Annotated in this window: 50 protein-coding genes (2 of these 50 cut by a window edge); 24 read left to right on the forward strand and 26 right to left on the reverse strand. The window is 64.0% G+C overall.

Going from position 1 to position 57173, the window contains the following annotated elements:
- The 3 genes from AB3X89_RS05755 to AB3X89_RS05765 form a co-directional block, all read right to left on the reverse strand.
- On the reverse strand, positions 1-158 hold the beginning of the coding sequence (locus AB3X89_RS05755; RefSeq protein ID WP_368582277.1) for a hypothetical protein. 2203 nt of this gene lie to the left of the window's left edge; 158 of the gene's 2361 nt are visible here — the first part of the coding sequence; its start codon is at positions 156-158; the stop codon falls past the left edge of the window.
- Positions 159-380: 222 nt separating this feature from the next.
- Positions 381-1043 carry a ligase-associated DNA damage response endonuclease PdeM gene (gene pdeM, locus AB3X89_RS05760; protein WP_368582278.1) on the reverse strand — a complete coding sequence of 221 codons (663 nt, stop codon included), beginning with the start codon at positions 1041-1043 and terminating at the stop codon, positions 381-383.
- On the reverse strand, positions 1040-3682 hold the full coding sequence (locus AB3X89_RS05765; RefSeq protein WP_368582279.1) for a ligase-associated DNA damage response DEXH box helicase: 2643 nt from the start codon (positions 3680-3682) through the stop codon (positions 1040-1042). Before AB3X89_RS05765 ends, pdeM begins: the two co-directional genes overlap by 4 nt.
- A gap of 199 nt (positions 3683-3881) precedes the next feature.
- Between AB3X89_RS05765 and AB3X89_RS05770 the strand changes: the two genes are divergently transcribed.
- From AB3X89_RS05770 to AB3X89_RS05780, 3 genes are all read left to right on the forward strand, one after another.
- Positions 3882-4283, forward strand: a complete 402-nt coding sequence (locus AB3X89_RS05770; RefSeq protein ID WP_013092241.1) for an FKBP-type peptidyl-prolyl cis-trans isomerase — start codon at positions 3882-3884, stop codon at positions 4281-4283.
- A 103-nt stretch (positions 4284-4386) separates the two neighbouring features.
- Positions 4387-4848: a DUF488 family protein gene (locus AB3X89_RS05775; RefSeq protein WP_368582280.1), complete on the forward strand. Its 462-nt coding sequence runs from the start codon at positions 4387-4389 to the stop codon at positions 4846-4848.
- Between the two features lie 276 nt (positions 4849-5124).
- A complete protein-coding gene (locus AB3X89_RS05780; protein WP_368582281.1) occupies positions 5125-6198 on the forward strand; it encodes a DUF6765 family protein in 1074 nt (357 codons plus the stop codon).
- 21 nt (positions 6199-6219) lie between these two features.
- On the opposite strand, the gene AB3X89_RS05785 is transcribed toward AB3X89_RS05780, so the two are convergent.
- Positions 6220-6471, reverse strand: coding sequence for a hypothetical protein (locus AB3X89_RS05785; protein WP_368582282.1), 252 nt, complete (start codon positions 6469-6471; stop codon positions 6220-6222).
- Between the two features lie 407 nt (positions 6472-6878).
- On the opposite strand from AB3X89_RS05785, the gene AB3X89_RS05790 reads away from it, so the two are divergent.
- The 4 genes from AB3X89_RS05790 (at position 6879) to cls (ending at position 10238) form a co-directional block, all read left to right on the forward strand.
- Complete coding sequence (locus tag AB3X89_RS05790) at positions 6879-7217, forward strand: hypothetical protein (protein WP_368582283.1); 339 nt, start codon at positions 6879-6881, stop codon at positions 7215-7217.
- Positions 7218-7428: 211 nt separating this feature from the next.
- Positions 7429-8283 carry an H-NS family nucleoid-associated regulatory protein gene (locus AB3X89_RS05795; RefSeq protein ID WP_368582284.1) on the forward strand — a complete coding sequence of 285 codons (855 nt, stop codon included), beginning with the start codon at positions 7429-7431 and terminating at the stop codon, positions 8281-8283.
- 22 nt (positions 8284-8305) lie between these two features.
- Complete coding sequence (locus AB3X89_RS05800; protein ID WP_368582285.1) at positions 8306-8812, forward strand: hypothetical protein; 507 nt, start codon at positions 8306-8308, stop codon at positions 8810-8812.
- Between the two features lie 151 nt (positions 8813-8963).
- Positions 8964-10238, forward strand: a complete 1275-nt coding sequence (gene cls, locus AB3X89_RS05805; RefSeq protein WP_368582286.1) for a cardiolipin synthase — start codon at positions 8964-8966, stop codon at positions 10236-10238.
- Between the two features lie 34 nt (positions 10239-10272).
- Here the strand turns inward: cls and AB3X89_RS05810 are convergent, their stop codons facing one another.
- From AB3X89_RS05810 to AB3X89_RS05840, 7 genes are all read right to left on the reverse strand, one after another.
- Positions 10273-11163 carry a hypothetical protein gene (locus tag AB3X89_RS05810; RefSeq protein ID WP_368582287.1) on the reverse strand — a complete coding sequence of 297 codons (891 nt, stop codon included), beginning with the start codon at positions 11161-11163 and terminating at the stop codon, positions 10273-10275.
- A gap of 56 nt (positions 11164-11219) precedes the next feature.
- A complete protein-coding gene (locus tag AB3X89_RS05815; protein ID WP_368582288.1) occupies positions 11220-12014 on the reverse strand; it encodes a MetQ/NlpA family lipoprotein in 795 nt (264 codons plus the stop codon).
- Positions 12011-13102, reverse strand: a complete 1092-nt coding sequence (locus AB3X89_RS05820) for a formylglycine-generating enzyme family protein (protein ID WP_368582289.1) — start codon at positions 13100-13102, stop codon at positions 12011-12013. The genes AB3X89_RS05815 and AB3X89_RS05820 overlap by 4 nt, the downstream gene beginning before the upstream one ends.
- A gap of 7 nt (positions 13103-13109) precedes the next feature.
- Positions 13110-15080, reverse strand: coding sequence for an arylsulfatase (locus AB3X89_RS05825; protein WP_368582290.1), 1971 nt, complete (start codon positions 15078-15080; stop codon positions 13110-13112).
- A 144-nt stretch (positions 15081-15224) separates the two neighbouring features.
- The gene (locus AB3X89_RS05830; protein WP_368582291.1) at positions 15225-15767 is read right to left on the reverse strand and encodes a hypothetical protein; all 543 of its coding nucleotides are present in this window, start codon (positions 15765-15767) and stop codon (positions 15225-15227) included.
- A 50-nt stretch (positions 15768-15817) separates the two neighbouring features.
- Complete coding sequence (locus AB3X89_RS05835) at positions 15818-16471, reverse strand: response regulator (RefSeq protein ID WP_368582292.1); 654 nt, start codon at positions 16469-16471, stop codon at positions 15818-15820.
- Positions 16468-17883 carry a cache domain-containing protein gene (locus AB3X89_RS05840; protein WP_368582293.1) on the reverse strand — a complete coding sequence of 472 codons (1416 nt, stop codon included), beginning with the start codon at positions 17881-17883 and terminating at the stop codon, positions 16468-16470. The genes AB3X89_RS05835 and AB3X89_RS05840 overlap by 4 nt, the downstream gene beginning before the upstream one ends.
- Before the next feature lie 205 nt (positions 17884-18088).
- Here AB3X89_RS05840 and AB3X89_RS05845 point away from each other — a divergent pair, with 205 nt between their 5' ends.
- Both AB3X89_RS05845 and mctP read left to right on the forward strand, forming a co-directional pair.
- Positions 18089-18286, forward strand: a complete 198-nt coding sequence (locus tag AB3X89_RS05845) for a DUF3311 domain-containing protein (protein WP_018434172.1) — start codon at positions 18089-18091, stop codon at positions 18284-18286.
- Positions 18283-19764, forward strand: a complete 1482-nt coding sequence (mctP, locus tag AB3X89_RS05850) for a monocarboxylate uptake permease MctP (RefSeq protein WP_368582294.1) — start codon at positions 18283-18285, stop codon at positions 19762-19764. Before AB3X89_RS05845 ends, mctP begins: the two co-directional genes overlap by 4 nt.
- A 90-nt stretch (positions 19765-19854) precedes the next feature.
- Here the strand turns inward: mctP and AB3X89_RS05855 are convergent, their stop codons facing one another.
- The 4 genes from AB3X89_RS05855 to AB3X89_RS05870 all read right to left on the reverse strand — a co-directional run bounded on the left by AB3X89_RS05855 (position 19855) and on the right by AB3X89_RS05870 (position 25276).
- Positions 19855-20538: a Fe2+-dependent dioxygenase gene (locus tag AB3X89_RS05855; protein WP_368582295.1), complete on the reverse strand. Its 684-nt coding sequence runs from the start codon at positions 20536-20538 to the stop codon at positions 19855-19857.
- Entirely contained in the window at positions 20535-21353 is an 819-nt protein-coding gene (locus AB3X89_RS05860; RefSeq protein ID WP_368582481.1) for a tetratricopeptide repeat protein, read from the reverse strand. Before AB3X89_RS05860 ends, AB3X89_RS05855 begins: the two co-directional genes overlap by 4 nt.
- An 11-nt stretch (positions 21354-21364) precedes the next feature.
- A complete protein-coding gene (locus AB3X89_RS05865) occupies positions 21365-23611 on the reverse strand; it encodes a TonB-dependent receptor (RefSeq protein ID WP_368582296.1) in 2247 nt (748 codons plus the stop codon).
- Positions 23612-24043: 432 nt separating this feature from the next.
- Positions 24044-25276 carry an NAD(P)/FAD-dependent oxidoreductase gene (locus tag AB3X89_RS05870; RefSeq protein ID WP_368582297.1) on the reverse strand — a complete coding sequence of 411 codons (1233 nt, stop codon included), beginning with the start codon at positions 25274-25276 and terminating at the stop codon, positions 24044-24046.
- Between the two features lie 252 nt (positions 25277-25528).
- On the opposite strand from AB3X89_RS05870, the gene AB3X89_RS05875 reads away from it, so the two are divergent.
- The 4 genes from AB3X89_RS05875 to AB3X89_RS05890 are packed head-to-tail and all read left to right on the forward strand — an operon-like array spanning position 25529 to position 30197.
- Positions 25529-26293: a DUF3348 domain-containing protein gene (locus AB3X89_RS05875; protein WP_368582298.1), complete on the forward strand. Its 765-nt coding sequence runs from the start codon at positions 25529-25531 to the stop codon at positions 26291-26293.
- Positions 26294-26303: 10 nt separating this feature from the next.
- Positions 26304-28922 carry a DUF802 domain-containing protein gene (locus AB3X89_RS05880; protein WP_368582299.1) on the forward strand — a complete coding sequence of 873 codons (2619 nt, stop codon included), beginning with the start codon at positions 26304-26306 and terminating at the stop codon, positions 28920-28922.
- Positions 28919-29572, forward strand: a complete 654-nt coding sequence (locus AB3X89_RS05885; protein WP_368582300.1) for an OmpA family protein — start codon at positions 28919-28921, stop codon at positions 29570-29572. Before AB3X89_RS05880 ends, AB3X89_RS05885 begins: the two co-directional genes overlap by 4 nt.
- On the forward strand, positions 29565-30197 hold the full coding sequence (locus AB3X89_RS05890) for a DUF2894 domain-containing protein (RefSeq protein ID WP_368582301.1): 633 nt from the start codon (positions 29565-29567) through the stop codon (positions 30195-30197). Before AB3X89_RS05885 ends, AB3X89_RS05890 begins: the two co-directional genes overlap by 8 nt.
- Before the next feature lie 58 nt (positions 30198-30255).
- Here AB3X89_RS05890 and AB3X89_RS05895 read toward each other — a convergent pair whose 3' ends face one another.
- Positions 30256-31008: a TerC family protein gene (locus tag AB3X89_RS05895; RefSeq protein ID WP_368582302.1), complete on the reverse strand. Its 753-nt coding sequence runs from the start codon at positions 31006-31008 to the stop codon at positions 30256-30258.
- A 120-nt stretch (positions 31009-31128) separates the two neighbouring features.
- Between AB3X89_RS05895 and AB3X89_RS05900 the strand changes: the two genes are divergently transcribed.
- On the forward strand, positions 31129-32010 hold the full coding sequence (locus AB3X89_RS05900; protein ID WP_368582303.1) for a LysR family transcriptional regulator: 882 nt from the start codon (positions 31129-31131) through the stop codon (positions 32008-32010).
- A 58-nt stretch (positions 32011-32068) separates the two neighbouring features.
- Here the strand turns inward: AB3X89_RS05900 and AB3X89_RS05905 are convergent, their stop codons facing one another.
- Complete coding sequence (locus tag AB3X89_RS05905) at positions 32069-33229, reverse strand: porin (protein ID WP_368582304.1); 1161 nt, start codon at positions 33227-33229, stop codon at positions 32069-32071.
- Between the two features lie 393 nt (positions 33230-33622).
- Between AB3X89_RS05905 and AB3X89_RS05910 the strand changes: the two genes are divergently transcribed.
- Positions 33623-34297 carry an HAD family hydrolase gene (locus AB3X89_RS05910; protein ID WP_368582305.1) on the forward strand — a complete coding sequence of 225 codons (675 nt, stop codon included), beginning with the start codon at positions 33623-33625 and terminating at the stop codon, positions 34295-34297.
- A gap of 12 nt (positions 34298-34309) precedes the next feature.
- Here the strand turns inward: AB3X89_RS05910 and AB3X89_RS05915 are convergent, their stop codons facing one another.
- Entirely contained in the window at positions 34310-35134 is an 825-nt protein-coding gene (locus AB3X89_RS05915) for a hypothetical protein (protein ID WP_368582306.1), read from the reverse strand.
- A 626-nt stretch (positions 35135-35760) separates the two neighbouring features.
- Here AB3X89_RS05915 and AB3X89_RS05920 point away from each other — a divergent pair.
- Positions 35761-36723 (forward strand): response regulator, encoded by a 963-nt coding sequence (locus AB3X89_RS05920; RefSeq protein WP_368582307.1) that lies wholly within the window; start codon positions 35761-35763, stop codon positions 36721-36723.
- Between the two features lie 43 nt (positions 36724-36766).
- On the opposite strand, the gene AB3X89_RS05925 is transcribed toward AB3X89_RS05920, so the two are convergent.
- A complete protein-coding gene (locus AB3X89_RS05925; RefSeq protein ID WP_368582308.1) occupies positions 36767-37759 on the reverse strand; it encodes an alpha/beta hydrolase in 993 nt (330 codons plus the stop codon).
- The gene (locus AB3X89_RS05930; RefSeq protein WP_368582309.1) at positions 37752-38288 is read right to left on the reverse strand and encodes a thioesterase family protein; all 537 of its coding nucleotides are present in this window, start codon (positions 38286-38288) and stop codon (positions 37752-37754) included. Before AB3X89_RS05930 ends, AB3X89_RS05925 begins: the two co-directional genes overlap by 8 nt.
- A 262-nt stretch (positions 38289-38550) precedes the next feature.
- Here AB3X89_RS05930 and AB3X89_RS05935 point away from each other — a divergent pair, with 262 nt between their 5' ends.
- Positions 38551-38862 carry a hypothetical protein gene (locus AB3X89_RS05935; protein WP_368582310.1) on the forward strand — a complete coding sequence of 104 codons (312 nt, stop codon included), beginning with the start codon at positions 38551-38553 and terminating at the stop codon, positions 38860-38862.
- A 16-nt stretch (positions 38863-38878) separates the two neighbouring features.
- Here AB3X89_RS05935 and AB3X89_RS05940 read toward each other — a convergent pair whose 3' ends face one another.
- The 4 genes from AB3X89_RS05940 to phnC all read right to left on the reverse strand — a co-directional run bounded on the left by AB3X89_RS05940 (position 38879) and on the right by phnC (position 42751).
- Complete coding sequence (locus AB3X89_RS05940; protein WP_368582311.1) at positions 38879-39715, reverse strand: EamA family transporter; 837 nt, start codon at positions 39713-39715, stop codon at positions 38879-38881.
- A 254-nt stretch (positions 39716-39969) separates the two neighbouring features.
- Positions 39970-40809, reverse strand: coding sequence for a phosphonate ABC transporter, permease protein PhnE (gene phnE, locus AB3X89_RS05945; RefSeq protein WP_368582312.1), 840 nt, complete (start codon positions 40807-40809; stop codon positions 39970-39972).
- The gene (gene phnD, locus AB3X89_RS05950) at positions 40806-41783 is read right to left on the reverse strand and encodes a phosphonate ABC transporter substrate-binding protein (protein WP_368582313.1); all 978 of its coding nucleotides are present in this window, start codon (positions 41781-41783) and stop codon (positions 40806-40808) included. The genes phnE and phnD overlap by 4 nt, the downstream gene beginning before the upstream one ends.
- A 59-nt stretch (positions 41784-41842) precedes the next feature.
- Positions 41843-42751 (reverse strand): phosphonate ABC transporter ATP-binding protein, encoded by a 909-nt coding sequence (gene phnC, locus AB3X89_RS05955; RefSeq protein ID WP_368582314.1) that lies wholly within the window; start codon positions 42749-42751, stop codon positions 41843-41845.
- 513 nt (positions 42752-43264) lie between these two features.
- Here phnC and AB3X89_RS05960 point away from each other — a divergent pair.
- Together AB3X89_RS05960 and AB3X89_RS05965 are read left to right on the forward strand one after the other, a co-directional pair.
- A complete protein-coding gene (locus AB3X89_RS05960; protein ID WP_368582315.1) occupies positions 43265-43759 on the forward strand; it encodes a hypothetical protein in 495 nt (164 codons plus the stop codon).
- 32 nt (positions 43760-43791) lie between these two features.
- Positions 43792-44277: a hypothetical protein gene (locus tag AB3X89_RS05965; protein ID WP_368582316.1), complete on the forward strand. Its 486-nt coding sequence runs from the start codon at positions 43792-43794 to the stop codon at positions 44275-44277.
- Here AB3X89_RS05965 and AB3X89_RS05970 read toward each other — a convergent pair.
- Positions 44266-44607 (reverse strand): hypothetical protein, encoded by a 342-nt coding sequence (locus AB3X89_RS05970; protein WP_368582317.1) that lies wholly within the window; start codon positions 44605-44607, stop codon positions 44266-44268. The genes AB3X89_RS05965 and AB3X89_RS05970 overlap by 12 nt on opposite strands.
- 174 nt (positions 44608-44781) lie before the next feature.
- Between AB3X89_RS05970 and AB3X89_RS05975 the strand changes: the two genes are divergently transcribed.
- The 4 genes from AB3X89_RS05975 (at position 44782) to AB3X89_RS05990 (ending at position 52803) form a co-directional block, all read left to right on the forward strand.
- The gene (locus AB3X89_RS05975) at positions 44782-45819 is read left to right on the forward strand and encodes a M14 family zinc carboxypeptidase (protein WP_368582318.1); all 1038 of its coding nucleotides are present in this window, start codon (positions 44782-44784) and stop codon (positions 45817-45819) included.
- Entirely contained in the window at positions 45816-46688 is an 873-nt protein-coding gene (locus AB3X89_RS05980) for an alpha/beta fold hydrolase (protein ID WP_368582319.1), read from the forward strand. Before AB3X89_RS05975 ends, AB3X89_RS05980 begins: the two co-directional genes overlap by 4 nt.
- A 198-nt stretch (positions 46689-46886) precedes the next feature.
- A complete protein-coding gene (locus AB3X89_RS05985) occupies positions 46887-51725 on the forward strand; it encodes an NAD-glutamate dehydrogenase (protein WP_368582320.1) in 4839 nt (1612 codons plus the stop codon).
- 172 nt (positions 51726-51897) lie between these two features.
- The gene (locus AB3X89_RS05990) at positions 51898-52803 is read left to right on the forward strand and encodes a cation diffusion facilitator family transporter (protein ID WP_368582321.1); all 906 of its coding nucleotides are present in this window, start codon (positions 51898-51900) and stop codon (positions 52801-52803) included.
- Positions 52804-52890: 87 nt separating this feature from the next.
- On the opposite strand, the gene AB3X89_RS05995 is transcribed toward AB3X89_RS05990, so the two are convergent.
- Positions 52891-53871, reverse strand: a complete 981-nt coding sequence (locus AB3X89_RS05995) for an aldo/keto reductase (protein ID WP_152851549.1) — start codon at positions 53869-53871, stop codon at positions 52891-52893.
- Between the two features lie 340 nt (positions 53872-54211).
- Here AB3X89_RS05995 and AB3X89_RS06000 point away from each other — a divergent pair, with 340 nt between their 5' ends.
- Positions 54212-57173, forward strand: the start of a protein-coding gene (locus AB3X89_RS06000) for a hemagglutinin repeat-containing protein (RefSeq protein WP_368582322.1). It continues 5216 nt past the right edge of the window; only the first 2962 of its 8178 coding nucleotides appear in the window; its start codon is at positions 54212-54214; its stop codon lies beyond the right edge, outside the window.

Genomic DNA, 57173 nt, shown 5'->3' on the forward strand with positions numbered 1-57173 from the left:
AAGGCGGCGGTGGTTTCGGCAACGGAGGTCGCGGAGGCCATGGCGGCAATGGCGGCGGCCAAGGCAACGGAGGCGGCTTCGGCAACGGCGGCTTCGGCAACGGTGGCCGCGGAGGCCACGGCGGCTACGGCGGCGGTGGCTCCGGCAACGGCGGCCACGGCGGCGGCAACCACTAGGCAGTGGCAACGGTCCCGCGAACCTCGCGGGGCTCCCTCCAGGAGAGGAGGCCGGCGCCGCCCGGCCTCCACACCGACCGCGCTCGAGCACCGCGGGAAGTTTGCAGCGAAAAAGCCAGCAAAAAACCACGCTAGCGAATCAGCAAACCAACCCGCAAACAAAAACGCAATCAGGCAACGAAGTGGACGGCCCCCGCCGACCACTCAACCCCTCAACTCGATCACCCTCTCCTGCACGACCAGAAAAACTCTCTCCCCCAAAACGCGCCCCGTCTCACGCGCGCCTCCAGTAAAGCTCCCGAACGCCGGCAGCACCCCCCGATCGATCCCGAAGCGAAAGCACGGCACGCGCACTGAATCGGTCCGCGTGGCGATCCGATAGACCGGATGCACATGGCCCGCGAGCACATACGCATGATCGACCGCATGCGGGTGATGACACAGCGCCCACGCCCCGAAATGCCACGGCTCGCGCACAGACTCGACATCCAGCGTAAGCGGTAACGCACCGGCATGCCGATCGTGATTGCCTTCGACCAGCACCACGCGCATCGACGCATGCCGCGCGCGCCACGCATGCAAAGCATCGAGCGTAAGTGTCGACAGCGACTCGCGCGCATGCAGCAGATCGCCGAGAAACACCAGCGTCGCCGGCTCAAACTCGGCGATCAGACGATCGATCCGCAGCAGATTCTCCGCAGTCGAACCAGTCGGCACCGGAATGCCACGCGCGCGAAACACCGCATCCTTGCCGAAATGCGCATCGGCGATAAAAAGCGCGCGCAGCACCGGATCGAAGCACGCGCGCAAGCTCGATAGCACGAGAGGCCGTCCGCCGACGTCGATCGCAAGTGAGTTCACCGTCATCGTTGCGCCGCCCTTTCGAGTTCGGCCAGCATTCGCTCGACGCGATCGGCGAGCTTCTCGGTGCTGACTTTTTCGCGCAGGCGTCCGACGATCAACGGAAACGCGAACGGCGTCGCCTTCCTGGGCCGCGTGAGCACGACGCGGCTCGCGTTCATTCGTTCGAGCGCAATACGAATGCGCCGCACGTCGAGTTCCTGTAGCAGTACTTCGGTATCGGCCTGGCCCAGTAGCAAATTGCCGCGATCGTGCTGACGAAAGATCTCGTAGAAAAGCCCGCTCGAGGCCTGCAATTGCCGCGCGCTTTTCTGCTGTCCGGGATGCGCCTGAAACACGAGGCCCGACACCCGCGCAATCTCGCGAAAGCGCCGCAACGAGAGTTCGGACGAATTGAGGCTCGCAAGAATGTCGTGATCGAGTTCGTCGGGTGAAAGCAGGCCATTGCGCAGGTGCGCGTCCCAATCGAACGCCTGCGCGCACAGCAATTCGAAACCGTAGTCGTTCATCGAAATCGAAAACGTGCCGGGCTCGTCGCGCGCGACCCGCCACGCGAGCAGAGCGCCAAGCCCGATATGCGCTGTGCGCCCGGCGAACGGATAGCAGAAGAAGTGATGACCCTCGCGCGATTTCAGCAGCTCGACGACCAGCACGCCCGGCTCGGGCAACGCCGACCACTTCTGCTGCAATTCGAGCAGCGGCCGAACCGCGCGCATTTCCGGCTCGTCGTAAATGCCGTCGGCGGCGCGCGCGAGCATCGTCAGTGTCGCATCGGCGAGTTCGGACGATAGCGGCATGCGGCTGCCGGCCCATTGCGGCATTGCCCCACGCGATGAACTCGCACGCCGCACCCACGCCGTCATATCCTGCACGCGGATCAGTTCCAGCGCGCGGCCGCCGAACGTGAATACATCGCCGGGTCTGAGCCGCGAGATGAACGATTCCTCGATCGCGCCAATGCGGCCGCCCGATAGATAAGCAACGTTCAACGTCCCATTCGCGACGATGGTGCCGATGTTGTTGCGATGCCGGCGTGCGAGATCGTCGCGCGGCACGCGGTACAGACCGTCGCTATCGCGCGCGACGCGATGGTAGTCGGGATACGCGCGCAGCGTCGCGCCGCCGCCTTCGACGAAACTCAGCGCCCAGTCGAACTCCTGCTGCGTCAGATCGCGATATGCATAGGTATGCAGAAGTTCATCGTACAGCTCGCGCGCGTCGAAGCCGCCGCCGATCGCGACGGTGACGAGATGCTGCACCAGCACGTCGAACGGCTTTTGCGGCGTATCGCGGCTTTCGATCTGCCGTTTGTCGACGGCTTCACGCGCGGCCGCCGCTTCGATCAAATCGAGCGCATGCGTCGGTACGATCGTCACCCGGGACGGCAAACCGGGTGCGTGTCCCGAGCGGCCCGCGCGCTGCATCAAACGCGCGACGCCTTTGGGCGAGCCGATCTGGAACACGCGCTCCACCGGCAGAAAATCGACGCCGAGATCGAGACTCGACGTACATACCACGACCTTTAGCAAGCCGTTCTTCAACCCGCGTTCGACCCACTCGCGTACCTGCTGATCGAGCGAGCCGTGATGCAGCGCGATCGCGCCGGCCCATTCGGGGCGCGCATCGAGCAGCGCCTGATACCACACCTCGCATTGCGAGCGCGTGTTCGTGAAGACGAGCGACGTGCGTGCTTCGTCGATCGCGCGCGCGACCGCATCGACCTGACGCATGCCCATATGACCGCCCCACGGAAAGCGCTCGATCGTGTCGGGAATGATCGTGTCGACGATCAGTGCTTTCGACAGCGCGCCGTGCACACTGACGCGCGGCGTCGCGACCGGCGCGAGCAGGACCTCGGTCGCGAACGACAGATTGCCGAGCGTCGCCGACAGCCCCCACACCTGCAAGCCGGGCCGCCAATGCGTGAGACGCGCGAGCGCGAGTTGCGTCTGTGTGCCGCGTTTGTTGCCGAGCAGTTCGTGCCACTCATCGACGATCACGAGCCGCACTCGAGACAGTACTTCGCGCGCATCGGCGCGCGTCAGGATCAGCGTCAGACTCTCGGGCGTCGTGACGAGCGCGGACGGCATGCGCCGGTTCTGCCGCTCGCGTTCGGCGGCCGACGTATCGCCGGTGCGCAGACCGACGCTCCAGGGTACCGCGAGTTCAGCCGCGGAGCCTTGCAACGCGCGGGCGGTGTCGGCCGCGAGCGCGCGCATCGGTGTGATCCAGAGCACCGTCAGCGGTTCGGGATGCTTGCGCTGTGTCGACGCGGCACTCGCGAACGCGGCTAGCGCGCCGAACCACACGGCCCAGGTTTTGCCGGCCCCGGTGCTTGCGTGCAGCACGCCGCTCGCGCCAGCGGCGATGTTGCGCCATACCTCGCGCTGAAACTCGAACGGCTGCCAACGGCGCGCGGCGAACCATGCGTCGAGTTTGTCCGCGAACGGGCGGCGCGCGTCCTCGGGTGAATACGAGGGGAACGGCAGCGGCTCGAAAGCGGGTTCGCGCGCATCGAGCCGCGCCTGTTGGGCGCGGCTGCGCGGAATCCGGCGCGGCCTTGGCGCGCGAACGCGCTCGTCGGCGGGCGGTGGCGCGGCGGTCGGGTCGTCGGCGGGGTGGTCGGAATGGGCCGGCTCGGTCATTGGAAGCGCTCTCAACGGTGCGGCGGATTCGCGTGCCGGCGATTCGCGCCGGACGTTCATGTGGACCGCGGGCTCGCGCGGCGGTTCAGCGAGGTTCGTGACAGGCGCGCAACGACCCACGGCATCCGGCAGTATCTGGGAGCCTCGGCCGACACCCGATCCGTTACAATCAAACGGACTACCCCACTGGAGATTTGCTTTGAAATCACTCGTTGCTTTGCTGGCCGCAGCCGTTCTGTCCTCGACCGCGATGGCTGCCGCGCCGACCACGGAGAAGCTGCCGTCCGGCGTCATCGTCGAACATCTGACGCAAGGCACGGGCCCGCAACCGTCCGCGACCGACGTGGTAAAAGTCAACTACCGCGGCACGCTGCCCAACGGCACTGAATTCGATAGCTCGGCCAAGCATGGCGGCCCGGCCACGTTCCCGCTCAATCGCGTGATTCCGTGCTGGACGCAAGGCGTGCAGAAGATGAAAGTCGGCGGCAAGGCGCGACTCACGTGCCCGGCGGCGACCGCATATGGCGATCGCGGCGTCGGCCCGATTCCGCCGAATACCGATCTGACCTTCGAAGTCGAACTGGTCGACATCGTCAAGTAAAGCGCGCGAGCGGCGCTAAACATGCACTGCCACCGAGCCTCGCTGCGCTAATCGCAGCGAGGCTTTTTTATGGGCGCCGAATGGCCCGCCAAGGGGACTCACGATGAAACGTGACAAAGGTACCGTACAGGTGGCCAGTATTGGTTTTACCGGCAAGAGCGCCCAGAAGTTCTTCGGGTTGTTGAAGGATGCCCAGGTGCGCACGGTGCTCGACGTTCGCCTCAACAACACGTCGCAATTGGCGGGTTTTGCGAAAAAGCAGGATCTGCCGTTCTTTCTCGAGCAGTTGTGCAATGCGGCGTACGTGGAAATTCCGGAGTTGGCTCCCGAGCCGGAACTGCTCAAACGCTATCAGGGCAAGCAGTTGAGCTGGGAGAACTTTCGCGAGGAATATCTCGACCTCATCGCGCGCCGCCGTGTGGAAAGCAATCTGGATATCGCGCTATTTGAATCGGGCTGCCTGCTTTGCAGTGAACATTTACCACATCATTGTCACCGGATGTTCGCGCTCGAGTATCTGAACCAGCACTGGAACAATCGTCTTTCCGTTACACATTTGACCTGACCGGCGCCGGTCGGGCCGGGTTACGTTTTCGGCCTCGTGGCCCGGCGGCTTGCTGTGCCGGCAGGTTGCATTTCGCTGGCGCCGCCGGCGTTTTCCTTCAGTAGCCCGAATAGTAGCCTGGCGCGAAACGTGGAAAAACACGCCCAATACGCATGTTATTTCAAGGCGAGTGCCGCTCGCTCGTCTACTATCTACTCACGCGCAGCTCCCTGTATTCGTCTCGCCCTATCGCCGGCCACAGACCGGCCGTGATTATGCGCGCCAGGAGCGCCTGCCATGAATATCGACTTCCATTACGGCGTGGTCTACATCGCCGCGCGCGTCGGCGGCATGACGGCCGGCGATGCGCAAACCGTCGCGCATGCCTGCCAATACGTCGACGACGCAACGACGAGCGGAATACTTCGGTTCAGGGGCGGCGAGACATTCGAGCGATTCGCGACCGCGCACAGGTTATTCGATTACGCCAATACCGAGAACGACCAGAATCGGCTCGTATGGGCGCCGTTCCATTTTCTGCCGGCCGGGGTGGGTGACAGTCTCGAGGAAAAGGCGGTTTGCCGGCCCGACAGTGAAGTCGCGCGCGAAGTCGTGCGGCGCGCTATCAGGCAGCGCGAATCGGAGACCGCGTTGCACCGGCTCGGCGTGACGCTTCATACGTATGTCGATACCTGGGCGCACCAGGGATTCGCGGGCATCGAAAGCCCGTGGAATCGCGTACATCTTCTCGAAGCGCAGGATTGCACGCGCAAAGGTTGGCTCGCGAGCCTCGAACTGGCGGTCGCGCATCTGATCGAGCGCGTCGAGACGGACGTTCTGACGATCGCGTTACCGGTCGGCCACGGCGCCGCGTTGCATTATCCCGACCAGCCGTGGGCACGCTGGCATTACATCGACGGCTGCAATCACTTCATCTCACGACATAATTTGCCGGATTTCGTGCAAGCGGCGGATATGAGTTGTCGTGTCGTGCGAGCTTATCTGGCCGGACGCGAAGACTTCGAAAACCAGCCCGGCATGCCGGACGACGTCAAAGACGTACTGACCCGACTGCTCGATACGAACCGCGAACCCGACGACAACCTGCGTTTGAGAACCGTTTGCGAATGGGTAAGTGCCGGCCGTATTCCGGGTTTGAAAGAACCCGTGCCCGGCTATATCGCCAAAGGACAGGGTTCGTGGAAGTACCAGGCCACCGGTTTGTTGTGTGATGACGACACCGGGGACAGACCGGAGTGGACGACCGCGTTCGAAAAGAGCGACTACCGCCTCTTTCACGACGCGGTCAAACAGCATCGTTTCGTGACCACCCAGGAGATCTTGCCCGCGCGCGGATTGCGCATTGCCTGAGTGAATGGAGAGGGGCGTCAGTTACTGCATTCTGGCTGGCTGATGTGGCGCGGCCTGAGCCGCCGCCTGCTGTTCTTCGGCGTGTTTTTTGGCCACATGCCGTCCGACGATACAGCCGCCGACCGCGCCAACCACCGCATGATGTCCCGCATAGTGCCCGGCGACGCCGCCCACTACCGCTCCTTTCAGGCAACCGGCCGCGTTCGCGGTGCCTGCCATTGCGAACGAAACTGCCAGTGCCCCGAGGGTGGTCCGAATAAGGTCAGCTTTCATTGTAAGTACCATCGTGTTTGAGTGGATCGAAGTTAGGGTGGCCCAACGTCTTTTTCAATAGCTGCCGCGAGCATGGCGGCTGACAAAAGACTCTCTATTGGCTCTGCATCCGAGGCTGGGCACGGTTATGAAGTGTAAATGGACCTGGACAGAGCAGGAGCAACAGGTGCTGCAAGATCGGTAACGGTAAGTTACCGGAGCAGCGGTTTTGCACGTATCGTCAGTGGCGTTTCGCACACGCTTGAATCGGTTCGCTATAGCAGTTCACCAAAAAAAAGACCGTTTTCAAATAAAAAGTGGGCTACTCTCCTTTGAATATCCAAATGCCGGGCTATAGTAGAAGCGACTAAAGCCAGAAAGCATGACGGCGCGCTATTTGCCGTCGATGCGGATGACGGGGAACACAAATGACGCCATCGAATGCAGCGATCTATCAGACCAGGACTTGCACACCGGAGTCGTTGCGTACGCTCGCGAGCTTTCTCGAATTGGCGCTCGACGAGGGAAAAAGCGTGGTCGTCATGCGGATCGGCAAGCAGGCGCGCAACGTTTATGTCGGAAATCCATCGGGTGCATTGGAGGATTTAACGGATTCCGGTGTCGTCGATGCTTTCCAGGCAGATGAAATGCTGCTACTGACCCGCCTGGGCCTGAACCGGATAACGGCGGACGGTCAACACTACCGCTTTATACGGAGCGTGAGGTACATTGCCGATCGCCAGGTCGTCGTTTTTACACCTATCTGAGTGATGGAACCGAAATGAAAAAGAGAGGAATCAAGAAGGAAGGAAAGGGAAGAAAGCTTCGATGACCCGGTAGAAAAACTGAAAGCTTTTGTTATTTGAACGCTGCATCGGCGCTCGTATCGATGTATTGAAGCTCAGGATAGGTCAATAGACTGCCTTTCTTCGGTCATTCATGGCATAGTTCGACGATTACCACATAAGGAGCAATCAAATGCCTTCGTTAGAGCAAATCCAAGCAAAGCTTAAGAAGCTCCAGGCGCAAGCTGACGTTCTCATTGCCAGAAAAGCACAGGCCGCGGTCGATCAGATTCGCGAGTTGATGCTCAAGCACGGTCTAACGACTGCCGATATCGAAGCACAGGCAAAGGCACGACGCTCCGCGCGAGGTCTGAATGGCAATACGGGTACGGGCCGGGGAAGACCTGCTGGCGTGAGCAAAGCCGCCAAGTCGGCCACGCCGGCGAAGTACCGCGACCATAAAACCGGCGCGACCTGGACGGGTCACGGCCGCGCGCCTGGCTGGATCGCCGGCGCGAAGGACCGCACGGTGTTCCTGATCGATGCTGCGAGCGCAAGCAAAGCCGCGGCTACTCCCGCCGCGAAGCGCGGCAAAGGTCAGCCGAAAGGCGCCCAGCCGCCGAAGTACCTGGATCCGAAAACCGGCGCGACCTGGAGCGGACGCGGTCCGGCGCCGGCATGGCTTGCCTCAGTTAAGGATCGCAGCAAATTCCTGATCGATGGGGCGAGCGCGGCTGCCGCTCCGAAAACAGCGAAAACGGCGGCAAAGAGCGGCCAGGCGAAAGCGACCGCAAGCGCGGTAGGCAAGAAGGCCACGGCGAAAAAAGCAGTGGCGAAAGAAGCAACGCGCAAGACGGCCGTGAAAAAGACCGCAGCCAAAAAGGCAACGCCGGCAAGCCGGAAAGCCGCGGTGAAGAAAACCGCTGGCCGTAAAAGCGCTGTGAAGATGGCAAGAAAAGCACCGGCCCGCAAGGCTGCCGCAAAGAGCACGGCCGCGCCCGTCGCGCCGGCGGCTCCGCAAACGCCCGAGACGCAAGCAGGCGCGTAATAGCCGCGGAGCCGTGAAGTAGATGGTTAGCACGTTCGATGCATCCCAGCAGGAAGATCAGGTCTTCCTGCTGGACTCCGTTCCTCATCCGGCAGCCGATGCCGCCGAACCATTCATCGTCGCCAGCGATCGCCGTGTGATCGTCACTTATCCGATCGCGGAGTCGGACTTTGAACGGTTCGGGCCATTCGATCCCGACGACGATCCTTTTTGCGCGGTGTTGTTCGCCGACACCGTGTTTCATCGTCTCGGGCCGCCGGGCGATGACGATCTAGCCATTCATCCGCTCGCGGCGCAAGGTCTAGCTGGCTACGCGGCGCATGAAATCGTCAATTCGTCGTTGTGCGCGGAAATTGCCGCCGTGGCGACGGAGCCAATCACCATTGCTGCCGAGGCACCGGCGCGGCGGCATTTCGTCATTACGTTTCAGGCATCGACGTTCGAATGCGTGGCTTCGGACTATACCGTCATCGGCGTATTCGGCGCGGGCGAAATAGCCAGTCGTGAGGCATTTGCTTTGGTCAGATAAAGCGTTGGAGGCGGAAAGCAAGGCGCGGTCCCGCTGCGGGCACGCGCCGTGCATGACGCGAGGATCGTGAAAGCCGGGCAGGAGTCCGGCACTTTCCCGTCGGACGAGGGATGCGCATGCCGTGTCCCGCCGCCTGCCATCGAGGCCACGCATGCTGACCATTGCTATTACCGCGTTCGTCACGCTGGTGATCGTTCTCGTGATCGCCAATCTGTCGAGCGGCGAAAAGAAAATAGAACACAAGATCGAGCGGCTCTATAAGAGCGACGATCCGCAATTCCTGCGCTCGATGGGCCTATTGCTCGGTCCGCCTGTGGTGCCGGGTAATCGCTTCGAGATGCTGCTCAATGGCGACCAGATCTTTCCGTCGATGCTCGAAGGCATTCGGTCGGCGCGCGAAACCATCACATTTGAAACGTTCATTTACTGGTCCGGCGAGATCGGCGAGCAGATTGCGCGCGCGCTTGCCGATAAGGCGCGTGCAGGCATCGCCGTGCATGTACTGCTCGACTGGGTCGGTTCTTCGAAGATGGATCGGCGCTATCTGCAACTGCTGCGCGAGGCCGGCGCCGAAGTGGTCAAGTTTCACAAGCCGCATTGGACCGGACTCGGTCGCATGAACGATCGTACGCACCGGAAACTATTGGTGATCGACGGCCGGATCGGTTTTACGGGCGGGGTCGGCATTGCACCGGAGTGGACTGGCCATGCGCAGGACGAAAAGCATTGGCGCGATACGCATTTCCGCTTGACCGGTCCGGCGGTCGCCCATATGCAGGCCGTGTTCATGGATAACTGGATCAAGGCGACCGGCAACGTCTTGCACGGTGCGAGGTATTTCCCGCACATCGACGCCGAGCCGAAAGGAGCGGGCGAGGGTTTTGCGCATATGTTCAGCAGTTCGCCGTCGGGCGGCAGCGACGACATGCAGCTGATGTATCTGATGGCCATCACTGCCGCCACGCGCAGTTTGCAGCTTGCGAGCGCGTACTTCGTGCCCGACAAGCTGACCATCAACGCGATCGTCGAAGCCGCGAAACGCGGCGTCAAAGTACAGATCGTCACGCCGGGTAAACGCATCGATACGCACACGGTGCGCGAAGCGTCGCGGGCGTGCTGGGGCGATCTGTTGAAAGCGGGCGTCGAGATCTACGAGTACCAGCCGACCATGTTCCATTGCAAGTTGCTGGTGGTCGACGAGTACCTGGTGTCGGTCGGCTCGACGAACTTCGATAACCGCTCGTTCAAGCTGAACGATGAAGCAAACCTGAATATCTATGACCGCGCTTTCGCGAGACAGCAGACCGCCGCGTTCAACGACGACATCGCAAAATCGAAGCGCATCACATTCGAAGCCTGGACACAGCGTTCGTTTACCGAGAAGGTCGTCGAAAAGTTCGTACGGCTGCTGGACACACAGCTTTGAATAGCGGAATAGAAAGTGTCGACGCGCCGACGGATCAGTGAACGGCGCCGCTCAGATACGCTTCGACGTCGGGGCGCAAAGCCTGCGTGCCATTGTATTGCTCCGTGGCGGCCGCATCGACGAGGCGCGCTTTCGCGTGTCGATACGCGTTGGCAAAGCCGCGCAACTGCTGCGTGACCGGACGATCGTCGAGCCGGCGTCGTGTGAGCGCTTGCGCGATGCTGCCTTCGATCAACGCCAACTGGCTGTCGATATAGTCGATGCACAGCTCGCGGCAGCGCGACGATGCCGCCGCGACGCTCAGCAGTGCCGGCACGAGCGAGAGCGTTAGAAAGCCGCCCGCGGGGATGCGTGCGAGCGCGGCGGGTGAATCGAACAGGTCGGCCCGCAATGCGTCGAATACGGCTTGCGTCCAGATTGCGCGCTCCTGTGCGAGCGCGCGGCGCCGCCGCGCGAGCGCATCTTCAGCTTGCGGATCGGCAATGCGGCCCGCGTCGACCAGCAACGCCGCATCGTCGCGTTTGCCTTCCTGGATGCATGCGCTGCCGACATAGATCGCGCTGGCGCCGCGTTCGGCCAGCACCAGATGTTGCAGGCTGTCCGGCACGAGCGGGTCGAGCGGCACCACTTCGCAGGTCAGCGGCTTGCCTTGCAGATGAATCGCGCAGCGTCCGTCGTCCGCCAGAGCAGGGCAGCGCGCGAGCGACGGATAGTCGAAGCCCTGCGCGACGATGCTGAAGGTGTCCCCCGCGCGATACAGCAGCGTATCGGCGAGCGCTTCGAACGCCGCGCAGTCGGCTTCGTCGAGCACGGCTTCATGCCGGCTGACACGCAGCCGTTCGCCGGGCCGCCTGCGCGCCACGCGTCCAATCGCAATACAGCCGATAAACCGGTCGGGATGGCGAAACAACTCCGCAAGCGTCATCGACGGTGGACTGTTGCAGCATCGACCGCACGCGGAACAGGAAAACGAAAACGTGTTCACCACGGCCGCCGCACCGAGTCCTGATAACGCGTGAGGATGAAATGCGCGACCTCGTTCGAATGATAGGCGGCGACCAGTTGCGCGACCCATGGGTTCTGGCGATCGCTGTCGCGCACGGTCAGCACGTTTGCATACGGCGAGCGCGCGTCTTCGAGACTGAGGCCGTCGCGAGCGGGGAGAAGACCGGAGCGCGCCGCTGTGTCGCTGTCGATCACGGCGAACGCGACGCTGTTCAACGAGTCGTACAGGCGCGCGCGCGGCACCTGGCGAATCTTCAGGTGGAGGCGGTTGCTCGTGATGTCGGCGAGCGTCGCGTGCAGGCCCGCGCTGTCGCGGAACGTCAGCAGCGTTTCGTTTTGCAGAAGGATCAGCGCGCGTGCGGTGCCGGCGGGATCGTCGGGAATCGCGATCGTCGCGCCGCGCTGCAATTGCACGAGGTTCGTCAGCTTGCGCGAGTAGAGCGCGACCGGAAACGTGACGGTCGTGGCCACGCTCGTCAGCGCGTAGCCATGCAGTTTGCGCTGCGCGTCGAGCGCGGGTTCGTCTTCGAAGCTCGCGACGTCGATCTGTTTCGCGACGAGCGCCGCGTCGATCCGCGACGGCTGATCGAACACCACGACGTCGAGCGCCAGACCCTTGGTCGCGGCGACGCGGCGCACTTCGTTCATGATCTCCGCTTGTGCGCCCGAACTTACGCCGACTTTGATGGTCTGCGCGGCGGCGTGCGCGGGTTCGGGCAGCGAGGCAGTCCACACCGCGAGCGCAAGCGCGGCAATCGCGTATCGCTTCATGACTGATCCCTCGACACCGTGCGAAAGCCGATATGCGAAGCCGGCAAATCGGCTTCCTGCTGCTCGCGCGACGCCGCGCGATACCTGACGCAATAGTCGCGCGAGCACAGGAACGAGCCGCCCTTGATGACCATCGGCGTATCGTGCCGCCGACTGAGTGGCGCCACGGCCGCGGTATCGCCGTTCGTATGCGACTGGTGCGGACCGCTGTACACGTCCTTGGTCCATTCCCACGCATTGCCGATCATGTCGTAAAGCCTGAAGTCGTTCGCCGCATAGCAGCCGACCGGTGACAGGCCGGCATGACCATCCTTGCTGGTATTGAGCACCGGAAACACGCCTTGCCAGTAGTTCGCGCTCGGCTTGCCGTGCGCGTCGCGCGGCGCGGTGTCGAGATCCGCGCCTTCGTGGCCGGCTTTGCCCGCGTATTCCCATTCGGCTTCGGTCGGCAGATCGCGGCCGAGCCAGTGTGCGTACGCGAGCGCATCGGCCTGCGTGACCATCGTCACCGGTTGATTCATGCGGCCGTCGAGATTGCTGCCGGGGCCGCTCGGATGATTCCACGCGGCCCCTTTGACCCAACTCCACCAGGCGAGATCGCGCGCGTTCATTTCCTCGCGCGTCGGCGTGTGAAAAACGACCGCACCGCCCTGGCGCTCCGCCTCGCTGACATACCCGGTCGCGCGCACGAACGCGTCGTACTGCGCATTCGTGACGTCGGTCTGGTCGATCCAGAAACCGGCCACGTGCGTCTTGCCGTCGCCGGCCGGGCGCTCGTCTTCGTAACCGAGCTTGCTGCCGAGAACGAACTCGCCACCATGCAGATGCACCATGCCGGCTTGCGGGTCGTCGCGCCAGCGTGCGGGCAGGCCCGAGTAGCGCTCGCATTGCTGCTCGGAACCGAGCGCGGCGAGCGGGCGCGAACGGTTCAGGCTGTCGAAGGCGCTCGGCGAGCCGCCGCCGAATACCGCCGCGCTCGCCGCACCGATGGAAGGCGCGGCAAACGCGGCGGCGAATGCGGCCGCCGCGATCGCGGCGTATGCGCCATACAGCGCCACGCCGCGTTTGAGCTTGAATGAAAACGCCATCGTCTGCTCAGTAGTAGCCGCGCGGACGCAACGGCTCGACGCCGCCGACGCTCGTCATGTAGTCGTTCCACTGCTGCACGAGACCATCGATGATCGACGGATTCTGCGCCGACACGTCCTGCGTTTCGCCACGATCGGCGCTCATGTCGTACAGCTGCCAGTGACCGTCGACGGGGCCGAGCGGCGGTTCGGTCCACAGGGCTTTCCAGCGGCCGTCGGCGCTGCGCAGATAACCGCGGCCGTAGGCCTCGTCGCCGAACGACGCGCTATGCACGGGCGCGGTGCTCCGATCTTCGAGCTGCGGCAGCAGCGATTTTCCGGTGATCGGATACACATAGCGGTTGTTGTAGACCACCTTGCCCTTGTTCTGATCGACGCCAGTCAGCGTATTGATCAGCGCGGGAGCGGGCGTGGTCGGCGGCACGATCTGCGCGACTGCAAGGAACGTCGCGGTGTTGTCCGTCACGTGCGTGAAATCCCGCAGCGTCGGCTTTTGCGAAGTCTGGCCCGGCAGATGCACGATCAACGGTGTCGACACGCCGCCTTCGCCCGAATAACCCTTGGTCAAGCGGAACGGCGTCGCGCTGACTTCGGCCCAACGCAAGCCGTATTGCAGACGTTGCGCGTTCTGCTTGCCGTTGTCGGTGCCGAGTTGCGAGTAGGTCGGATCGGCCCCGTTCGCGGTGTCGGTGGCGGTCGGGTCCGCGCCGGAATCGATCGGCCAGCCCTCGGCGCCGTTATCCGACTGGAACACGATGAACGTGTTGTCGTATTCGCCGATGTCCTTCAGATGCTGGATCAAGACGCCGATGTTGTGATCGAGGTTCTCGACCATGCCAGCGTAGATTTCCATATAGCGTGCCTGCGCTTTCTTCTCGGCCGGCGACAGGCTGTCCCACTTCTTGTTCACATAGCCGGGGCCGTAATCGGTGTAGCCCTGCACGGCGCTGTTCACGGCGCTCACGTATTTCGCGTTCGTGGTGCCGTTGTTTGCGGTGGCCGGGCTCGCGGCCAGCGTCTCCGTGGCGCCGCCATACGGCACGAAGTCCTGCGGAATGATGCCGAGCGCTTTCTGCCGGGCGATACGCGCATCGCGGATCGCGTCATAGCCAGCATCGTATTTGCCGACGTAGTTGTGCAGATAAGGATCGGGCACCTGCAGCGGCCAGTGCGGCGACGTATAGGCCGCGTACGCGAAGAACGGCTTGCCGTCGCCCTTGTTCGAATCGATATAGGAGATCAGGCGCTGCGTGTAGAAGTCGGTCGAGTAGAACACGGCTGGGCTGCCGCCCGCGCCGCCCGGTTGTCCGGGCTGGCCCGGCTGCACGTACTTGCCGTCTTCGGTGTAGTTCTTCGAGCCGGCCGGTTCGTGCGCGAAGTGATTGGACGCGGCGCCGCCGAGCAGCGCGTAGCTGTGCTCGAAGCCCCATTGGTCCGGCGTCTGCCCGCTGCCCGTCGCGCTGCCGACGATGCCCGAGCCGATGTGCCACTTGCCGGCCATGTACGTGTGATAGCCGCCGTCCTTCAGCAACTGCGCAACCGATAGCGCGCGATCGTTCAGATAGCCTTCGTATCCCGGCAGTCCTTTGCGCTCGTCGGTCGGCGCGCCCATCGTGCCTTCGCCGACCAGATGGTGATCGGTGCCCGAGATCAGCATCGAACGCGTGATCGCGCAGACGGTGCCCGTGTGGTGATTCGTCAGGATGCGGCCGCTTTGCACCAGCGCATCGAGATTGGGTGTGTTGATTTCGCCGCCGAACGCGTGAATGTCGGAGTAGCCGAGGTCATCGGCCATGATGTACAGGATGTTTGGCCGCTTCTGCGCGACGACCGGCGTGGCATTCGACGCGGCGGACGCGGCCGGCAGGTTGTCTTCGCCGCACGAGGCGAGCGTGACGAGGCTCGCGACGGCGGCGCCGATCATGCCGAGACGCAATGAAGGGCGATAGCGGGTACGGCGAAATCGAGGTGTTGTCATTGTTATTGCGGACCGTAGGGGAGGGCCGCCGATGTTAGCAATGACGCTATAAAGGCCAAACGAACGATTTCTGCGTTGCTATCGACGTCTGCCGATATAGCAGACAGTTGATGCCAAAGGGCGAAAACATCGCCAGTTGCCGCGCTAATTGCCAGGATTGAGCACGGGCTTGTCCGGGTCCGCCTGCGTGCGGTACGGCAACCGCGTGGCGTGAGGATCGGTGATCGTGTTGTCGATCACGCGCTCGACATCCGCCGTTTTGGCGAGTTCGATGAGGAAGGTCTTCTTGTCGAAACCCGGCGCGACGCAGCCTTCGACGTAGATGAAGCGGCGTTGCAGCGTGAGCCATAGCGTCGATTGCTCGCGCCAGTGCGTCGCGGCGTTCAGATTCGCTAGACGCCGTTGCACGCTGTCGGCGATTTCCGCATCGTACAGATACGCGTTCGGCAAACGGCAACGGCCTTCGATCCAGCAGCTATTGCCGCGTTCGATTCTGTAATGGCTATCGTCGAGCCATTCCTTTTCGGTTTCGAATGGGCCGAGCGGCGTCGGGCAATCGGCGACAGCTTTGGAGATCTGCAGAAATGGATCGTGGCCACGATTGACCCGCGCCGGTTCGCCATAAACGCGAGCCGCGGCCACGCATAGCATCAGGCTGGCGAGACTCAGTTCGAACACGCGTTTCATGCTGTGGTGGCTCCGGGTGTGGACCGCCCATTATCGCGCGCCCGCGAACCTCAACGCTTGTTGCGCCGATTCTCGACCGCGAACTTGATCAACTCGGCCTGTCCTTCGATATCGAGCTTGCGCTTCAGATTCAGCCGATGCGTCTCCACGGTTCGCACCGACAGATCGTTGCGCTGCGCGATCTGCTTGCTCGACAGCCCCTCGGCAAGCGCATCGAGAATGTCGCGCTCGCGCGGCGTCAAACGTTCGACCGGCGATTGCTTTGCCGACGCCTGGATCAGTCGGGCACTGATCTCTGCGCTGAAGAATGTCTTGCCGTCGAGTACCGCGCCAATTGCCTGAATAATCTCGAGCGCCGGCGAATCCTTCAGCACGTAGCCGCTCGCGCCCGCTCGCACTGCCTGAGTTACGTATTCGAGGTTGTCGTGCATCGACAGCATCAGTACGCGAATCGCCGGAAAGCGCTCGTGAAAAAGGCCTGCCAGCGCAATGCCGTTCATACCGCTTTTCATGCCGACATCCATCAGCGCCAGATGCGGCGCCTGGCGTTCGGCCAGCGCGAGCGCTGCCTGCGCGTCGCCCGCTTCTCCGACCACTTCGAAGTGGCGCACTGCTTCGAGACGTGCGCGCAGACCGTCGCGCACGAGCGGATGATCGTCGACGAGCAGCAGACGCGCGATGGAAGGAGAGGTCGTGTCGTTCATGATGAGAGTTCCTGCAGGGGCGGCACCGTGGCGTGCGTCGTTGGCAGCGGCACGCGCGCGGTAACGACGGTGTGTCCCGGCTGCGAGTTCAGCGACAGTGTGCCGCCGAGCGCTTCGAGCCGTTCGCGCATGTTGCGCAGACCGATGCCCTCGAGTCCGCCGACGAATGCGTCGGCCACGTCGAAGCCGCGGCCGTTGTCGGAGATCGTCAGCGTGACCGCGTCGCGCGACACTTCGAGCGCAAGCGCCGCGCTCGACGCCTGCGCGTGCCGCACGATGTTCGTCAGCGCTTCCTGAGCGATACGAAACAGCACGGTGTTGACCGTATCGGGCAGCGTGGCCGCATGCGTGTGCGCGATCTGCGTGAAGCCGATCGCGATGCCGGACTCGTCGCCGAGTTCGCGCGTCAATTGTTCGAGCGCGGCGGCGACGCCGAGATCGTCGAGCATCGACGGACGCAACGCATGAGAAATGCGCCGGACTTCGCGCAGCGTATCGCCGAGCCGCGTGAGTCCGGTGGACAATGCGGCCTCGGCGGCGGGCACGCGCGCGTCGCCGCGTTCGAGCCGTGCGAGCGCCGATTCGAGCAGCAGCTTCACGGATACCATCATCTGGCTGATGCCGTCGTGCAGTTCGCGCGACAGCCGTGCACGCTCGTTTTCCTGCGACTCGACGACCTGCTGCGCGAGCCGCTTCAGCTTCGCGTCGGCGCTGCGATATTCGGTCACATTCAGCACGAGTGCGCACAGCGCAATCACCGCGAGGCCTGCCACCGCGATCGCGTCGATCCACTTCATCGTGCGAGCGATATTGGCCGCAGCCTCGGCGTCGATATGCGCGAGCGCGGTGTCGACGTCGTCGAGATAGATGCCGGTGCCGAGCATCCAGCCCCAGCGTTCGAGCGGCACCACGTAGCCGAGTTTCGACTCCTCCTTGCCGGTCGACGGCCGATGCCACAGATAGCGCACGTAGCCGCCGCCGCGCGCGGCCGCGGCGAGTAGCTGCTGGATCGTCGGCGCGCCGTGGCTATCGCGCAACGACCACAGATCCCGGCCCACCAGATCCGGCTCGCGCGGATGCATCAGCGTGCGGCCGTGCAGGTCGTACACGAAGAAATAGCCGTCCTCGCCGAAATTCATCTTCTCGAGCACCGCGAGCGCGCGCGTGCGCAGCAGCGCGTCGTCGCGCGCGTTCTCGCCGCCGGCTTCGTAGAGCGGCGCGATCGCGGTGGTCGCGAGCTCGACGTAGTGCTTGAGCTCGACCTCCTTGCTGGCCATGTAGGCGGCCTGGGTAGTCGCGTGCTGCCGCTCCGCGAGCGCCGTCGCTTCGCGGCGCACGCCGGTCTCGATGCTGGCGATCGCCGCCAGAAAGGGCACGATCGCCAGCAGCACAATCTTTGCTTTGAGTTTCATCGTTGAAAAAAGCCAGTCAACGGGCTACGTATTATTACGTAGACGGCTTACGTAGTTGCGCGCTTGTAAGGAAACGCGCGAAGGCGAATACTACATGCCCGTCGCGTACCGCGCTGCGCCAGGCCTGGCGGGCGAGTGTGCGGCGTTCCCGATTTCCCCGCACGAGCCATCGCGCGTGCTGTCGATAATACTCAAGGAGACGTTCGTGGAGACCTCCCCGCCGGCCGGCCGTTCATGGCTCTGGCTCATTTTGCTGATCCCCTATATCGCGCTGCTGTGGCTGCCGTTCTATAACGACACGCATCCGTCGCTCGCGGGCTTTCCTTTCTTCTACTGGTATCAGTTTCTGTGGGTGCCGTTGACCTCGCTGCTGATTTACATCGTGTATCGAGGTCTCAAATGAGCGATCTGAATCCTGTGAACCCGGTTGCGATGACGGTCTTCATCGCGTTCTTCGTGCTCGTCACGGTGATCGGCTTTTTCGCGGCGCGCTGGAAGCGTGGCGATCTGACGCAGTTGCACGAGTGGGGCCTCGGCGGCCGGCAGTTCGGCACGATCATTTCCTGGTTCCTCGTCGGCGGCGATTTCTATACCGCTTATACGGTGATCGCAGTGCCCGCGCTCGTCTATTCGGTGGGCGCGTATGGCTTCTTCGCGCTGCCGTACACGATCATCGTTTATCCGTTCGTGTTCGCGGTGATGCCGAAGCTGTGGAGGGTTGCGCACGCGAAGAACCACATCACCGCGGCCGACTACGTGCACGGTGAATACGGCGGCAAGTGGTTCCCGGCAGCCATCGCGCTGACCGGCATCGTCGCGACGATGCCGTATATCGCGCTGCAACTGGTCGGCATGCAGGTCGTGATCAAGGGTCTCGGCGTCACCGGCGAATTGCCGTTGATCGTCGCGTTCGTGATCCTCGCGCTCTATACGTATGCGAGCGGCCTGCGCGCGCCGGCGATGATCGCCTTCGTCAAGGACATCATGATCTATATCGTCGTGATCGCGGCGGTATGGCTGATTCCGGTGAAGCTCGGCGGCTATGGGCACGTGTTCGAACTGGCCGATGCGCACTTCCAGGCGAAGGGCGGCGCGACCGGCATCCTGCTGAAGCCGAACCAGTACACCGCATTCGCATCGCTCGCGCTCGGCTCGGCGCTCGCCGCGTTCATGTATCCGCATACGATGACGGCGGTGCTGTCGTCGTCGTCGGCAAAGACGGTTCGCAAGAACGCGATCTTCCTGCCGGCCTACACGGTGCTGCTCGGCCTGATCGCGCTGCTCGGCTATATGGCGATCGCCGCGGGCGTGAATGTGAAGTCGGCAAGCGATGTGGTGCCGACGCTGTTCGGTACGCTGTTCCCGTCGTGGTTCGTCGGTTTCGCGGCCGCCGCGATTGCGATCAGCGCGCTGGTGCCGGCCGCGATCATGTCGATCGGCGCAGCGAATCTGTTCACGCGTAATCTGTGGCGTCCGCTGGTGTCGCCGAATCTGTCGCCTCAAGCGGAAGCGGCCAATGCGAAGATCGTCTCGCTGGTCGTCAAGTTCGGCGCGCTGCTGTTCATCGTGTTCCTGCCGACGCAGTACGCGATCGATCTGCAACTGCTCGGCGGTGTGTGGATTCTGCAGATTTTCCCGGCCATCGTGTTCTCGCTGTACACGCGCCGTCTGAACACGCCGGGTCTGTTCCTCGGCTGGCTCGTCGGTATCGTGCTCGGCACGGGCCTCGCGATTTCGCAAGGGCTCAAGCCGGTGTATGGCCTGCATTTCGGCCACGAGAACTACCCGCTGTATATCGGCCTGATCGCGCTGGTCGCGAACATCGTCGTGAGTTTCCTGGTGTCGGCACTGTCGCCGCGCCGGGCTGCCGTGACGGCCTGATCGACGTTTGTCCGGCTCGATGAAAAACGCCGCGGGGCTGTTGGCCCGCGGCGTTTTTTATTGCATCGAAGGTTCGTGGCTGGGCGCGGATCAGGCGTCGGCCCAGCGACGCAGCAGATTGTGATAGATGCCGGTGAGGCTCACGACGGTCGCGTCGTTCGAGCCTCGTTCGGCCGCGAGCGTTTGCACGTCGTTGTCGAGTTGGAACAGCGTCGCGCGCTGGCCGTCGTCGCGCACCATGCTCTGAATCCAGAAGAACGACGCGACGCGCACGCCGCGCGTGACCGGGTTCACGTGATGCAGGCTCGACGCGGGGTAGAGCACCATGTCGCCGGCCGGCAGTTTCGCGCGATGCACGCCGTAGGTGTCCTCGATGCAAAGCTCGCCGCCGTCGTAGGTGTCGGGCTCGGCGAGGAACAGCGTCGCCGACAGGTCGCTGCGGATGCGGAAGTCCGTGCCGCGCAGCTGGCGGATCGCATTGTCGACGTGCGTGCCGAAACCGTCGCCGCCGGTATAGCGATTGAAAAGCGGCGGGAAGACTTTCAGCGGTAATGCGGCGGAAAAGAAGCGCGCGTTGCGGCCGAGCGCGTCCTGAATCGCATCGCCGATCGCGCGCGCGGCGGGCGAGCCTTCGGCCAGCTGCTGGTTGCGCTTGGCTTGCGCCGATTGCTGGCCGGAGGTTGCATTGCCGTCGATCCATTGCGCCGCGTCCAGCATTTCGCGGCATTGCGCGATCTGCTGTTTGCTGAGTACGGCGGGTAAATGCAGCATCATGTGCGCGGCTCCTGCGCCAGATTTGGCGTGGCGCTGATTTGCGTGTTCATGTTGGGGCTTGCATTCGCATTCGTATTGGCGTTTGCGCCAAGGCTGCGTTCGAGTGCGCGAAACGCGCTTACGGAAGAAGCGGCCAGCCATGTGCGCATCTTCGCGACGAACGCGCCGGTCGCGGTGTGCGGCACACGTTGCAACCATTGCAATGCTTCGGCGATTTCGCCACGCTCGGCGAGCAGCCGCGCGTAATTGAACTGCCCGCGAAAATCGCCACCGTCTGCCGCGCGTCGATAGTAGTCAAGCGCGATATCCGCATCGGCATCGACGGTCCAGCCATCCTCGTAAAAGCTGCCGACGAAGTTCAGCGACTTCGCGTGCCCGAGTTCAGCCGCACGCAAGAACCACTGCAATGCCTGCGCGCGATCGCATTCGATGCCATGACCGAGCGCCAACGCCGACGCGTAGTTGTACATGCCCCAATCGAGCCCGGCTTGCGCCGCGAGCCGATACCAGTACACGGCGACCGGCGCGCACGCGGCCGTACCCCAGCCATGTTCGTAGCAGCGGCCAAGCATGTTCATCGCCATCGGATGATCGCGCCGCGCCGCGTGCCGGAACCAGACGAACGCTTCGTCGACGTCGCGCTCGACGCCGTGACCGTCGAGCAGGTACTGCCCGTACACCGCCTGCGCCTCGACGATGCCGTTGCGCGCGGCCGCCGCGACCCACGCGGCGGCACGCTCGGGTGGCCCCGCGAGGATCGCGGTGAATTCATCGCGCGACACGCTCGCGAGCGCCTGCACCGAGACCTGGTTCAGCGCGCGCGGCATCAGTAGTGCGCGTTGAGCGTCAGGAACGCGGAGCGTCCCGGCGCGATCGACGCGTAGTGCGACGCGTACGCCTGGTCGTAATACGTGCGGTTGAAAATGTTCTGCACGTTCAGCTGCAGATCGACGTGCTTGTTCACGCGATACGAGGCCATGCCGTCGAAGCGCCAGTACGACGGCACCGCCCGCAGATTCGCGGTATCGCCATACACCTGCGACATATAGAACGCGCCGCCGCCGATCGTGAACTTCGGCAGCACGTCGTAGTTGGTCCACAGGCTGATGCTGTTCTTCGGCGTGTTCGGGAACTGATGGCCGTTATCCGACGTGGTCTTGCCGTTGTTGCGCAACTCGCTCTTCAGATACGTGTAGCCGCCGAACACCTGCCACTTGTTGGTCAACTGACCCGCCACGCCGAAGTCGAACCCCTGCACGCGCTTGTTGCCGGCCATCGCGTAGGTGTTGTCCGGCAGCGTGACGCGCGCATTGGTCGTGTAGATCTGGAACAGCGCGCCGGTCAGCGACAGCTTGTTGTCGAGCACGTTCCACTTGCTGCCTACTTCGACGCTGCGGTTCTTTTCCGGCGACAACAGCGCCGCGTTCGGACCAACGCCGCGGGATGGAATCAGCGACTGCGTTTCGCTGCCCTGGCCGAGCAGTGCGCCAGCCGGCGTCGACGACGTGGAGATCGACGCATAGATGCTGCCGTTCGATGCCGGCTTGAACACGAGGCCGAACTGGTAGTTGAACAGCGTGTCGTCGCGCGACACACGCGCCGCGCCGTTGGCGACGGTAGTGCGCAGATCGGTCGAGTAATCGTCGACGCGCAGGCCGACGTTGGCCTGCCAGCGCTTCGTCAATTCGATCGTATCGAACGCGTAGATCGATTTGGTGGTCGTGCGCTGCTCGCTCGGGTCGTTGGTTTGCCTGATCGATCCGGCCCACGGATCGTTCGGATTCGGCGTCCAGAGACTCGTGCAGTTATAGCCCGACGCCGCGCCAATGCCATTGGTGGCGCAGATCGCGCCGGTCGCGGCCGCCACCGTGTACGAATCGTTGACGCTGGTTTCGCGCGACAACTCGATGCCGGTCGTGAAGCTGTGCTTAAGGAAGCCCGTCTTGAACTCGCCGAACAGTTCGGTCTGGTTCGCGAGGCTGTACACGTTGCTCGCGCGCGTGTTCGCGCGGCGCCACACCTTGCCGTTGACCACGTTGCCCTGGCTGTCGTCGGGCTGGGTCCAGATGTAGTCCTGGGTCGACTTCGTGTATCGCGTCGTATTGCGGATCGTCAGGTCGCCGTTGATGTCGTGTTCGATACGCACGGTGCCGATATCCGAACTCGTCTTGCGAAAATCGCGGTCGATCAGGCCGTAAAAGTTGTGGCGGTCCACCGGCGCCGGGAAGATCGTGCTGACGTTCGCCGGCTTGTTGGTCGTCGTGTAGAAGTACGGAATGCCGCTGTCGGGCAGATCGTCGGTGGTGAGATGGTAGTAGCTCGCCGTCACGCGGGTCGGCGTGCCCAGACCGTACGTGAACGACGGCGCGATGCCCCAGCGCTCGTTGTTGACCGCGTCGCGGCCGGCCACGTCGTTGTTGTGGCTCATCACGTTCAGGCGGAACGCCGCGTGGTCGGCCATCTGCCAGTTGCCGTCGGCGGTAAAGCGGCGATAGCGGTCGGTGCCGAGGCCGACGCTGCCGTCGGCGGTCGTGCCCAGATGCGGCGTCTTCGTGATCAGGTTGATGCTTCCGCCCGCGCCGCCGCGGCCGCCGAACGTGCCGTCCGAACCCTTCGTCACTTCGATGCTTTCGATGTTGAACACTTCGCGTGTGGTCGCGCCGATATCGCGCATGCCGTCGACGAACGTGCTGCCCTGCGCGTCGTAGCCGCGAATGAACGGCCGGTCGCCGAGCGGGTTGCCGCCTTCGCCGGCGCCGAACGTGATGCCGGGCACAGTGCGCAGCGCTTCGGTCAGCGTCGACGCGCCGGTGCTGCGAATCAGCTCCTCGGGAATCACCGTGACCGACTTCGGCGTATCGACGAGCGGTGCAGTGAATTTGACCGATGCGGAGTGATCGGTCTTGAAGCCATCGTCCGATTCGCCTTGCACGGAAATCGGCGCGAGCTGGCCCTCGCGCTCGGGCGGCGCGCCGGCCGTGGTGCCCTGCGCAAGGGCGGGGCCGGCGGCCAGTACGCCGCATAGTGTCGTGCTGATTTTGCCGAGCTTCGGATCGTCGGACCGCAACTTCATGTTTATCCCCGTCGAGTTCGGGAAGCCAGGGCGGGGTCAGTTTCCTTACCCGGGCATTCCATGTTTATTACAAAGTGATTTCGAGCGGATTGTATTCAATTGCCGCGTAATTGAGAAGCGTTCTCAATAGATATTTTGGCGGGAGCTGGCTGGGGAAGAGTGCGGTGAACGCGAGGTTGAGGGTGAAATCGAGGGTAATTGAGCGATGAAGTCGGATAGTTGTCGGCTATATCGCGCAAAGCCTGGCTGTGAAAGGATGGCTCCCGGGGCATGGCGAGGAGGGGGTTTTGAGAACCGCTGTCCTTGCCCAGTTGCGGAAGAGGGCAAAAACCGGTCGTTCAAGAGGCCCGTTGCGGGCACTCTTGTCCGTCGTTTCCTTCATGGAAGTAACAAGGTCAGGCGCTCGCTCGAGCCGCTCTCTGACCATCCGGGCTAAAACCGCTCGACCCGAAACGGCCGCGGATCGACCAGCGTCTGCTCGCCGGTCATCATCTCGGCGATCAGCCGCCCCGTCACCGGCCCGAGCGTCAGACCATGATGCGCATGGCCGAACGCGAACCACAGCCCCTGATGTTTCGTCGCGGGGCCGATGATCGGCATCATGTCCGGCGTGCACGGGCGCCGTCCCATCCACGGTTCCGGGTCCAGACGTTCGCCGAGCGGAAACAGCGTTCGCGCGATGGGCTCGGCCGCATCGAGCTGCACTGGCGTCTTGGCCGCTTCGGGGCGCGCGATTTCGACGCCCGTGGTCAATCGGATGCCGCGCGCCATCGGTGCGAGCACATAGCCGTGGTCGACGTCGAGAATCGGATGGTTGAGGTGTGCGGTCCGACGCGCTGCGTAGTGCATGTGATAGCCACGCTTGACCGCGAGCGGCAGCCGATACCCGAGCCGCGTGCTCGCGCGATCCGACCACGGCCCGAGCGCGATCACCGCCGACGCGGCCGAGATCGGCCCGTCCCGCGTTTCGACCTGCCAGCCTTCGCGCAGCGTATCGGCATCGCCGATGAAGAACCGTCCGCCGAGCGCTTCGAAGTACCGCGCGTACGCGGTGACGAGCGCATTCGGATCGCTGACCGAATCGGATTGCGGATAGCGCAGCCCGCCTTGCAGGCGCTTGTCGAGATCGGGTTCGAGCTGTTGCAGGCGCGGGGCGTCGAGCGTTTCGAACTCGACGCCGTATTCGCGATGCCACCGTTCGGCAAGCGTGATTTCGGCATCGCGCGCGGCGGTGTTGCGAAACACCTTGATCCAGCCGATGGGCCGCAGCAGCGCGCTCGCACCAGCGTCAGCGGCGAGCGCGCGATGTTCGCTGACGCAATGTTCGATCAATGTCGCGTACGACTTCGCGATTTCCGCGTGCGTCGCCGGATGTGAGTTGCGCCAGTAGCGCCATAGGAACGGTGCAACCTGGAGCATCGCGTCGGCGTGATAGCGCACGTCGGGCGACTGGTTGCGCGCGTAGCGCAGCAGCGTGCCGAGCCCGCGCGGAAACGCGTACGGATAGACGCCTTCGCGCTGGATCAGGCCGGCATTGCCGAACGACGTCTCGTTGCCCGGCTGCTTACGATCGATCAGTGCAACCGCGCGCCCGCGCTTCTGCAGATGCACGGCGACGCATACCCCGACAATGCCGGCGCCGAGCACCACGGTATCGAATTTCATGCTCCCTGTCCGCCTTGCGTGTGTTCTGTGTGTTGTCGACGCTCCGCAGTGTTCGGTGCGAGGCGAGGCGCCAGCTTTCATCTTATACAGGGATAGGCTTGCTTCGCTATTGGCAAAAAACCGCGCTCGGGAAAATGCGCGAATGCCAGGTTCGATCGGGCAAAACCGTGTCTTTCGACGCACGATCGAGCGAGCGACTTCGGACTCGTTGGCCTCAGCGTGTAAACTGCTGACTTTTTTGCGTCCGGTGGTATGTTGCAAGCCCCTCAGCGCAGCGCCCTCAGCGGGCCCGCGCTCGTTCGCTTACTGGCCCGTCTCGCCGAGGCCGACGTCGCCGAATCGCGCCAATCGCTGGCGGATCGGCTGAGCCAGTGGCTCGGCTGGACCGACGCTATCGCGTTGTCATCGGCGCTCGACGGCAAGCCGCCGGCCGTCGCTGGCGGCGCGCGCGCGTTCGGCCGCGTGGAAGAGGAAGAGTGCACGCGTGTGCGCCGCTCGCTGGTGAGCGCAATCGCCAGCGATAGCGTGCTCGCGGGCTCCCGGCGGCGCAGCTCGCCACCTTTGTCCGCCCGGATGTCGGCGCCGCGCGTGGCCGTCGACACGCAGGCCGACTACGCGGTGTTCCGGCAGCGCTACCTCGCGCTTCAGCAGTCGATGGAAACGGCGATCGGCACGTTACGCGGCCGGCTGCGCGCGCTGCTGGCGACGCAAGCGCCGGCGCTCGCGCGGCTCGCGGTCGTCGATGCGGTGATGGAGCGTGCGCTCGGCGAGCGCGAGCGGACTTTGCTCGGCGCGGTGCCCGGCCTGCTCGGCGGGCACTTCGAGCGCTTGAAAGAGGGGGAGGCCCGGAGGGTCGCGGAGGCGGAAGCGACCGACGCCAGCAACGCTGCCGCGCCGCTCGCGTCCGACGCATGGCTCGACGCCTTCCGCAAGGACATGCAAAGCGTTTTGCTGGCCGAGCTGGATGTTCGTTTTCAACCGGTCGAAGGGCTGCTCGCGGCTCTTCGCGCCTGCTAACTGGGACCCCATGTCCAGATATCGTATCGATCTCGTCGTATTTCTCGCGGGGCTCGCCGCGGCGTGCTGGATCGCCGTTGGTTACGCCGTCTCCAATCCGCTCGCGTTCGCCGTCACGCTGCTGATCGGCGGGTTCTATGTGCTGGGCGCGCTCGAATTGCGCCGCTATAGTCAGGCGACTACCACGCTGACGGGCGCGCTCTCCGCGCTGTCCGGACCACCGCCGAGCCTTGGCGCGTTTCTCGAACCCATCCATCCGAGTCTGCGCAATAGCGTGCGGCTGCGCGTCGAAGGCGAGCGCGTCGCGTTGCCGGGACCCGCGTTGACGCCGTATCTGGTCGGCCTGCTGGTGTTGCTCGGCATGCTCGGCACGTTGCTCGGCATGGTGATGACGCTGCGCGGCACCGGCCTCGCGCTGGAGAGCGCGAGCGACCTGCAGGCGATCCGCGCATCGCTGGCCGCGCCGGTCAAGGGGCTGAGCTTCGCGTTCGGCACGTCGATCGCGGGTGTCGCGACGTCGGCGATGCTCGGGCTGTTGTCGGCGCTGTGTCGCCGCGAGCGGCTCGAAGCGGCGCAACAGCTCGACGTGAAGATCGCGACGACTTTGCACGTGTACTCGCAGAGCCATCAGCGCGACGAAAGCTTCCGGCTGCTGCAACGCCAGGCCGAAGCGACGCCGCTGCTGGTCGAACGTCTGCAGACGATGATGAGCGCGCTCGAACAACAGAGCGCCGCGTCGAACGAGCGGCAAATCGCGAGCCTCGACGCGTTTTACGGCCGCACCGAAGCTGCTTATCTGCGTCTGGCCGGTGTGATCGAACAGTCGCTGAAGGATAGCGTGGCCGGCAGCGCGCAGGCCGCGGGCAGAGCCCTGCAGCCGGTCGTCGAAGCGACGATGGCCGGCCTGTCGCGCGAGACCGCCGCGTTGCACGAAGCGGTGACCCAGGCCGTGCAGCGTCAGCTCGACGGCATGTCGAGCGGCTTCGCGGCGACCAGCGCGAACGTCGCCGAGATTTGCGGCAGCGCGCTAGCCGGACATCGACAGGCGAGCGACGAGTTGGCCGCGCAACAGCGCGCTTCTGTCGAACGCGTTGCCGAAGCGTTCGAACAGCGCTCGGCCGCGTTGCTCGACGGCGTGTCCGCGCGGCTCGAAGCGACGGCCAGCGGCATGTCGCAGGCGTGGGGCGACGCGTTGGCAAAGCAGCAAAGCGCGGGCGACAAGCTCGCCGCCAACAACGAACAGGCGTTGGCGCGCGCCGCCGCGACGTTCGAACAGCATGCCGCGGCGTTGCTGAGTGCTGTCGGTAGCTCGCATGCGAACTTGCAGACGGAACTGACCGCGCGCGACGAGCAGCGTTTGGGCGCATGGGCGGAGGCGCTCGACGCGATGGGCGCGAAGCTTGGCGAGCAATGGCAGCAGACGGGTGCGCAAGCCGCCAGCCATCAGCAGCAAATCTGCGACGCGCTTGCACAGACGGCGCGCGAAATTTCTGCGCAGACACAATCGCATGCCAGCGCGACGATCGCCGAAATCGATCGACTGGTGCAAGCAGCGGCTGAAGCACCGAAGGCGGCAGCAAACCTGCAAGCCGGACTCGCCGCGCGCGACGAACAGCGCTTCACCGCATGGACCGAAGCGCTCGGTGCGATGACTGCAAAGCTCAGCGAACAATGGCAGCAGACGGGTGCGCAAGCCGCAAGCAATCAACAGCAGATCTGCGACGCGCTTGCACAGACGGCACGGGAAATTTCTGCGCAAGCGCAAACGCATGCCAGCGCGACGATCGCCGAAATCGATCGACTGGTGCAAGCAGCGGCTGAAGTACCGAAGGCGGCAGCAAACCTGCAAGCCGAACTCGCCGCGCGCGACGAACAGCGCTTCGCCGCGTGGACCGAAGCGCTCGGTGCGATGACCGCAAAGCTCAGCGAACAATGGCAGCAAACGGGTTCGCAAACGGCGACCCGTCAGCAGCAGATCTGCGACGCGCTCGCGCAAACCGCACGCGATATCTCCGCGCAGACACAATCGCATGCCAGCGCGACGATCGCCGAGATCGAGCGCCTCGTGCAGGCGGCATCGGAAGCGCCGAAGGCCGCCGCCGAAGTCGTCGCGGAGCTGCGCCAGAAGCTCTCCGACAGCATGGTCCGCGACACCGCGATGCTGGAAGAGCGCAGCCGTCTGCTCGCCACGCTGGAAACGCTGCTCGACGCGGTCAATCACGCGTCGACCGAGCAGCGCACCGCCGTCGATGCCTTGGTCTCCACGTCGGCGGATCTGCTCGAACGCGTCGGCAATCGCTTCACCGAGCACCTCGAACACGAGACCGGCAAGCTCGGCACGGTCGCCGCGCAGGTCACCGGCAGCGCGGTGGAAGTCGCGAGCCTCGGCGAAGCATTCGGCGCGGCCGTCGGCATGTTCGGCGAAGCGAACGACAAGCTGGTCGCGCATCTCGAACGCATCGAAGCGGCGCTCGACAAATCGCTTGCCCGTAGCGACGAACAGCTCGCCTACTACGTCGCGCAGGCGCGTGACGTGGTCGACCTCAGCGTAATGTCGCAGAAGCAGATCGTCGAAGACCTGCAGTTGCTGGCCGCGCAGCGCGCGACCGCCGGAGCCGACGCGGTATGAGCGAGGACATCGACGGCGGCGTGGAAACGGCCGCGCCGGTCTGGGCCTCGTTCGGCGATCTGATGTCGGTGCTGGTCGGCGCGTTCGTGCTGATTCTGGTGAGCGTGATCGGCATGCAGCTCGTGCTATCGAACAAGCTCGAGCAGGAGGTCAAGCAGCGCCAGGCCGAAACCCAGCGCCGCAAGACGCTCGAGCAGGCGCTCGCGGGACCGCTCGCGGCGGGGCGCGTGACGCTCGTCAATGGCCGCATCGGCATTAGCGGCAATGTGCTGTTCGCGCTGAACTCCGCGCAGCTGCAGCCCGAGGGCCGCGCGCTGCTGAAGAGCCTCGCCGGTCCGCTGTCCGCGTATCTGCGCGCGAGCGATCAGATCCTGATGGTCAGCGGCTTCACCGACGATCAACGCCTGCGCGAAGGCAATCGACGCTTCGCCGATAACTGGGAGCTGTCGGCGCAGCGCGCGTTGACGGTCACGCGCGCGCTGATCGACGAGGGCTTGCCGGCGTCATCGGTGTTTGCGGCGGCGTTCGGCTCCGAGCAGCCGGTCAGTTCGAATGCCGACGAATCCGGCCGCGCGAAAAACCGCCGCGTCGAAATCGCGCCGGTGCCGCGGCCGTCGAGCGCGGCGGCAGCGGAGAAGTCCGGTGCTTGAGGACGCAATCGACGCGGCTCGCGCGACGCTCGATGCATGGCGCGCGAGCGGTGCGGATCGGCTCGATCCGCTGCGCTTTCATCTGCTCGAAGCGCTTGCGCGGCGCGCGGCGCGGCACAGCGGCGAGACGCGACGGGTGATCGAGCAACGGTTGGCGGCATTACTGGCCGAATATACGGCCGAGGTCGAGCGTGCAGCCGCGGCCGAGAGCGCGTTGCAAGCCACTCCCATTGAAGCCGACACGGCCAGCGACGCCACGCTCGCGGCGCTGATCGAACAGCTCGCCCGCCACCACGCGCGGGCCGACGCTCCGCACGCCGCCGCCTATCCCGAACTCCCCGTGCTCGACTACTTCCGCGAAGTCTGGTCGAAAGTCCGCACCGAAAAGCAACTGCGCCAGTCGCTCGCGCAGGTGCCCGGCAACGCGGGGCCGCTCAATTCGAGCAGCCTCGTGCATCGCGCGCTGTCGTTGATGCGCGAGCTGTCGCCGGGGTATCTGAAGCAGTTTCTGTCGTATGTCGATACGCTGTCGTGGCTCGAGCAGATGAGCGGCGCCGCGCCGGTCGAGAAGGAAGCGCCGCGCGCCGCGACGACCGGCAAGGGCGCTCGCAGGAAGGCGCGCTGACGCGCCAACGGCGGCTGGAAGCTGCTTGCGCCAAGCCGCCGGGCATTTCATCACGGCATTACTCCTCGTTGCTTGCCAGCCGTTTCGTCTTCGCGCGCCGCGCGAGCATGTTCATCCCCTCCACGAACGCGGAGAACGCCATCGCCGCGTAGATATAGGCCTTCGGCACGTGCGAGCCGAAACCATCGGCGATCAGCGTCATGCCGATCACGAGCAGGAAGCTCAGCGCCAGCATCACGATGGTCGGATTGCGATTGATGAAACGCGCGAGCGGTTGCGCCGCGAACAGCATCACCATGATCGATACGATCACCGCGACGAACATGATCGGCAGGTGCTCGGTCATGCCGACCGCGGTGATGATGCTGTCGACCGAAAACACGATGTCGAGCAGGATGATCTGACCGATCGCGGCGGCCATCGTCAGCTGCACGGCCGAGCTGGATTTCGCGGTGACCTCGTCATCGGGAATCATGTGCTGACGGATTTCGGTGGTCGCTTTCCACACGAGGAACAGGCCGCCAGCGACGAGGATCAGATCGCGCCACGAAAAGCCATGATCGAAAAGCGTGAACGCGACCGCGGTCAGCTTCGCGATCCACGCGACGGTGCTGAGCAGAATCAGCCGCATCACCAACGCGAGCAGCAGCCCGGTGCGCTGCGCGCGTGCGCGTTGCGCTTCCGGCAAGCGGTTGCTGAGGATCGAAATAAAGATCAGGTTATCGATGCCGAGTACGATTTCCATCACGATCAGCGTGACTAGCGCGGCCCAGGCGGCGGGATCGGCAACGAGTGCGAACAGGGAGTCCATGATGTGGGGCAAGGGAGTGCGCCGCGAGCGGCGGAACCGCCATCATCGGCCTGTTCTCGGTTCGAATGAACCAGTGATAACCTGAACGACATTTCGGTTTTCTCGAAGTGTCGGATCCGCATGCTCAACTATCGTCACCTGTACTACTTCTGGATCGTCGTGAAGGAAGGCGGCTTCGCGCGCGCGGCCGCCAGACTCGACATGGCCGTGCAGACGATCAGCGCGCAGGTTCGCGAGCTCGAGAAAGCGCTCGGACGCCAGCTGTTGAAGCCGGCCGGGCGTGGCGTCGCGATGACCGAGGCAGGCGAGCAGGCGTTCAATCGCGCGGAGCAGATCTTTCAACTGGGCGAGGCGTTGCTCGACGAAATGCGCGAGACGAGCGGCGCGGACTCGGTGCGGCTCGCGGTCGGTTTGTCGGATGGGATTTCGAAGCTCTCCGCGCATGCGTTGCTTGCGCCGGTGCTGGCCACGCCATCGCTAAGGCTGCTGTGTCACGAGGGAGAGCCCGCACAACTGTTGTCGGAGCTCGCGCTGCATCGGCTCGACCTGGTGCTCGCCTGTCAGCCGGCGCCGCACGGCGCGGACCTGCGCGTGCTGAGCCAGCGCGTCGCGGGCTCGCCGGTCGACTGGTACGGGCCCGCGCAGATCGTGCGCAAGTCGGCGCGCGACGGCTTTCCGCACTGTCTCGCGGACCTGCCCGTGCTGTTGCCTACCCGCCACGGCGCACTGCGCGCGCGGCTCGACCGCTGGTTCGAGGCGCAGGGAATCAGGCCGCGCGTCGTCGGCGAATTCGAGGACAGCGCGTTGATGGCGGTGTTCGCGGCGCGCGGGCTCGGCGTGTTTCCGCTGGCGGAGCTCGGCGCCGACGATCTCACGTTGTTGCGGGGCTTGCGCTGGCTCGGCCCCGCGGACGGCGTGATCGAGGAGATTCACGCGATCCGCTCGCGACGCGGCCAGCATCATGCGATCGCGTCGCGGGTGATCGCGGCGGCGCAGTCGTGAGGGCGTCGCACTATCGCCACGCGCCACGCGCCACGCCCGCGCCCGCGCCGCGCAAACATCAAAACGCGTGGCGCATGCCCACCGTGACCGCGACCTGCGAATTCGTCGACGACGGCGACAGCGTGTTGATCATCGCGTGCGACAACACCGAATCGGCCGGTGCGCCGTGGGCGTTCTGGTACACGCCTTCGAGGTAGAAGTCGGTGCGCTTGCTGAGCGCGTAATCGGTCTGCAGCATCGCGGTGCTCCACGCCGGCGACGAGCCGTTATACGCGCCATGCGTGAAGGTGTACGCGCCCGATACGCTCCAGGCGGGGCTCAGCGCGTACTTCGCGTTGACCTCGTAGTTGTCGAGGCGCAGCGAGCCGCCGAGCGTGCCGGTCGCGTCGCCGGTCGCGCCGAGATAGCTGCCGGTGCCGAACGAGAACACGCCCGCGACGTCGTCGATCTGCGTATGGCTCCAGACGAGGCCGACGCTCGCCGGTCCGAACGTGTAGTTGCCGCCGAGCGACCACACGCGCTCGCGCGTGGCGATGAAGTTCGCGCTGGTGTCGGCGGTGGTCACGGCGCCGGCGCCGTTGCCTGCGTTGTTGAACTGCAGGTAGCCGGCCGCCAGGTTCAACGGGCCCCGCGCGTACGAAAGGCCGAATCCGTAGGAGCGGTTGTTCGCGAAGCCGCCGGCCTTGTTGCTGAACGAGTACATCGTCCCGAACGTGAGACCGTGGTACAGCGGGCTCGCGTACTTGACCGAGTTGTTGATCACGACCGAGTTCGCGGCGAGATTGTCATTTTCGAACGGATGCCCGGCGAGGCTGCCGCCCCACGTGTTATAGCCAGCCGTCAGCGGGCCGACGGCGTCGTTCATCACGTCGAACTGGCGGCCGAACGTCAGCGTGCCGTACGAATCGCTTTGCAGGCCGACCCATGCCTGCGAGCCGAACGCGCTGCCGGCGAACGCCTGCGCGCCGTTGTTCATCAAGAAGCCCTGCTCGAGCTTGAAAACCGCGTGCAGACCCCCGCCGAGGTCTTCCGAACCCTTCAGGCCGAATACCGTGTTCTGCGTGGTGCCGCTCGCCAGCTGCCAGTTGCTGTGGCCGAGCTGATTGTTCGTATAGACGATGCCGGCATCCATCAGGCCGTACAGTGTCACGCTGCTTTGGGCGTGCGCCGATATCGTGAAGGCGCCGCACAGCGCGGCGGCGACCAGGGTTTTTTTCATCGCGGGTTCCTTGATTGACTAACGTGTTTTTGGGACGCAGTGAGCCGATGGCTGGACAACCGGTTATCGGGTGATTTAGCGAATCAGCCACAAGCACGCGGCGTGCTCGGGCCTGACGCGGGGCGCGGAAATCGCGCTCGGGTCGTCCAGCGGGGAAATAAAGCGGGATTTTTCGAAAAACGGTAGACGGTGCAAACAACGAGGCGGCGAAGCTTACCGTGTTCGGGTGTGCGCCGGGAGAGGGCGCGGCGAAATCGGGGCAAATACGCACGAATCTGTGGTAATTCGCGCAATTCTTTTAGATACCCGAACCTGCGGAAAGGCGGCGGCCCGCCCAGGCCGCTTCATCGACACATGGCATAGTGACTGAACCCATCATCACCGGAGGCCGGCATGCGTATCCAGACATCCTTTCTTTTCGACCTCGACGGCACGCTCGTCGACAGCGTCTATCAGCACGTGCTGGCGTGGAAAGAGGCGCTCGACAGCGAGGGTATCCCGCTGTCCGTCTGGCGTATCCATCGCAAGATCGGCATGAGCGGTGGGCTGTTCACGGACCAGTTGCTGCGTGAGACCCACGGCGAAATCAGCGTCGAACGCGCCGAGCGGCTGCGCCACGGGCATGCGGCCGCCTATCAGCGGATGCGCGCGCAGGTCTGCCCGCTGCCGGGCGCCCGCGAACTGCTCGCCGCGCTGACGCAAGCCGGCACGCCGTGGGCCGTCGCGACGAGCGGGCGGATGGAAACCGCGTCGCTGAATCTGGCGGCGCTCGGCGTCGATCCCGCCAAGGCGGTCGTCGTCACGCGCGACGACGTCAAATACGCGAAGCCCGATCCCGACCTGTTCCTCGCCGCGGCCGAGCGGCTCGGCGTGCCGATCGAGCACACGGTCGTGGTGGGCGACAGCATCTGGGACATGCTCGCCGCGCGCCGCTGCCGCTCGCTCGGCGTCGGCCTGCTGTCGGGCGGCTATGGCACCGAGGAACTCGAGCGCGCGGGAGCGTTGCGCGTCTACGACGATCCGGCCGATCTACTCGCGCATCTCGATGAGGTGGCGTCGCGGCCGTGAGCCCGGCTTCGCTCAGGGTTTGTTGAGGATCGGCGGCTCAGCCGGGGGCTGAGTGGGTCCCTGAGTTGGTCCCACTTTCGACGATTCCCGCACGAGCTTATCGGTCATCGCCGACGCGACCGGATTCGTACTGCCACGGCCGACACTCGGGCCAGGTCCGGGGCCGTTGTCAGACGGCAGCGGCACGGTGACGCCAGACGGCATCGGCAGCGAGGGGTCGGGTTTCGCCGATTCCTTGACCAGCTGATCCGTCAGCATCGCGGCGACGGGGTTGGCGCCGTTCGGGTGCGTGTCGTCGCGCCGTCGGCCTTGGGTCGTCTGGTCGATGCGCGGCCCGTACTGTGGCCTCGATTGGGCTCTTTGCTGTGCGTACGACTGCTGTCTCGAGCGCTCGCGCGCGACCGCGACCGGATTGCCCGCAGCCGGCGCTGCGTTGTCGATGCGGCCGCTGGCGGTCTGGCCGGCATCGGGCGTGACGCTCGGCGCGGGGGCGGCCGCGGTTGCGGGCAGGGATTGGGCGGGAGCGGGTGCCAGAGCTTGCGCCTGAGCCGGTGCCGGTGCCGGAGCAGCCGACTCCGTCCGCGGGGGCGCCGATTGCGGCGTGATCGGGGCGTTGTTCGCAATGTCCGCGCGCGGCGCGGGCGGCGGGCTCGCCGGTTGCGCCGGCCTCATACTGCCGCCAATCGCATGCGCCGCGTCCGTCTGCGGTTGCGATTCCACCGTGCCGGTGACGCTGCGAGTCACCTGACCGGTCACGGCCGGCACCTGATCGTCCCTGGGGTACAGCAGATAGCCGGCGACGCCCGCATCGATCACGAGCAGTCCGACTATCATCATCTTCCCGGTATTCGTCATATCTAAGCAACAACCATTAAACAACTGCGATTGACTGATGATAAACGACCATTTCCCCATCGACGCTTCTCGTCCGCATATTGCGGCGCATCATGATGGCAGATGTCTGATCGGACCTGGCACCGAGCGGCGCACGCCTGCCGTTAATAGGCCTTTGCCGGCACGAGGGAAGCGGGCATCTTTTCCGTGTGCCGCGGTTTTCTTTTCGATCAATCAGTCGCGCGCTTTTGCGCGATAGGTGCCTGCGGGAAAGCGATTTAAGTTGTGCCGCCAATGCCCGGAGCCTGTACTATACGAACCATTGCAGACGACCGGCAGCCACCGTTCGATTATCCGGCGTGTAAATGTGACTTGCAGCGACTGGCTCGCAGTGCACATGCCGGAAGGCCCGCCCGGCTGCGCCATCCGAGACGCGCGAACAGCGTCGATAGCGGCGACGGCAGGCGGTGACCGGAAGTAGCGACAAGAACCCATTGATCATGCGGACCCGCGGGCGAGACATCGACCGGCATACCTTGGGCAGTCGCTTTGCGAAACGCCAGATCTACCAATCGACCGACCGGTCGGTCTCGGGGGCGTTCGCGGCGGCGTGGGAAACACGTGAAGATATGAACAACTTTATTCGACCTCCCGTTTTTTATCCGTCCACGGTGGTTTTCGTCGACGACAACGACAGCTACCTCGACGCGCTTCGCCGGTTTTTTCCGGGCACCTACACGAACCTGTTTTTCACGCGGCCGCAAGCGGCTCTCAACTATATCCGCCAGCACGCGCGCGAGAATTCGCTCGAATTCGCGGCGGCATCGGCGTGTCTGAGCGAGCCGGGCGTCGAGCGCTTCGTCGAAACCTCGGCGGAACGCGATATCGTCGCGCGGCCGTCGCGCTTCGAGGAAGTCGCGGCGGTCGTCGTCGACTACGACATGCCGGGCATCGGCGGCGTCGAATTCCTGTCGTCGATCTCGCATCTGCGTTGCGCAAAGGTGTTGCTCACCGGGGTCGCCGATGAAACCGTCGCGGTGAAAGCGTTCAACGCCGGCATCGTCGACCTGTACCTGCGCAAGACCGACGCGGATTCGGCCAATCGCCTCACCCATTTCCTGAAGGACGCGAAGAGCCGCCATTGCGGGGAGTCGGGCTGGCTTGCGCTCGGCGAAAACGGCATGACCTACTGCGATCCGCGCACCCGCAAGGTGATCGACGAAGTGGTGGCCGCGCAGGGCATCGTCGAGTATTACTGGCGCCCCGAGCAGAACGTGATCCTGATGTTCGACGCCGCCGGCAACCCGAGCATATTCGTCGCGTGGGCGGAGAACGACTGGATCTCGCAGGGTGAAATCGTCGCCGACGAGGGTGGTCCGTCCGACCTGCTGCGCCAGCTCGCCACGCGCGAGGTGATGCCGTTGTTCTGGCCGGACCTCGCGTATCGTTCCGGCATGAAGTTCCGGTCGCTGACGCCGCAAAGCATTCCCGGCTGGGACGACGCGTTCTTCGGCTGGACCCGCATCGAGCCGGGCGAGGTCGGCCTCGATCTGGTCACGTTCGCGCAGTGGCGCGCTGACCGCAATCGCTGAACCGCACGGTAGCGCACTAGGCGCACCGATTAGTGTCGCTGCGCTAATGACGTGCGCGTTCGCGGAGAAAATCGCATACGGCCTTGTGCATGGCCTGCACGCCGGGGCTCGTTTCAAGCGCGCGCCAGCATCCATGCACGAGCCCCATGCCGATCAGCAGCCGGGCATCTCCACCAGCCTCGCGAATCCGCTCGACGAACACGCGCGCGTCGTCGCGTAGCGGGTCGTGCTCGGCCCCGAATGCCAGCGTCGGCGGCAGTCCGTCGAAGCGGGTTGCGGCGAGCGGAATCGTCCATGCGGGGCCGGGCGTGCGGTCGCCGTTTTCTTCGCGTCTTTCTCCACTGTTTGCCCCGCTGGTCCCCCAGTACGCGTGGCGAAACTTGTGCACGTCCGCGAGCGTCAGCATCGGCGCATCGGCCTCGGTGTCGCGCGCGGGTGATTGCGGCTCGGTGCCGAGCATCGGATAGACCAGCGCGATGCCGCGCACTCCGCTCACGCCGTCGTCGCGCAAGCGCAGCGCGACGCTTGCCGCGAGCGTGCCGCCGGCGCTATCGCCGGCGAGTTGCAATCCGGCGTGGTCGGGCAGATCGAACGGCAGGCGGTTGTTCAACGCGGCGCGCGTGATCTCGAGGCAGTCCTCGTGCGCGGCCGGCGCGCGATGCTCAGGCGCGAGCCGGTAGTCGACCGCGATCACGTCGAGGCCGGTGTCCGCGGCGAGGCGAGCGGTCACCATCTGATGACTGTTCAGCGAGCCGAGCACGAAACCGCCGCCATGAAAATACAGCACCGTGCCGCGGATCGCCCCGGATTCGCTTGCTTTCGCTCGATGCCGGTAGAGCCGAAGCGGGATCGCATGGCCCGCGTCGGTGCGAAAGCTTGCGTCCTGGGTGGTGAGTTCGCTGGGCAGGGGTGGCGTCAGCGTGGCAGCGTAGCGGTCGTACAGATCGCGCTGCTCGCGCGGCGTCATCGCCGCGTGATGCGACGGATAGAGCGCACTTGCCCGTTCGATAAACGCGGCGATTTCCGGCTCAAGCATGGTCACTCCGTTCGGGTAGTGTTTCCCGTTGCGTTGCGCAGGGCAATGCGATCACACGTCCGGCGAAACGCGCCGGCGGCAATGCCGCATGGGCTTGCGCGAGTTCATGGATGCGCGCTTCGACGTCCGGATCGAAAGCGACGCCACGCGGTCCGCTGGTATCGACGTGCAGCAGCATCTGCTCGCCAGCGGCGACCGGGCCGCTGCGTTGGCTTTGCGTCGCGTCCAGCGCAAACATTTCGAAGTAGACATGCATACGTTTCGCGTCGTAGCCGAGCACGCGCATGTCGACACGCACCGGCGTGCCTTGTTTGATTTCATGCAGATAGTTGACATGCGCTTCGAGCGTGTAGATCGATCGATGCCGCTCTTTGCGCACCGCATCGTGCAGGCCGATCAGATCGATCAGCTCGTCGGTCGCGAGACTGAAGATCAGCAGGTAGAACGCGTCGCGCATGTGGCCGTTGTAATCGACCCATTCGGCGCGCACGCTGTCGCGGTAAGACGGCAGGGCAACGGGATGCGACATGAGCGTCTATCTCCTCGATCGAATGCGATGGCTGGGGCGCGTCGTTTTGGCGTTATCAGTGTAGTTCATCGCGATGCCGCCGCGCCGGAACGCGTTGGCCTCGAATTGTGGTCGCTATGGCAACAGTGAATTCATGGTTCAGGGCTTACTGCGTGGCCTGACCGCCTCCTAAACTGGCTTCGCTGCTGCGGATGGCCGATGGCCGATGATCGCACGAGGCTCCGCGGCAATCGGATGAAGCCATCTCTGGAGGTTGGAAATCATGAAGTCCATCAGGTCGCTGATCGAAGCAGGGGTTATCGCCGCTGTCATTTCCGTGCCGTTCGCGGCGTTTGCGCAGTCGAATCAGGCCAATCAGCCGCCCTCGCGCGCACAGGCGCACGATCCGTCCAACCCGAATGCGATCGACTATCCGGCCCATCTCCAGGCGGCTAAAGCAAAGGTCGCGGCGCAAAACCAGGCAGCCCAGAATAGCGGCTACGGTGCGCCGTCGAATGGTTCGTCGCAGCGCAGCGGCCGGACCGATTTCGCGCCGACTTCGTATTCCGTGCCGGTGGTGAATTACACGCGTTGATTACGCCGGGTTCCCATCAAATCCGTATCAACACCGCCCCGAACGTCACGAGCACACACGCCACGATGCGTCGCGCGGTGAGCTTCTCGCGCATGAAGATGCAGCCGATCAACACCGCGAAGATCGAACTCAACTCGCGCAACGCGGAAACCATCGCGATCGGCAGATAGCGGTACGCCTCGATGATCAGGCAATACGCGCCGAGCGCGATCACGCCCGACGCGATGCCCTTCACCACCACCGCGCGGCCGATGAACATCCCCTTTGCGCCGCCGCGCCAATGCCACGCAAGCAGGAACTGCGGAATGTTCCAGATCAGATAGACCCACATGATGTAGCTGAGGCCATTGCCCGCGAGGCGCGCGCCGAGGCCGTCGACGACCGAGTACGTCGCGATGAACAGCCCCGTCAGCAGCGCGAACGGCACGCTCTCGCCGGAAAAGCGCATGCCCCGCCGAAACGCGAGCGAGACGATGCCGCACGACACGAGCGCGACGCCGAGCGCGGCGAGCGGCTTCAGCACTTCGCCCGCGAACACGAGCGCGCCGACGAACACCAGCATCGGCGAAAGACCGCGCGCGATCGGATAGATCTGGCCGAAATCGCCGCTTTTATATGCGCGAATCAGCGCGAGCAGATAGCCCCATTCGAGCACCGCCGACGCAACGATATACGGCCACGCGGCCGGCGCCGGCAGCGGCAGCACCAGCACGCCGATCGAGCTGACCGCGAGATACGGCATCGCCATCATGCCGAGCAGCCAGACGCGGTCTTCGGACACATGCAAGAACGCGTTCCAGGTTGCGTGAAGCAGTGCGGAGAACAGCACCAGCAGGACGACAAAGGGTTCCATCGACAGCGGGATCGGACGAAGAGAGCAAGGAAAGACCGCAGGGCGGTCGCGAGCCCGTGATTATTCCAGCAGAGCGCGGGAATGGAGGAGTGGATGACTGATGCGCAGGGGCTTTGTGGCAGGAAAACGGCGTTTTACGGCGCGCAGCATCGAGTGCAGATGACGCGGCAAAAAAGAAACGGGCGAAGCGGCAGTGCGCTTCGCCCGTGCTGTTCGTTTTGAATCGACCGGTCCGTGTCCCGCGCGCGCCGTACTCAGATCACCCGCTCACGCAGCCACGCCGAGCCGAGATCGATCACGGTCACGACGACGATCACCATGATCATCACGGCGGCCGTCTGCGCATAGTTGAACGAGCGGATCGCCTCGTACAGCACGACGCCGATGCCGCCCGCGCCGACCATGCCGACCACCATCGCCGAGCGCACGTTCGACTCGAAGCGATACAGCGCGTACGAAATCCACAGCGGCAGAACTTGCGGCAACACCGCATAGACGATTTCGTCGAGGCGCGTCGCGCCGGTTGCGCGCACGCCTTCGGCTGGGCGCGGATCGATTGCCTCGACCGCTTCGGCGAACAGCTTGGCGAGCACGCCCGTGGTATGCACCCACAGCGCGAGCACGCCGGCGAACGGCCCGAGGCCGACCGCGACGATGAACAGCATCGCGAAGACCATTTCATTGATCGCGCGGCACGCGTCCATCAGGCGGCGCACCGGTTGCAGTACCCATTGCGGCGCGAGATTGTGCGAGGACATCAGGCCAAAAGGCACCGCGCAGACGAGCGAAAGCGCGGTACCCCAGATCGCGACCGCCAGCGTCACGTACATCTCGTGCACGTAGGTGCGCCACTCGGTGAAGTCGGGCGGAAAGAAGTCCGCCGCGAACTCGCCCATGTTGGCGGAGTCGCTGAGCAGATCGAGCGGACGCATGTCGGCGCCGTGCCAAGCGCCGCCGAGCACCGCAAGCACCGCGATCCAGCCGAGCAACGACCACCAGCCGCGCTTGCCGGCACGAACTTTTGCTTGCGCCGCCTGCGCGGCGGCCGCTTCGCTCGGGCGCGCCGGCGACACGATCAGATCGGCCGTGTTCATTGCTTCGGCTGTGCGGCGCCGAGCGCGCTCAGCTTCGCGTCGAGCGCGGCCAATTGCGTCTTGCGGTCGCTATCGGACAGATGCGTATCGTTCTCGATCTTCTGCTTTTGCTGGAACAGCACGATCTGGCGGATCGGCAGCAGTTGCTGATCCGACGATGCCGAGAAGCCGCTGTATCCGGTGATGGCGGCCATCACCGCTTTTTCGTGCGGATCGGTCTTCGCGTAGTTCAGGAAGAATGTGCGCAGCTTGTCCTTCGTCGCTTGAGGCAGATCCTTGCGCCACACGAGCGGGTCCGACGGAATCAGCGGCGAGGTCCACAGCACGCGCACCTGCGCGTACTTGTCCGGATGCTGTTGCTTGAGCGTGTCCATCATCTCGCTGTTGTTGGTCGCGATGTCGATCTTGTTGTTGACGACGGCCAGAAGATTCGCCTCATGGCTCGACGGCAGCACGGTCTTGAACGACGTCTTGACCGGCGCATTGTGCTTCGCGAACAGGTAGTAGCCCGGCACCAGCGTGCCCGAGGTCGAGTTCGGATCGCCGAAGCCGAGCGTGACGCTCTTCGTGTCCTTGAACACGTCGTCGAGCGTCTTGAAGCGGCTGTTCACATTGGTGATCAGCAGCGAGTAGTAGCCACTTTGGCCGTCCGCGTGCTCGACTTTCGCAAATACTTCGCCATTCGAACGATCGACCGCTTCGATCGCCGACGCATTGCCGAAATAGCCGACCTGCACCTTGTTGAAGCGCATGCCTTCGATGATGCCCGCGTAATCGGTCGCGAAGAACGCCTTCACGTCCAGTCCGGTCTGTTTCTTCATGTCATCGATCAGCGGTTCCCAGCGTTGCTTGAGCACCGCCGACGAATCGGTCGAGATGATGCCGAGGTTGATGTCCTCGGCGTGGGCCGCGGCGACACAGGTGAAAGCGGCAGCGCCGGCCGCGAGCGTGATCAGGGAGCGCAGGAGTTTCATCGGTTGAGGTCCGGTTGAGTGGATGGAGAGCAACAACAGCGCGCGACGGCGTGCGCGGTTCAGTTCGACGGCGCGGCGTTCAGCGCGAATGCGTAGCGCGCGGCGGCGGGGCCGGTGTCCGGCCGCGCGGGCGCGGCGGGGGTGTCGGGCGCGTCATGAGTGTCGTCGGCGTCGTGCGCCGCGTCGTCGAACAGTTCGCGCGCATCGTCGCCGTAGAGTTTCTTTAGCAGCGCCGGCGTGAGCGCATTGGAAGGGCCGTCGTAGACCACCTTGCCGCGACGCAGTGCGACCGTGCGCGGGCAGTACTGCATCGCGATGTCGACCTGGTGCAGCGACACCAATACCGTGATCCGATGCTCGACGTTCAGCGCTTGCAGCATGTCCATCACGCGACGCGACGACTCGGGATCGAGCGACGCGATCGGCTCGTCGGCGAGCACGATTTGCGCGCGCTGCACCAGCGCCCGCGCGAGCGCGGCCCGTTGCTGCTGACCGCCCGACAGGTTCGACGCCCGCTCGCGCGCATGCTCGCCGATGCCGACCTCGTGCAGCGCGGCCAGCGACAACGCGCGCTCCGCACGAGGGAAGCGGCCGGAGAGACGCCGCCACCACGGCAGGCGCGCGAGCGCGCCGATCAGCACGTTGGTTTCGACCGACAGCCGGTTCACCAGATTGAACTGCTGGAACACGAAGCCGATGTCGCGGCGAATGCTGCGCACTTCACGCACGATGCGGCCGTTCTGCTGGATCGGCCGGCCGAGAATCTCGATCTGCGACGGCTGCGCGTCCGACGCGGTAAAGCCCGCGATATGCCGCAGCAACGTCGATTTTCCCGAGCCCGACGCGCCGATCAGCGCGACCATTTCACCGGGCGCGACGCGCAGATCGATTTCGTCGAGCGCTTTGCGGCCGTTGCCGAACGTTTTGCTCAAACGTTCGATTCGAATAGCTTCCCGGATCGCTTCCATCTGTATTCCCTCGATGCATCCGGACACTGCCGGCATGTGTGAGGCTCATTCTAGAAAGCGACTGTGACGGTTGAGTGAAGGCATCGCAACGTCTAGACGATTACATGTTTCTGTGTCGAATTTCCGCGGTGTCATGTGTCGTCAGGATGGCAGAACTAAGTCAGCTTGAAGTCAATGATTTGAACGGAGAGTGACATACGGATGACATGATTCGCGTGCATACGGGCGCACTCGCTGGTGTTGACACTTGGAGAGGCAACATTGTGTCGTTTGCCGTCGTCCTTAATGTTCCCGATACACGGGTCGCGCTGTCATGTCGGCTCCTTTGATCGGGGGTTTCCAGGCCGCCTTTTTTTCATCCTCCGCCAGCAGGAATATGCAATAGAAATCGAGATATCCGACACAGTCGTAAATAGTTGTCAAAACGGGCTTATCCCGATTTAAAGCGGTTGACCGTGCTCCGCTTCGATGATTAATTCGCGAGGTATCGCCTGAAAACTCTTGAGGAGAGTAATGGAGCAACTGAAACAGCAAAGCAGTGGGACGGATTGGACAGTGGAGGAAGAATGCGAGGTTTGCAGCATTACATATTCGATTTATTCCAAGTTCCCGCCGATGCCTTCCGCACAGGCCTTGAACGCCGAAACCGGTGAGTTCTTTCCGTTTGATCGGGTTCGTACGCTGAAATCCGGTTACGACATGGCCAAAGCCCTGGGTTACGCATGGGCGTGCGAGTGTCGCGGACGCCCACGAACCCCGCCGCAAAACCTGGGTAATGCGCAAGCGTTCGAGTTCACACCGCATGCGAGAAGTGGTGACGGGGTAGAACTGGCGGGCAGCCAGGGAACGCCACGCAACAATCAGGCGCAAAATAGACAGACCGATCATGTCGCCAGAATCTTGCGCTTAACTCCTCGTCAATCCCGGCAGCTCCACGATGAAATTTCAGGCCAAGGCCTCGGCTTCCATGAAATCATGGAGCGGGCAAAAGACATGTTCAACCTGTGATAACGCACGTCGTAGAGGAAGGGAATGATTCGATGATTGATACTCGAAGCGAAATTGAGCGGCGTCTGTCGGTGCTACGCGGCTTGGAACTGAGTGGAGTAAACCATGCCGCCGACATGCTGACGCTGAGCTTCGGTCCGTTGCGGCAAGTTACCAACTTTAAAGGGGCGGTGAAATATGTGGGTGTGTGGGCGCTGCACATCCAATGTGTGTGGCGACTTGAGAAAGTGGGCCGCGTCGTGGCAACAGAGGATGATCTTCGCGGGCCGGATGAGGAGGCGCACGCGAGCATCCATCGTCTCCAGGGGGTCTTGCTTGCGAATGGCCTTGCAGCGGTTGAGGCAGTGACAGCGGACGAGGCCGGTCGCGTGAAGCTCTCCCTGTCGCGCGGTTTTTGCCTTACGGTCATCCCGGACGGGAGAGTGGACGAGGAAGATTGGCGTTTCTTCGCGCCTGGCGTGGATGCAGCGCACTTGGTGATCAAAGCTGGCACAGTCGCTCCGGAATCATTTGACTGACACGGAAGGACGCAGGGCGGCGAGCGCTTGAGGAAGTCGCGCGAGTGCTTCGTCATGTGAGCGTGCGCCGCCTAACGGGGGATATCCGGCGAAGCGGTCTTTCTCGCCGACAAGCAGCCCGTCGAACTGACCCGTGCTGTCGCGATAGACGATCACCTCTAGAGGCTGCCCGCCCATCACTCGGACCTTGGCGACAACGACCGGAACGACTGCCTCAGGCGCGTTGGTCACGCTGCAACAACCGGGTACGTCCAGGTAGAGAATGACCGGCACGCCCGAGTCGATGTCGACAAATTCAATGGCTGCGCCACCCGCGTCAAGTGTGTGCATCGGCTTATTTCCCTTCCTTTAACCGCGGCGCAGCCCACGCATCGACGCGGCGCTACACCTCGATCCTACGCAACTGCCGATCGGCTGGACGCTCCCGCCTAATGACACACAGCCAGGCTATAGTGCGTCTTTTCCGGCCGCCCTTAAAAATCCCGACACCCCGGTCACGCCGTCATGCCGACTCCTTTGAGCTTCCTTCCGGACAGTTTTGCCGAATATGAAGATCTCAAGTCAATCCTCGACCAGGGCAAGGCGAGCTTCGAAATCCGCGCGATCTGCGAAACCGAAGTACGCGGCCGGCGCTTTTCCATCTACACCGCAAGCATCGGTTCATCCGATCCGCTCGCGCCGGCCATTGGCTTTTTCGGCGGCATTCACGGGCTCGAGCGAATCGGCTCGCAACTCGTGCTCGACTATATGCGCTCGCTGCTCGCGCGGCTCGAATGGGACGAACTGCTGGTGCGTGAATTGCAGTCCATCCGGTTGATCTTCTTGCCGATCGCAAATCCCGGCGGCATGTGGGCCGCGACGCGCGCCAATCCGCGCGGTGTCGACCTGATGCGCAACGCACCGCAAAACGCCGACGCTCGTGTGCCTCTGCTTGCGGGCGGCCAGCGTGTCGGCGCGTGGTTGCCCTGGTATCGCGGCCGCGCGGGCGAGCCGATGGAAGTCGAGGCGGCCGCGCTGCTGCAAGTAGTGGAAACGCAACTCGCCGCGCGGCCGCTGAGCATCGCGCTCGATTGCCATTCCGGCTACGGCTGGAGCGACAGCATCTGGTTTCCGTACGCGCGAACCCGCCAGCAGATGCCGCATCTGCCCGAAATGTACATGCTGAAGAGCATGTTCGAACACGCGCATCCGCATCACGGCTACACGTTCGAGCCGCAAAGCCATCAGTATCTGCTGCACGGCGATCTGTGGGACTACGCGTACGACCGTACGCCGGTGCCGAACATCTTCCTGCCGATGACGCTCGAACTCGGTTCGTGGCTGTGGATCAAGAAAAACCCGCGCCAGTTGTTTTCGCGGCAGGGTATGTTCAATCCGGTCATGGAGCATCGCACCGCGCGCGTGCTGCGGCGGCACGCGAACCTGTTCGACTTCCTCGCGCGCGCGGCGTTTTCGTCGCAGCGCTGGCTGCCGCAAGGCAACCAGCGCGAGCGGTTGCTGCAAAGCGCGCTCGACCACTGGTACAGGCCGGATCGCGAATGAGCACATGGATCCTGCTGCGCGGACTGACGCGCGAAACGCGGCATTGGGGGCGCCTGCCGGCGGCGTTGCGCGAAACCCTGAGCCAGATCCCGGACGATAGCTTGTCCGATCCGACGACAACCGCAACTTCCACCGCAACGACCGCGACCGGCGTCCGTTTGCTGCTGCTCGATCTGCCCGGCAACGGTGAATACGTGCGGCGGCGCGCGCCCGCGAGCGTCACGGGCATCGTCGCCTTCGTGCGGCAGGCGGCGCGCGAAACGGGCGTGCCGGGCCCCTACAACGTGATCGCGATGTCGCTCGGCGGCATGGTCGCGACCGACTGGGCGCAGCGTCATCCCGGCGAAATCGAACGGCTGGTGCTGATCAATACGAGCATGCGGCCATTCAGCCGCATGCATGAGCGGCTGCGGCCGTCGGCGTGGCTGGGTCTGCTCGGCGTCGCCGCCCACTGGAGCGATGCGGCCGATGCCGAGAGCGGCATCCATCGCCTCACGTGCAACAACCTCGACACCTTGGGCGCGGATCTCGCCGCTTGGACCACGATCCGCCGCAGCGCACCGGTGAGCCGCGCCAATGCGCTGCGGCAATTGTGGGCGGCCGCCCGCTTTAGCGCGGCGCCCGGCGCGCCCGGGTGTGCAGTGCTGATTTTGTCGTCGGCGGCCGATGGGCTCGTGAACCCGGTCTGTTCGGCGAAGCTCGCGGCGGCGTGGGGCGCGCCGCATCGCGAGCATCCGTGGGCCGGCCACGATGTGCCGCATGACGATCCCGCGTGGACCGCCGCGCAGATTCGCGCGTGGCTCACTCGGCGCGCCGAAGACAGCGATGCGGCGGCGCCGGGACCCGCACCGGCCAGGCCCACGCGTTGAGCCGCGCACGGCATTGCCGCGCCGCAGCGACGCGACCTTTTCCAACCCAACTGTGACGATTCTTCGACGGCCCGTCAGCGGGTATTACCTGACTTCGCGAAACGGACGCATCGCACACGGCAGGCGCATAATTCCAAGTCAGACGTTGCCTGCGAATCACGCGATACTCACCATTGCCGCCAGCCAGGGGAGTCGATCATGCAAGCAAAGAACGAAGAAGCCGTCACGCACCTGCTGAACGATGTCGTCGAATTTGCGCGGGGGCGGTTGCCGGAACCGACCTTCAATATCGTCGAACCCTTCCTGCGGCATTACTACGATTTCGTCGACGCAGGCGACCTGCAAAGCCGCTCGATCGCCGATCTGTACGGCGCGGCGCTCGCCCACTGGCAGACCGCGCAGCGCTTCGTCCCGGGCGAGCAACGGCTGCGCGTATACAACCCGATCCTCGAACAGCATGGCTGGCACTCCGATCACACGGTGATCGAGATCGTCAACGACGACATGCCGTTCCTCGTCGATTCGGTCTCGATGACGGTCAACCGCCATCGGCTCGCGCTGCATTCGGTCGTGCATCCGGTGTTTCGGATCTGGCGCGCGGCGGACGGCAGCATCGCGCGCGTGAGCCAGGGCGCCGAAGAAGCGGGCGATACGCGCTCGCATCTGACCTCGTGCATCCATTTCGAAGTCGATCGTTGTGGCGATGCCGCAAAACTCGATGCGTTGCGCGACGATATCGCCCGCGTGCTCGGCGACGTGCGCGCGGCGGTCGAAGATTGGCCGAAGATCATCGAACGCGCGAAGCAGACGATTCAGGATATGAAGGCGCGCGAGACCGGTCCCGAGGGCGTCGAAGCGCGTGCGTTCGTCGAATGGATGGTCGCCGATCATTTCACGTTCCTCGGCCAGCGCGATTACGAACTGGTGCAGCTTGATGGCGGCTATGGTTTGCGGGCGGTGGCGGGCTCCGGTCTCGGCATTCTGCGCGATGCACAGGGGGCGGGCGGCGCGCCTGACGTCACGCCGTTGCCGCCGGCGGCTGCGGAGATCATCTCGGGCTCGTCGCCGATCTTCCTCACCAAGGCCAATTCGCGCGCCACGGTGCACCGGCCGGGCTATCTCGACTATGTCGGCATCAAGCTGAGCGGCGCCGATGGCAAGGTGACGGGCGAGCGGCGCTTCATCGGCCTGTATACGTCGACCGCTTATTTCGTGTCGGCCGCGGAGATTCCGATCGTGCGGCGCAAATGCGCGAATATCGTCAGACGTGCCGCATTCCTGCCGAAAGGTCATCTGGCGAAATCGCTGGTCACGGTGCTGGAAACCTATCCGCGCGACGAATTGTTCCAGGCCGACGAAGACCAGTTATACGACACCACCCTCGGCGTGCTGCGTTTGCAGGAGCATCAGCGCACGCGGCTGTTCGTGCGGCGCGATCGCTTCGATCGCTTCGTTTCGTGCCTCGTGTTCGTATCGCGCGACAAGTACAACACCGATCTGCGGCAACGCATCGCGAACCTGCTCGCCGACGCATTCAATGGTGAGAACGTCGAATTCACGCCGCTGCTGTCGGAGTCGACGCTCGCGCGAATTCATTTTGTCGTCCATGCCAAAGCCGGTGGCATGCCGAGCGTCGATACGCGCGAGCTCGAAGCGCGCCTCGTGCAGGTCGCGCGACGCTGGCAGGACGATCTGGCCGACGCATTGCTCGACGCGTACGGCGAAGAGCAGGGCAACCGTTTGCTGCAGCACTACGCCGATTCGTTTCCGGCCGGCTATCGCGACGACTATCCGGCGCGTACGGCGGTGCGCGATATCGAACTGATCGAGCGCGTGCAAGGCAGCGAGCGGCTCGCAATGAACCTCTACCGGCCGATCGAATCGGGACCGCGGGCGTTCCGCTTCAAGGTGTATCGCGCGGGCATGCCGATCGCGTTGTCGCGTAGCTTGCCGATGCTCGAACATCTGGGCGTGCGCGTCGACGAGGAGCGGCCTTATCTGATCGAGGCGCCGGGTGCGATGCCCGCGTGGATCCACGACTTCGGCCTCGAACTCGCGGACGATACCGAGTTCGACATCGAGCGGGTCAAGGATCTGTTCGAGCAGGCGTTCGAGCAGGTGTGGACCGGCACGATCGAAAGCGACGACTTCAACCGCCTCGTGCTGCGCGCGCAGCTCAATGCGCGCGAGGTGACGATCCTGCGCGCGTACGCGAAGTACTTGCGCCAGGTCGGATCGACGTTCAGCGACGCGTATATCGAACGCGCGGTGACCGGCAATCCGGCGATTGCGCGCATGCTCGTCGACCTGTTCGTCGCGCGCTTCGATCCGGCGCTCGGCGCGGTACGCGAGGCCCGCGTCAACGCCTGTCTGGAATCGATCGACAGCGCACTCGACCAGGTGCCGAATCTCGACGAAGACCGCATCCTGCGGCAGTTCCTCGGCGTGATCAAGGCGACCAAGCGCACCAACTACTACCGCCATGACGCTCAGGGGCAATCGAAGCCGTACCTGTCGTTCAAGTTCGATCCCGCGCAGGTGCCCGGCCTGCCCGAACCGAAGCCGATGTTCGAGATCTGGGTCTATTCGCCGCGCGTCGAGGGCGTGCATCTGCGAGGTGGGCGCGTCGCGCGCGGCGGCCTGCGCTGGTCGGATCGGCGCGAGGATTTCCGTACGGAAGTGCTCGGCCTGATGAAGGCGCAGATGGTGAAGAACGTCGTGATCGTACCGGTGGGCTCGAAGGGCGGCTTCGTCGTCAAGAATCCGCCGCCGCAGAGCGAGCGCGATGCGTGGATGCGCGAAGGCGTCGCGTGCTATCAGACCTTCCTGCGCGGCTTGCTCGACGTAACCGACAACCTGGCGGGCACCGACGTCGTGCCGCCGCCCGACGTGGTGCGGCACGACCCCGACGACCCATATCTGGTCGTCGCCGCCGACAAGGGCACGGCGACGTTCTCCGATTACGCGAATGCAATCTCGCAGGAATACGGTTTCTGGCTCGACGACGCGTTCGCGTCGGGCGGTTCGGTCGGCTATGACCACAAGAAAATGGGCATCACCGCGCGCGGCGCGTGGGAGTCGGTCAAGCGGCACTTCCGCGAAATGGGCATCGACACGCAGAGCCAGGACTTCACGGTGGTCGGTGTCGGCGACATGTCGGGCGACGTGTTCGGCAACGGCATGCTGCTGTCTCCGCATATCAAGCTGCTCGCCGCGTTCGATCACCGCCATATCTTCCTCGATCCGAATCCCGATCCCGCCGCGAGCATGGCGGAGCGCGCGCGGCTCTTCATGCTCGACCGCTCCAGCTGGGCGGATTACGACCCGTCGCTGATCTCGGCTGGCGGCGGCGTGTTCCCGCGCAGCGCGAAGACGATTCCGCTGTCGCCGGCGGTGCAGGCGGCGCTCGGCACCAGCGCGGCGGCGCTGTCGCCGGCCGAGCTGATGCGGGTGATTCTGCAGGCGCCGGTCGATCTGCTTTATAACGGCGGCATCGGCACCTACGTGAAGGCGAGCCGCGAGACCAACCAGCAGGCGGGCGATCGTGCGAACGACGCGATCCGCGTGAACGGTGCCGACCTGCGCTGCAAGGTGGTGGCCGAGGGCGGCAATCTCGGCTTGACGCAACTCGGCCGCATCGAGTTCGCGCAGCACGGCGGCCGCATCAATACCGATGCGATCGATAATTCCGCCGGCGTCGATTGCTCGGATCACGAGGTCAACATCAAGATTCTGCTGGGTCTCGTCGTCGCCGATGGTGAGATGACGGAGAAGCAGCGCAATGCGCTGCTTGCGGAAATGACCGATGAAGTCGGTCTGCTGGTGCTGACGGACAACTACTACCAGACGCAGGCTTTGTCGATCGCGGGCCGCTTCGGCGTCGAGCTGCTCGATGCCGAAACCCGTTTGATGCGCTATCTGGAGAAGGCTGGGCGGCTCAATCGCGTGATCGAGTTTCTGCCCACCGACGAAGACGTCGCCGAGCGCGCGGCCGCGAAGCAGGGACTGACGACACCCGAACGCGCGGTGCTGCTCGCGTACAGCAAGATGTGGCTCTATGACGCGCTGCTCGAATCGTCGATGCCGGAGGACCCGCTCGTCAGCGACATGTTGATCGAGTACTTTCCGAAGCCGCTGCGGCAGCGTTTCCGTGAGCCGATGCAGCGCCATCCGCTGCGCCGTGAAATCCTCGCGACGCATCTGACCAATGCGCTCGTGAATCGCGTCGGCTGCGAGTTCGTGCATCGGCTGATGGAGGAGACCGATGCGCAGCCCGGCGACATCGTGCGCGCGTGCATCATGGCGCGCGACGTGTTCGATCTCGATCAGATCTGGCGCAGCATCGACGCGCTCGACAACCGCGTCGCGGACGACGTGCAGGCGCGCATGTTCGCGGAGGTCGCGCGGCTCGTCGAACGTTCGGCGCTGTGGTTCCTGCGGCATCTGCAAACGGGCGCGGCCAACGGCGACGTGAGCGGCCTGCTCGCGCGCTGTCGCGATGCCGCGCAGCGTCTCGCGCCGCAATGGCCGGCGCTGTTGCCGGCCGCGGATCTCGAAGCATTGTCGGAGCGGCAGCGGGCGTTCGTCGATGCGGGTGTCGATAGCGATCTCGCGGTGCGGATCGCGAGCGGCGAGGTGTCGGCCGCGCTGCTCGATATCGCCGAAGTCGCGTCGACATGCGAGCGCAATCTGGAACAGGTCGCGGGCGTCTACTTCGCGCTCGGCACGCTGCTGAACTACAGCTGGATCAGCGAGCGCGCCGCTTCGTTGCCGGCGCCGACGCACTGGGACATGCTCGCGCGCGCATCGGCGCTCGCCGAACTCGCCCGCCTCAAGCGCGCGCTGACCACGAGCGCGTTGGCTGGCGCGACCGATGCGTCGACGCCCGATTCGCTGGTGCAAACGTGGCGCGAGAAACGCGCGGCGCAGCTCGAGCGTTATACGCGTTTGCTGACCGATTTGCGTGCGACGGGTGGCGCGAGTCTTTCGGTGCTGCTGGTGGTCGTGCGGGAGATGGCCGCGCTCGAGCGGGCGTGAGCCGCGCGAATGGTGGGAAGGGCGGTTGGGGCGCTGGCGGCACGGCGACGCGTCGGGTCCGATTCCTGCGGCCTGGCGTGTCGTTGTCGTCCATAATACCGAGTGCTTGCCGATCGCTTCGGTCGTGCAATCGCCAACAATACCGAGCCCACTCACCGACGTCCGCCCGCAGATGAAAGAAGAATCGCCGAAAGCCATTTTCTACGCACTCGCCGCCAACCTCGGCATCGCCGTCTGCAAGTTCGCCGCGGCGTCGTTCACCGGTTCCGGCTCAATGTTCGCCGAAGCGATTCACTCCACCGCCGACTGCGGCAATCAACTGCTGCTGCTTTTCGGGCTGCGCGAGGCGCGCAAGCCGGTGAGCCCTTTGCATCCGATGGGCAGCGGCCGCGAAATCAACTTCTATTCGCTGCTGGTTGCGTTGCTGCTGTTTTTCGTCGGCGGCGCGTTTTCGGTGTATGAGGGCGTGCATCGGCTGATTGCGCGCGAGCCGTTGCAGTATGCGTTCGTCGCGTTGGCGGTGCTCGGTGTGTCGGTGGTGCTCGAAGCGCTATCGCTGTGGGGTGCGATCAAGGAGATTCGCAAGACGTATCCGGATAAAAACCTGTGGCAGTGGTTTCGCGAGACGCGCGAATCGGATCTGCTGGTCGTGGCCGGCGAAGATATCGCCGCGCTCTTCGGTCTCGCGATCGCCTTCGTCGCGGTGCTATTGACGATGATGACCGGCAACCCCGTGTATGACGCGCTCGGCTCGGTCGGAGTCGGTCTCTTGCTGATGACGATCGCGTGGCTCGTCGCGCGTGAAGTGAAGTCGATGATCGTCGGCGAGTCGGCGAGCCCGGAAGTGCGCAGCGCTATCGACGCGCATCTGCGCGCGCGTCCGGAGATTCGCAGCGTCATCAATATGATCACGCTGCAGTGGGGACGTCACGTGGTGGTGGCGGTGCAGGCGGAAATGATCGACTATGCGAGCGGCCGCGCGATGGTCGATGCGATCAATGTTATCGAGGCCGACTTGCAGGCCGCGTTTCCTCAGGTGCGCTGGGTGTTCTTCGAACCGGATGTGCCGCGTAATTGAATTGACGAAGAGGAGGCGAAACGGCCTGCGCTGCGATCGCAGGCCGTTCCGGCTGTGCAAATTGGGCTCCTGTATGCGTCGAAGCGCTTATTTGAACCCTGCCACCGCATGCGGCACATACAGTTCTTCGAGCCGCTGAATCTCTTCGCCGCTGAGCTTCAACGACAGCGCCGCGACCGCATCGTCGAGATGATGCAGCTTGGTCGCACCGACGATCGGCGCGGTAATCGGCTTCTTCTGCAGCACCCACGCTAGCGCAACCTGCGCGCGCGGCACGCCGCGCTCTTTCGCGATCTCGCTGACCCGCTCGACGATACGCCGGTCCGCTTCCTGCGTCTGCGCGTACAGCGTGCGGCCGAACTCGTCGGTTTCCGAGCGCGCGCTTTCGGTGTCCCAGTCACGCGTCAAGCGTCCGCGTGCAAGCGGGCTCCACGGAATCACGCCGATCCCTTCGCTCTCGCACAGCGGCAGCATTTCGCGCTCCTCCTCGCGATACAGCAGATTCACGTAGTTCTGCATCGTCACGAAGCGGGTCCAGCCATTGCGCTCGGCCACCTGCAGCGCCTTGGCAAACTGCCATGCGTACATCGACGAAGCGCCGATATAGCGCGCCTTGCCAGCCTTCACGACGTCGTGCAGCGCTTCCATCGTTTCTTCGATCGGCGTGCCGTAGTCCCAGCGATGAATCTGATACAGGTCGACATAGTCGGTACCGAGCCGCCGCAGGCTGTGATCGATCTCCGCCATGATCGCCTTGCGCGATAGCCCCGCGCCGTTCGGACCCGGATGCATGCGGCTATTGACCTTGGTGGCGAGCACGATCTCATCGCGTTTCGCAAAGTCCTTCAGCGCACGGCCGACGATTTCCTCGCTGGTGCCGTCCGAGTAGACGTTGGCGGTATCGAAGAAGTTGATGCCGTGATCGAGTGCCTGCTTGATGAATGGCCGCGCGGCTTCGTCGTCGAGCGTCCAGGTATGCGTGCCGCGCGAGGGCACGCCATAACTCATACAGCCGAGACAGAGACGCGATACATCGAGGCCGGTGCGGCCGAGTTTCACATAATCCATCGTGTTGCTCTCCTATGGTGAAGCGCACAAACCCGCTGCGAGGGAAAGACCTTCGATTATAGGGAAACGACGGCAAGCGCGTCGTCGCGGGCCGCGGCCGCTTTCAATCGCTTCAATGCAAATGGCGAGTGCCGTGAACGGCAGTCAAGAAAAGCCTACAAAGTCGTGGATTTGATGAGGCGTTGGAATCACTGGAAAAGCGGTAGACAACTGCGATCGTTAAATATCGACAAATTCAGAATAGTTCAGAATTGTCTCGTAGTCTTCATTTGCTCTCCTTGATAACCTTTTGATGGCGTTGCATTGCGCAGGGCTTCATCGGGGATCACAGGTATAGGCAATGAATAACTGTTGTTATCGGCTTGTGTTCAGCAAGCTTCGGGGTATGCTCGTCGCCGTTGCGGAGACTGCAAGCGGACATGGGAATGCCCGTTCCGGTGAGGCCGACGCAGCGGTCGCGCTGCCATCCCTCACGCTGTTCGCGATGCGTCACGCGGCCTTCGCGGTGCTGGTGCTCGCCGGATTCGCTCCCGCTCTCTCGGATGCGCAGATCGTGCCATCGGGCGCGCACGCGCCGAATGTCATCCAGACGCAGAATGGTCTGCCACAGGTAGACATCAACCGTCCGTCTTCCGCTGGTGTATCCGTCAATACATACGGACAGTTCGACGTACAGAAAAACGGCGCCATTCTCAATAACTCGCCGTCTATCACGAACACACAACTCGCAGGCCAGGTGAACGGTAACGCGAATCTTTCGCCAGGCCAGTCCGCGCGGATCATTCTCAACCAGGTCAACAGCAATTCGCCCAGTCAGCTGCGCGGCTTTCTTGAGGTGGCCGGGAGCAAGGCCGAGGTCGTCATCTCAAACGGATCGGGCATCATAGTTGACGGCGGCGGCTTCATCAATACCACGCGCGGCGTTCTCACCACCGGTACACCGATACTCGATGCGGGCGGCAACCTGAGCGGCTTAAACGTGACTGGCGGCCTCATTACAGTCGAAGGCGCGGGTCTCAATAACCCGGATATCGACCGGGTGGACCTCATCGCGCGCGCGGTGCAGGCCAACGCTGCCATTTACGCGAACAACCTGAACGTCGTTACGGGCGCGAATCAGGTCAATCACGATACGCTCGCCGCTACCCCGATTGCAGGCGATGGTGCCGCGCCAGGTGTGTCGATCGACGTGAGTCAGCTTGGCGGAATGTACGCGCAACGTATCGTGCTGGCCAGCAATGAATACGGTGTCGGGGTGTCCAATGCGGGCGCGATCGCCGCCCAGGCGGGTGACCTGACGCTCACGACGCAGGGCAAGCTGGTTCTCACCGGCAAGACAACCGCGAGCGGCAATCTTGCGGTGTCAGCGGCGGGCGATGTGCAGAACAGCGGCTCGACCTACGCGCAGCAGAACCTGAGCCTCAGTGCGGGCAACCTCACCTCGACCGGCACGCTGGGTGCCGGGATCAACGCCGACGGGATTGCCGGTCAAAGCGGCGATCTGAACCTGAGCGCATCCGGTATCCTGTCCGCGACCGGCCAGAACCTCGCGGGTGGCCGCGCATCGCTTCAGGGGGCGTCACTCAATCTCGCCGGTAGCAGCACGCTAGCAAACGACGACATTGCGTTGACGGCAACGGGCGGCGACCTGAACACATCAGGCGCAACGGTGACGACCGGCGGTTCGCTCAATGCCACGGCGACGGGTGCGCTCTCCAACGTGCAGGGGCAACTCTCTGCGACGGATATCGCGGTGTCCGGGGCATCCATCGACAACACCTCGGGCCTGATCGACGGCGACCAGTTGCGCGTATCGAGCACGGGTGCGCTCATCAACCGTGACGGCACGATCCAGCAGACGGGTGCCACTGACCAGACAATCACCGTGGGCGGCGCGCTGGATAACACGGGCGGCACGATTGCCTCCAACGCGCAGCACCTCACGGTGAGCGCGCAGTCGATCACGAACGACAGCGGCAAGGTTGCGCACGCGGGTACAGGCACGCTGGCCGTGAGTTCGGCAGGCGCACTCTCCAACGTTGGCGGCCAGATTGCGACGAACGGCGCGCTGCAGACCGCAGCGGCCTCGCTCGACAATACGGGTGGCAGGCTCGCCGCGCAGCAGGCCGCGAGCATCGCCGCCGCCAGCGGCATCGTCAACCGCGACGCCGGGCAGATTTACGGCGACGCGGGCCTCACGGTTTCCACCCAGGGCGATTTCGACAACTCGGGCGGCTCGGCACAGAGCGGTGCAGACCTGACGCTCGACGCGTGCGGCAGGATCATCAACGCGGGCGGTGTGATTGCCGCGAACGGCGCGGCCGGGACGCTCGCCGTTGCGGGTTCGGACATTGACAACACGTCCGGCTCGATCACGAACGCGGGAACCGGACAGACCACTCTCAGCGCTGCCGGCACGATCACGAACACCGCGGGCGGGCTGGGCGGTAACGGCGATGTACAGGCTAACGCGCAGAACCTCGTGAACCGCTCAGGCGGGCAGCTGGTGGCGGGCGGCGCCGCCACGCTTGCCATCACGGATACGGTCGATAACACGGCTGGCACGCTCTATGGCGGCACGGCGCTGAACCTGAACCAGCCCGCCGCGACGCTCATCAATGATGGCGGCGCCATCGAGAGCGCGCAGGACGTGTCGCTGCGGGTGGCGTCCATGTCGAACGCAGGCGGCGCGGTGCGCGCCAATCGCGACATCGGCATGAGCGGTACGCTCGCGGGCGACGGCGGGATGACGGCGGGCCGTGACCTCACGCTGGCCCTCGAAGGCGACTTCGCGAGCAATGCCGCAACCTCCCTGCATGCGGACAACAACCTGGCACTCGGTGTTGGCGGCACGTTCACGAACACCGCTGCACTGGAAGCAGGCAACGCGCTGACGGTGAGCGCGGCCAATGTCGTTAATGCGGCCGGCGCGGACATGAATTCGGCGGCGACCACCGTCAATGCCACCGGCGACATCGCGAACGCAGGCACGATCGAGGGCGATGCGGTCACGACAAACAGCGCGAGCCTGAACAACACGGGCGCGGTGATTGGGAACAGCGTCATCGTCAACGCCACCGACGTGACCAATGAGGGCGCGCAGGCGGTTATCGCGGGGGCATCGTTCCTTGGAGTCTACGCGGGCAGTTCGCTGACGAACGCGGACGGCGCCCTGATCTACAGCGGCGGGAACCTGGAACTGGCGCGCGACAATGCGCGCGACTCCACGGGTCTGCTCGCGAACCAGACCGGCATCATCACGAACAGCGCGGCCAGCATCCAGGCGGCGGGCGATATCGACG

Source organism: Paraburkholderia sp. BR14320 (genome assembly GCF_040948665.1).
Taxonomy (GTDB): domain Bacteria; phylum Pseudomonadota; class Gammaproteobacteria; order Burkholderiales; family Burkholderiaceae; genus Paraburkholderia; species Paraburkholderia youngii.

Bases quoted from the DNA above. Each gene is read 5' to 3' on its own strand.
- AB3X89_RS05940 (WP_368582311.1), bottom strand. From the start codon at position 39,715: ATGGAACCCTTTGTCGTCCTGCTGGTGCTGTTCTCCGCACTGCTTCAC.
- AB3X89_RS05780 (WP_368582281.1), top strand. From the start codon at position 5,125: ATGAATATCGACTTCCATTACGGCGTGGTCTACATCGCCGCGCGCGTC.
- AB3X89_RS05925 (WP_368582308.1), bottom strand. From the start codon at position 37,759: ATGCTTGAGCCGGAAATCGCCGCGTTTATCGAACGGGCAAGTGCGCTC.
- AB3X89_RS05995 (WP_152851549.1), bottom strand. From the start codon at position 53,871: ATGGATTATGTGAAACTCGGCCGCACCGGCCTCGATGTATCGCGTCTC.
- AB3X89_RS05775 (WP_368582280.1), top strand. From the start codon at position 4,387: ATGAAACGTGACAAAGGTACCGTACAGGTGGCCAGTATTGGTTTTACC.
- AB3X89_RS05815 (WP_368582288.1), bottom strand. From the start codon at position 12,014: ATGAAGCGATACGCGATTGCCGCGCTTGCGCTCGCGGTGTGGACTGCC.
- AB3X89_RS05765 (WP_368582279.1), bottom strand. From the start codon at position 3,682: ATGACCGAGCCGGCCCATTCCGACCACCCCGCCGACGACCCGACCGCC.
- AB3X89_RS05865 (WP_368582296.1), bottom strand. From the start codon at position 23,611: ATGAAGTTGCGGTCCGACGATCCGAAGCTCGGCAAAATCAGCACGACA.
- AB3X89_RS05960 (WP_368582315.1), top strand. From the start codon at position 43,265: ATGGAGCAACTGAAACAGCAAAGCAGTGGGACGGATTGGACAGTGGAG.
- AB3X89_RS05795 (WP_368582284.1), top strand. From the start codon at position 7,429: ATGCCTTCGTTAGAGCAAATCCAAGCAAAGCTTAAGAAGCTCCAGGCG.
- AB3X89_RS05905 (WP_368582304.1), bottom strand. From the start codon at position 33,229: ATGAAAAAAACCCTGGTCGCCGCCGCGCTGTGCGGCGCCTTCACGATA.
- AB3X89_RS05840 (WP_368582293.1), bottom strand. From the start codon at position 17,883: ATGAAACTCAAAGCAAAGATTGTGCTGCTGGCGATCGTGCCCTTTCTG.
- AB3X89_RS05880 (WP_368582299.1), top strand. From the start codon at position 26,304: ATGTCCAGATATCGTATCGATCTCGTCGTATTTCTCGCGGGGCTCGCC.
- AB3X89_RS05900 (WP_368582303.1), top strand. From the start codon at position 31,129: ATGCTCAACTATCGTCACCTGTACTACTTCTGGATCGTCGTGAAGGAA.
- phnE (WP_368582312.1), bottom strand. From the start codon at position 40,809: ATGAACACGGCCGATCTGATCGTGTCGCCGGCGCGCCCGAGCGAAGCG.
- AB3X89_RS05825 (WP_368582290.1), bottom strand. From the start codon at position 15,080: ATGACAACACCTCGATTTCGCCGTACCCGCTATCGCCCTTCATTGCGT.
- AB3X89_RS05800 (WP_368582285.1), top strand. From the start codon at position 8,306: ATGGTTAGCACGTTCGATGCATCCCAGCAGGAAGATCAGGTCTTCCTG.
- AB3X89_RS05870 (WP_368582297.1), bottom strand. From the start codon at position 25,276: ATGAAATTCGATACCGTGGTGCTCGGCGCCGGCATTGTCGGGGTATGC.
- AB3X89_RS05855 (WP_368582295.1), bottom strand. From the start codon at position 20,538: ATGATGCTGCATTTACCCGCCGTACTCAGCAAACAGCAGATCGCGCAA.
- AB3X89_RS05970 (WP_368582317.1), bottom strand. From the start codon at position 44,607: ATGCACACACTTGACGCGGGTGGCGCAGCCATTGAATTTGTCGACATC.
- AB3X89_RS05875 (WP_368582298.1), top strand. From the start codon at position 25,529: ATGTTGCAAGCCCCTCAGCGCAGCGCCCTCAGCGGGCCCGCGCTCGTT.
- AB3X89_RS05885 (WP_368582300.1), top strand. From the start codon at position 28,919: ATGAGCGAGGACATCGACGGCGGCGTGGAAACGGCCGCGCCGGTCTGG.
- AB3X89_RS05830 (WP_368582291.1), bottom strand. From the start codon at position 15,767: ATGAAACGCGTGTTCGAACTGAGTCTCGCCAGCCTGATGCTATGCGTG.
- AB3X89_RS05910 (WP_368582305.1), top strand. From the start codon at position 33,623: ATGCGTATCCAGACATCCTTTCTTTTCGACCTCGACGGCACGCTCGTC.
- AB3X89_RS05935 (WP_368582310.1), top strand. From the start codon at position 38,551: ATGAAGTCCATCAGGTCGCTGATCGAAGCAGGGGTTATCGCCGCTGTC.
- AB3X89_RS05895 (WP_368582302.1), bottom strand. From the start codon at position 31,008: ATGGACTCCCTGTTCGCACTCGTTGCCGATCCCGCCGCCTGGGCCGCG.
- cls (WP_368582286.1), top strand. From the start codon at position 8,964: ATGCTGACCATTGCTATTACCGCGTTCGTCACGCTGGTGATCGTTCTC.
- AB3X89_RS05820 (WP_368582289.1), bottom strand. From the start codon at position 13,102: ATGGCGTTTTCATTCAAGCTCAAACGCGGCGTGGCGCTGTATGGCGCA.
- AB3X89_RS05930 (WP_368582309.1), bottom strand. From the start codon at position 38,288: ATGTCGCATCCCGTTGCCCTGCCGTCTTACCGCGACAGCGTGCGCGCC.
- phnC (WP_368582314.1), bottom strand. From the start codon at position 42,751: ATGGAAGCGATCCGGGAAGCTATTCGAATCGAACGTTTGAGCAAAACG.
- AB3X89_RS05790 (WP_368582283.1), top strand. From the start codon at position 6,879: ATGACGCCATCGAATGCAGCGATCTATCAGACCAGGACTTGCACACCG.
- mctP (WP_368582294.1), top strand. From the start codon at position 18,283: ATGAGCGATCTGAATCCTGTGAACCCGGTTGCGATGACGGTCTTCATC.
- AB3X89_RS05920 (WP_368582307.1), top strand. From the start codon at position 35,761: ATGAACAACTTTATTCGACCTCCCGTTTTTTATCCGTCCACGGTGGTT.
- AB3X89_RS05810 (WP_368582287.1), bottom strand. From the start codon at position 11,163: ATGACGCTTGCGGAGTTGTTTCGCCATCCCGACCGGTTTATCGGCTGT.
- AB3X89_RS05975 (WP_368582318.1), top strand. From the start codon at position 44,782: ATGCCGACTCCTTTGAGCTTCCTTCCGGACAGTTTTGCCGAATATGAA.
- AB3X89_RS05980 (WP_368582319.1), top strand. From the start codon at position 45,816: ATGAGCACATGGATCCTGCTGCGCGGACTGACGCGCGAAACGCGGCAT.
- AB3X89_RS05915 (WP_368582306.1), bottom strand. From the start codon at position 35,134: ATGATGATAGTCGGACTGCTCGTGATCGATGCGGGCGTCGCCGGCTAT.
- AB3X89_RS05785 (WP_368582282.1), bottom strand. From the start codon at position 6,471: ATGAAAGCTGACCTTATTCGGACCACCCTCGGGGCACTGGCAGTTTCG.
- AB3X89_RS05965 (WP_368582316.1), top strand. From the start codon at position 43,792: ATGATTGATACTCGAAGCGAAATTGAGCGGCGTCTGTCGGTGCTACGC.
- AB3X89_RS05985 (WP_368582320.1), top strand. From the start codon at position 46,887: ATGCAAGCAAAGAACGAAGAAGCCGTCACGCACCTGCTGAACGATGTC.
- phnD (WP_368582313.1), bottom strand. From the start codon at position 41,783: ATGAAACTCCTGCGCTCCCTGATCACGCTCGCGGCCGGCGCTGCCGCT.
- pdeM (WP_368582278.1), bottom strand. From the start codon at position 1,043: ATGACGGTGAACTCACTTGCGATCGACGTCGGCGGACGGCCTCTCGTG.
- AB3X89_RS05990 (WP_368582321.1), top strand. From the start codon at position 51,898: ATGAAAGAAGAATCGCCGAAAGCCATTTTCTACGCACTCGCCGCCAAC.
- AB3X89_RS05835 (WP_368582292.1), bottom strand. From the start codon at position 16,471: ATGAACGACACGACCTCTCCTTCCATCGCGCGTCTGCTGCTCGTCGAC.